Source organism: Acinetobacter sp. AB03 (assembly GCF_058107045.1).
In genome coordinates, this window is record NZ_JBUEBA010000002.1 from 1258927 (window position 1) to 1310279 (window position 51353).

Here is a 51353-nt window from a genome sequence, read left to right on the forward strand (position 1 = left end):
GTTTTTTTAATTTTTATACTTTTACAAAGGTGGATGACTAATCATCCACCTGTTTGCTAGTCAATTGACTGTGTGGCCTTTCGGAATTTTTGATCGACGACTGCCCATAAATAAAAGGCAAATGATACGACGATAGCGTAAGCAAAATATTCAGCTTTAAGGTTACCTTGAATTAAGCCATGCATGATCATAATGACCATTAGGGCAATGGTGGTACTTAAATACGTCACCATATTCTTGTTTGCCTTCAGAGCGTTAATGAAGACTTGCTTGTTGAAATGTAATGATAACATCTCCATCCCTCCTTGAGTTTTTGACTAAAAACCAATGTGTTTAGTCGGATTAGTTCTTAATGTTGTACTGCTAAAACTTGCGTTGATCAAGAGCAAAAACAACTATTTTTCAGAGAAATTATGTTATACCAATCAGAAAATATGTATGTAGCATTTTTTTAGTGAATAAATAGTATTTCGTTACGGTATAAGATGACAAATAAATGATGTATGTAAGCTTATACATAGATTGTATAAAGCAATATTGATGCCATGAATGGCTTGCTAGGGCAGGCTTTAAAGAATTCTTTATTTTCTAATATTAAATTTATAAGAGATATGAAGGTGTTGATATACGACTTTAGCGGTGTATATGAAATGTGTCAGTATGTACAAAAACTGATGTAGAAAGAAATGAAACAATATGTGTCCATTTGGATAAAATGTGACAAATATTGATCATGCTTAAAATCAGGTTTGGGTAAAACCAGATTTTAACAACATCAGTTTTTGCTTACTTTTTCACTTTGTCGATTACAACGGCAATTACAAAAACCACTAAAGATGGGATAAGCCATGCAAGGTTTTGTTCTGCAAGAGGTAAGTGAGTCAGCGCATACGGCAGTTCAAAGTTCGCAACTTTTAAACCGTCTAGAAGACCAAAGACCAAAGACACTGCGGTAACAGGTGCAATCACTCGGCGAGGATGATTAAAGAATTTCCAGCCAAAGCTCAGCATAATCACCACAATTGCAGGTGGATAAATTGCACTTAAAACAGGCACAGAAAAGGCGATGAGTTTGGTTAAACCTAAGTTTGAAATAATGAAAGAGAAACCAATCAGAATGAAGACCCAAACTTTATAGCCAATTTTAGTGATCGAACTGAAATATTCAGCACATGCACAGGTCAGGCCAATCGCAGTGACCATACACGCAATGAAAATCATACCTGACAGGAAAAATGAACCTAAGTCACCAAATGCATGTTGAACATATGCATGCAGGATCACTGCACCATTGCTCGCATATGCTGCGACTTCGTGACTTCCGAGACCAAGTTTAAATAAGCTGAGGTAAACTACAGTTAAACCAATACCAGAAATGATACTCGCAATAACCGCATAACGTGTAATCAGTTTAGGGTTGCTGACACCGCGTGAACGAATTGCTTGAATAATTACAATACCAAAAACCAAAGCACCTAAAGTGTCCATGGTCAAGTAACCATTTACAAAACCTTCAGAAACAGGGCTGTCGATATAATTATTGATGGCTGGCGGAACGAAACCCGTTGGAATCATCATCGCCGCAATGCCAAGGATGGTCAAAGATAAAATCTTTAGTGGCGAGAGTACATAGCCAACCGTGTCTAAAATCTTGTTTGGATACAGTGAAATGAGGGTGACTACACTAAAGTAGATTGCACTGTAGATCAGCAAGCTGCTGCTTGATGTTCCAAGATAAGATGAAAAACCAATTTCATAAGAAACGGTTGCAGTACGTGGTGTCGCAAAGAGTGGTCCGACAGTTAGGTAACACGTAATGGTTAAAATGAGACTGGCTATTTTACCCAAAGGTGAACTTAAAATTTGAATCGAACCTTCGACACGTGACAGCGCAATAATGGTGATTACAGGTAAGCCTACAGCAGTGATTAAGAAACCAAAAGCTGCTAGCCATACATGCTCACCCGCTTGTTGAGCCACAATCGGTGGAAAGATAATGTTGCCCGCACCAATGAAGAGTGCGAAAGTCATAAAACCCAAAGCAACAATATCCCGAGTACGCAGACTTGTCATAAAAGGGAGATCGAGTTGAACAAAGGGGGACGATTTTAGTGCATAAGTGTTTTTTTGGCTAATTTATTTCATGGGTAGTATTAAATTTTTTTATAAGATGAAAAGTGAATATATCAACTTGTAAAAAGTAGGTTGATATATGTGATTGATTATCCATTTTAAATAGAAAAATTATAAATATAAAAAGCTTGAGGCGCTATTTTCCTAAATTAAAAGTTGTAGTGCAAATGCTTTAAAATTACACAAATTATTTAGAGGTCAGTTGTTGAAGGCTAGCCTAAGATTTAAGTTTGAACAAAAATATTGAGAAAAGGTCTATACTTGCGACTTCATAATTGAGGATATTTCAATGCGTGGCTTAAATGTGAGCATAAAAACTGAACAAGATGTAGAAAAACTTCGTATATCTGGTCGTTTGGCTGCCGAAGTTTTAGCGATGATTGGTGAACATGTAAAGCCGGGTGTTACGACTGAATATCTGGATGATATTTGTCATGACTTCATTGTAAATACCTTAAAAGTGACGCCTGCCAATATTGGTTATCATGGCTATACCAAAACCACCTGTATTTCTCCAAATGAAGTGGTCTGTCACGGTATTCCATCGCCGAATGTTGTACTTAAAGATGGCGATATTATTAATATTGATGTGGCGATTATTAAAGATGGCTACTTTGGTGATACCAGTCGTATGTACTATGTGGGTACAGTGAAACCGGAAGCCAAAAAGCTAGTCGATACGACTTATGAGGCGATGGTTGCAGGTATTCATGCTGTGAAGCAAGGTGCGACGCTTGGTGATATTGGTTATGCCATTCAAACTGTTGCGCACCGTGAAGGTTATAGTGTGGTACGCGAGTATTGTGGTCATGGTATTGGCAAAGTTTATCACGAACAGCCAAGCGTATTGCACTATGGTCAACCAGGTAAGGGGATGCAGCTTAAAGCGGGCATGGTGTTTACGATTGAGCCGATGATTAATATGGGCAAAGCACATGTCAAAGAGCTCAAGGATGGTTGGACAGTCGTGACTGCCGATAAGTCTTTAACTGCGCAGTGGGAGCATATGGTACTCGTGACTGAAACTGGTTTTGAGTTACTATCACCTTGGCCTGAAGGTACGGGCAGTTATCCAGAAATTTAAGTTGATGTTTTGTCGTTGATTAAATTTTAGACTTTGGTCTAGCTTTGTGACTTAAAAGCTAAATTAAGTCTTAAAAGCAATCACTGATATTTCTGAACCCCTTTATTTATCGGGTTTTTGATTTTATATGATTAAAACTTATACATGCAAGCTATTGGTCTAGACTTCATTTTGTCACTAAAATTGTTTCCAAGATACTCGCTGTAGTTTCTTATTTTGAAAGTTTATGAGCTTATCCACCTCGGTTAAGCTCTTTTTTTTGCCTCATGGATTGGCTCAATGTCATTGAGCATGTGTAGAGTTTAAAGTGATTTATTTGAGCTAAGGTGTTCAATTAAATAGTCAATAAACACGCGGACAGCAGGCAATAAACCACGACGTGAAGGATACACCGCATGAAAAATACCGTGTGGTGCTTTCCAGTCGGGTAGGACACGAACCAGCTCACCACTTTTCACCATATCTTGTACGATGCTGTCTGGAAGTAAGGCAATGCCGCAGTTTTTACGGACCAGTTGAGCCAACATACTCAAATCAGAGCCCATCACGACAGGGTTTACGCGTATTTTCTTTTGTTGCTGCGCATCATTATGCACGATGATATGTTGATCTAAATGCTCATCAACCATACTCAGTATATGATGTTGGCTTAAATCTTCAGGTTGTTTCAGTTCGCCAAATTCATTTAAGTAGGCTTGGCTGGCAAATAAATGCTGCTCGATATTTTCAAATTTACGAATTACCAAACTTGGATCATCGTCTAAATTGGAGCGAACCCGCAGCGCGATATCAAAACCTTCGTTAATAATATCCACACGGCGATTGGTCACCATCATTTGCACTTTAATTTCGGGATAGGTTTTTAAGAAGCTTGGTAAAATGCGTGCAATTTCGTTTTGTGCAATCGATACTGGCAGGCTGAGTTTAATGACACCACGCGGTTGTAAGCTGAGATGATCGACCAAGTCGTGTGCGGCTTGTGCAGCATTCATCATCACTTGCGCATGACGGTAAATGTTCATACCAATATCGGTCACTGCGAAATGTCGAGAGCTGCGTTGAATTAGCCGTACACCCAAACGTTCTTCGAGGTTATACACACGTCGACTGAGCTTGGATTTAGGAATATCTGTTGCGCGTTCGGCTGCGCTAAAACCACCATGTTCAACCACTTGAGCAAAACAATAAAAATCATCTAAATCGCTTAACATTCACCATGTCCATTTGTGCAACGATAGGCTTAATTAAAAAGTGATCGTTGCAATTTGTCAATTTTGAAATTGTAGAGATTTAATTGAAAATACTCAGTTATTTTAAGGGTTTCACTGAGTTTTCGCTTGTTTGAGTATTTCAAGCACCTCTTTATATTCTTCAAGTCGTGCAAAGTCGCGTGCTGTTGGGTTGTTTATGCGCGAAAGGTTCATATTATCGAGTACATCAACATATTTTACTTGGGTTGCAAGAGGGTTTAATGTAGTGCGCTTAGCCGCTTGCAAACGTGATTCACCTGTTTGTTTGGTCAGTGCTTGTATGGATTGAATGATCTCGGCACTAAAGCCAAGCGCTTCTAAGTCTTCAGCAGTCGTTGCGGTGTCTTCCAAAATGTCATGCAACACTGCAATGATTTGTAGGGTAGGATTGGAAAATTGCAACATGAGGCGAAGTGGATGCAAGATGTAAGGTTGTCCGCCCTTATCGAGTTGCCCCGCATGTTGGGTTGCAGCCAGTGCAATGGCTTTTTCTAAAGTCGACATGATTATTCTAGGTACTTTATCCTATGCTAAACTTCGCAGCATCTTTGTTTAAAAACTAAATTATGACTTATCAATTGATCCCACTAGACTGTGAAGCGACAGATCCCGTAGCGTGTCCACACTGCCAACAACAGGTAATTGATTGGTCTCATGAACAATACGTTCAGCCTTGTGAACATACCTTATTTATTGCGATGGACATTGGTTTTGAATATATCACAGATGAATTTGAAGCGACCATGCAGCGCAGTGTTGATGATCTCCATGCACATGATGATCAAGTGATTATGTTTGAAGAGTTAACTCAAGCCAGTTACCCAAATTTTATCATGTTAAAAGCACCACTTGGTGTTGAAGGCTATTCACGCTATTTAGGCTTTACGGCTTAATAAATTAAAAGCGCCATTGCGGCGCTTTTATTTGAATCTGTCTTAGTTTTCTAAAGCTTCTTCTTCACTTTCATCGTCTGCGGTATCCATACCTAGCTCTTTAAGTTTACGCGTAAGGGTGTTACGCCCCCAACCGAGTAACTCAGCCGCATGCCGTTTACGGCCACGGGTTTGTTGCAGCGCAGCAATGATCAATGTGCGTTCGAACATTGGGGTTGCGATATCGAGGATTTTCATCTCGCCATTTTTCAGCTTTTGCACAGCCCATTGACCCAACAACTCATCCCAATGGTGGACTGCAATCCGATCTAAGTTTTGCGCGGCTTGCGCATCTTCACCTGAGCGGGTAATTGGAATTTGCTTCAGCTCTGATGGTAAGTCTTCAGGATAAACTTCACGTCCTGTAATCATGACCGTTAACCAGCGGCAAGTGTTCTCGAGCTGACGTACGTTTCCTTGCCAAGGTAACTGTTGCATATATTCTTGCGTTTCAGGGCGAAGGATTTTAGGGCTTACGCCTAATTCTTTGCCTGCGCGTGCCAAGAAGTGCTGCGCCAACATAGGGATGTCTTCGCTACGATGCGCCAGTTTTGGAATGTGAATGCGAATCACGTTTAGACGGTGATATAAGTCTTCACGGAAGCGACCATCATGTACCAATTTTTCTAAGTCTTGGTGCGTTGCCGCGACAATACGTACATCTACTTTTACCGGGATATGCCCGCCGACGCGATAGAACTCGCCATCAGCCAGCACACGCAGTAAACGTGTTTGCGTTTCAAACGGCATATCGCCAATTTCATCTAAAAACAGTGTTCCGCCATTGGCTTGTTCAAAGCGACCTTGGCGCTGTGTATTGGCGCCAGTAAATGCACCTTTCTCATGACCAAAAAGCTCTGTTTCAATTAGGTCTTTGGGAATCGCGGCCATGTTGAGTGCAATAAAAGGTTTGCTGCTCCGTGGTGAGTGGCGGTGTAGCGCATGCGCAACTAACTCTTTACCTGTACCAGATTCACCATTAATTAACACTGTAATGTGTGATTGAGACAAACGACCAATCGCGCGGAAGACTTCCTGCATAGCAGGAGACTCGCCAATGATTTCGGTCGATTGAATCGGTGGTACCGTTTTTGCCGATTCTTGCTGCTGCATTTTGGTGATGTGCAAAATCGCACGATTCACTAAAGCTAAGGCTTCATCAATATCAAAAGGCTTGGGTAAATACTCAAATGCGCCTGTTTGATAACTTGAAACAGCAGACTCTAGGTCAGAGTGAGCCGTCATAATAATGACAGGTAGATCAGGATAGTTGGCTTTAACTTTCGCTAAAAAAGTTAAGCCATCTATGCCGGGCATACGAATATCGGTCAAGATCACATCGGGTGCATCTAAACTGAGTTGGTCTAAAGCAGATTGAGCTTCTTCAAAACTTGTGACGTCAAAACCTTCTTCTTTGAACGTTTTTTCCAGCACCCAGCGCATGGCGCGATCGTCATCAATTACCCATATTTTATTTCGCGACATGGTTTAACTCCCAAGGTATATATAAGCTAAAAGTTGTTTTTCCGGGAACAGATTGGCATTCAATCATTCCGTTATGTTGATGCATAATATTTTGCGCAATACTTAAACCTAGTCCTGTGCCTTTAGCACGACCCGTGACCAGCGGGTAAAACACAGATTCTAAAATTTCTTCTGGAACGCCCGGACCATTGTCTTCGATATCAATCCGTACCACAGAGCGTTGCAGTACACCATTGATGGTCACTAAACGTTGAATACGGGTGCGTAACATTAGTTCAGGTTGGTGGTCGACAAAGAACTCTTTATTTTCAGTCATGGCTTGCACTGCATTGACGCTAATGTTCAACATGACTTGTATCAGTTGATCACGATCGGCCATCACTTCAGGTAATGACAAATCATAATCACGGGTGATCTTAATTTTCTTTTTGGTTTGGTTGGTAATGAGTGAGCGAACACGCTCTAAAGGCTCATGTACATTGACCAACTCATAACTGGGTAGCTGACGAGAACCAAGCATGGTGTCTGCTAAATTACGTAAGCGATCGACTTCACTGATAATAATGTCGGTGAACTCGCTATATTGAGGATCATTGAGGCTACGCGCTAACAGTTGTGTAGCGCCGCGAATTCCGCCCAACGGATTTTTAATTTCATGTGCAACACCACGAATCAGTTGGCGTGCGACCTGATGCTGTTGTAAGAAGTTTTCTTCCTTGGAAATTTTGAGCATCCGATCAATCGGATTGATCTCAATTAAAAGCAAAGGATGATAGGGTTTATTTGAATTTAGCTGTGACACGGTATAGTCAACATGAATATCTTTAAAGTTGACCTTTATAATGGCTTCACGACGGGTGTAGTGTTGTCCCGAGTTTAGAGTATTGAGGAGTGCTTCTTCTGTATTGAACTCATCATTGGGTGCATGGAGTAAATTAAGCGCAGGTTGGCCAGAGGCACGTAAAAGACTGATATCAAATAATGCTTCGCAAGAGGAATTTAAGTAAAAAATATTTAATTTACTGTCGACCAATAAAATCGCAGTGGTCAAATTGTCCACTAAAAGGCGATAGTCGATAGAAATAGGGTGATCCATTAGCGAATGTATCCTGTATTAAAATAGCGCAATGGCATCTTGATAAAGCATTAACCGTTCCAAATAGCGGACTGAATTGATGCAAATAAAGCAAAATGCACGCCAACTTTGATTTTGTATAGTGAAATGAGCACACTTTTTTTGCGGAATGCGCTGTAAATGAACGATTAGCTAAAGATATAGCGGATTCTAAAAATCAAGTAAACTGAAAGTGACTTAAAATGGTGCGTTATGTTAATTCTACTACAGTGTTGGTTTTATTTTGGTGCATTAAACAAAGAGTGTAGAATCGATCTGTTTTTATAAACAGAAAAGACATACAATACGCGCATTCTAGTGGAGCGCAGATTCATGAAATCCCCCAAAGTCGGTTTTGTTTCTTTAGGTTGTCCTAAGGCATTGGTTGATTCCGAACGAATTTTAACTCAGTTGAAGACTGAAGGTTATGATGTAGCATCAGATTATGATGGTGCGGATTTAGTTGTTGTAAATACCTGTGGTTTTATTGAATCTGCAGTGCAAGAGTCTTTAGATGCCATTGGCGAAGCCATGAGTGCGAACGGTCGTGTAATCGTTACGGGCTGCCTAGGTAAAGACGAAGACAAAATTCGCCAAATGCACCCAAATGTCTTAAAAGTGACAGGGGCGGCTGCATATCAAGAAGTGATGGAAGCCGTGCACCAATACGTGCCTGAGCCACCAAAACACAACCCATTTATTGACCTTGTTCCAGAACAAGGGATTCGTTTAACGCCGAAGCATTATGCGTACTTAAAAATCTCAGAAGGGTGCAACCATCGTTGTACCTTCTGCATTATTCCAAGTATGCGTGGTGACTTAGTGTCTCGCCCAGTCGGTTCTGTTTTAGAAGAAGCGGCTGCGCTTAAACGTGCCGGTGTAAAAGAAGTACTCGTTATCTCCCAAGATACTTCTGCTTACGGGCTCGATACCAAATACAAATTAGACTTTTGGAATGGTCAACCTGTTAAGACGAAGTTCTATGACATGTGTGAGGCCTTAGGTCAACTGGGTATTTGGGTGCGTTTGCACTATGTCTATCCATATCCACATGTGGATGCAGTGATTGACTTGATGGCACAAGGCAAAATTTTGCCTTATTTGGATATTCCATTCCAACATGCAAGTCCAAAAGTTTTAAAATTAATGAAACGACCTGCACATAGTGAAAATACACTTGAGCGTTTAAAGCTGTGGCGTGAAAAATGTCCTGAATTGGTGATTCGTTCAACCTTCGTTGTGGGTTTCCCGGGCGAAACTGAAGAAGATTTTGAGATCTTGCTTGAGTGGTTGAAAGAAGCACAACTTGATCGCGTAGGCTGCTTTACCTATTCACCTGTTGAAGGTGCGACAGCAAACGACTTGCCAGATCACGTGCCAGAAGAGATTAAGCAACAGCGTTATGAACGCTTTATGGAAGTGCAACAGGCGATTTCTGCTGCAAAACTTCAAAAGCGTGTTGGTCAGAAAATGACGGTGCTGGTCGATGAACTGGATGAAGAATTCCCAGTTGCGATTGCACGTTCATACGCAGATGCTCCTGAAATTGATGGCAATGTCTTTGTGGAAGATATTGATAAAAGCCAGATCAAATCAGGCGATTTGTTAGAAGTCGAAATTACCGATGCAGATGAATATGATCTGTATGCACAATTGATTTCGATTAAATCGAATTAAGACACAAATAAAATTTTAAAATTTAGATATTGGAGTTATTGCGATGTTGGATTCTAAAAAACCACGTTTTGAACGCATCTTACTGAAACTTTCTGGCGAAGCATTGGCTGGAAATAAAGATATGGGTATTGATGCTCAAGTACTTGATCAAATGTCTTTGGCTATTGCGCACTTGGTGGGTTTGGGTGTGCAAGTCGGGATTGTTGTGGGTGGTGGTAATTTATATCGCGGTAGTCAATTGCAAAAAGATGGTTTGGTTGGTCGTGTAACGGGTGATCAAATGGGTATGCTTGCAACCGTGATGAATGGTTTGGCATTACGTGATGCTTTGGTACGTCGTAATATCAAAACCCGTTTGATGTCAGCATTGCCAATTGGTGCTGTGGTTGAATCATACTCAAGTCGTGATGCGATTCGTCACCTAACACAAGGTGAAGTTTGTGTGTTTGTCGCAGGTACAGGTAACCCGTTCTTTACCACAGATACAGCAGCATGCTTACGTGGTATCGAGATTGAAGCCAACCTGATCCTAAAAGCAACGAAAGTTGATGGTGTCTACAACAAAGACCCAAGCAAATATGATGATGCCGTTAAATATGACACCTTAACTTTTGACCAAGTGTTAGATGAGAAATTGGGTGTGATGGATTTAACCGCGATTTGCTTGTGTCGTGACCACAATGTACCGCTTCAAGTCTTTGACATGAATAAAGCAGGTTCATTGCTTTCAGTGGTTATGGGCGAAAAAGAGGGTACTCACGTAACGAACTAATGTACGTGACCTCGAAAGCTCTTTATACTACACGCTATTTTAGAATTTATATCTTTTCGAATTAAGTAAGGAAGATCACATGATTAACGATCTTAAAAAAGACGCAGAAGACCGTATGAACAAGTCACTTGACTCGTTAGAGCACGGTTTTGCCAAGGTTCGTACAGGACGTGCGCATCCATCTATCTTAAACGGGGTAATGGTTCCTTACTATGGCTCAGATGTGCCATTAAACCAAGTGGCAAACGTGGGTGTTGAAGACTCGCGTACCTTGTTGGTTCAGCCATTTGAGCGCACCATGGTTGCGGCAATTGATAAAGCCATCCGTGAATCAGATTTGGGTTTAAATCCGATTACGGCTGATGCGATTCGTGTTCCAATGGCTGCACTGACGGAAGAAACACGTCGTGACATGCAAAAAGTTGCGCGTAACGAAGCTGAAAATGCAAAAGTTGCAGTACGTAATATTCGCCGTGATGTACTGGGCGACATCAAAGCATTGTTGAAAGAAAAAGAAATTTCTGAAGATGATGAATGTCGTGCATCTGATGATATTCAAAAAATCACAGATAAGTTTGTTGCTGAAATCGACAAACGTCTTGCGAATAAAGAAGCTGAGTTGTTGAAGGTCTAACTTGTATAATGACCGATTCAGAAGATAAGCTTACTCTTCCAAAACATGTTGCCATCATCATGGATGGCAACAATCGTTTTGCCAAAAAAAATGCAATGCAAAAGGGCGATGGTCACCGTGAAGGAAAAAATGTCCTTGACCCGATTGTTGAGCATTGTCGAAAAAGAAATATTCAAGCATTAACCGTTTTTGCTTTTTCGAGTGAAAATTGGAAGCGCCCTCAAGCTGAAGTTGATTTGCTCATGAAATTGTTGGAAGACACGATTCATGAACAGTTGCCTCGTATGCATCAATATCAAATGTCCTTACGTTTTATTGGTGATCGTTCTAAATTATCTCCGCAATTGCGTGACTTAATGTTGCATGCCGAACAAGACACTGCTAATTTCGACAAGATGACTTTGACCATCGCAATTAGTTACGGTGGGATGTGGGATATGGCGCATGCGGCTAAGCAGATTGCACTTGCTGTTCAATCTCAAGCGTTAGATCCTGAGCAAATTGATGAACATGTTTTTGGCCAATACGTTAGTTTGAGTGATTTACCCGCTGTGGATCTATTGATTCGTACAGGCGGGGATTTTCGTTTATCGAACTTTATGTTGTGGCAAGCAGCTTATGCAGAGCTTTACTTCACTCCGACTCTTTGGCCAGAGTTCAGTGTAGAAGAGTTTGATGACGCCTTGGCTGTATTTGGTGGGCGTGAACGTCGTTTCGGGAAAACGACGGAACAAATTCTACAAGATAAAATTGAGAACTAATAAATGTTAGAGCGGATTATAACCGCATTGGTTTTGGTGGCCGTTGTACTGAGTTGTATGTTTGCAACCCAGTCACACTATCCAATGTTTGTGCTGATGATTATTGCGGCAGGGGTTGCAGGCTATGAGTGGTTTAAACTCATGCCCCGTACAACAAAAAATGTTAATAAACCTCTAGCATGGGGTTTTGGTTTATTAAGTGCTGGCCTTGCTACACTTGCCTTATACTTTAACGATATTGCACTTCTACTTTGGGTTGCCTCTATCCTATGTTGGTTGCTAAGTCTGTATTGGGTTAAATCTTATCCAAATTATGATGCTTGGTATAATTCAACCCTTAAGGTGGTTGGGATTGTTCTGATATCTTCAGCTGTGACCGCTATTTTTGCACTCTGGAAGATGTCTCCATGGTGGCTGATGTACCTGTTTTTATTGGTTTGGGGTGCTGACAGCGGGGCATATTTTGTTGGGCGTAAACTGGGTAAGCGTAAACTTGCACCTGAAGTGAGTCCAAATAAATCGTTGGAAGGTCTCTATGGTGGTGTGATTACGGCCATGATCATCGTGGTCGCTGTTGAAATCCTCTATTTAGATTTAACGTACGCGCAGCATTTATTATTTCTTATCTTATCTGTAGTCACTGTATTTAGCTCGGTGCTCGGTGATTTATTTGAATCTATGATTAAACGTCGTGCTGGAATTAAAGACTCAGGTCGTATTTTGCCGGGGCATGGTGGGGTGCTGGATCGCATTGACTCGCTACTGGCTGCTGCACCTATCTTTGCTGCGGGTGTATATGTGTTAAAACTTATTGGCGTAGATTTGTAAATGTCTCAATCTGTTTGTATTTTGGGTGTGACGGGCTCGATTGGGCAGAGCACCTTAAAAATATTGCAACAACATGCTGAACGCTACTCTGTGTTTGCTGTTACGGCACATAGTCGGATGCAAGAGCTTGTTGATATTTGTCAGCAGTTTCAACCTGAAATTGCAGTTGTACCTCAAGCTAAAGTGGATGAACTGCGCCAGCTCCTAGTCGCAGCCAATTTACAAAACATTGAAATTTTGGCGGATGAGGCAGGCCTCATCGCGGTTGCTGAACATCCGGAAGTGGATGTGGTGATGGCGGCTATTGTTGGCGCGGCAGGTTTAATGCCGACGCTAGCAGCGGTAAAAGCAGGAAAGCGTGTCCTTTTGGCAAATAAAGAAGCGTTGGTGATGTCGGGTGACATCATGATGCAGGCTGCTCATGACCATCAGGCTCTTTTGCTTCCTGTAGATTCTGAGCATAATGCAATCTTCCAATGCTTGCCGCAGACCTATTTACAAGCTGAGCGTCACGGAAAGCCGAAACTTGGAGTCTCTGGTATTCTTCTGACTGCATCCGGCGGGCCATTTCTAAAACATAGTTTAGATGAATTACACAATGTAACGCCTGCACAGGCGTGCAAACACCCGAATTGGTCCATGGGGCAGAAAATTTCGGTTGATTCGGCGACCCTCATGAATAAAGGGCTGGAGCTAATTGAAGCTTGTCATCTTTTTTCAATTGAAGAACATTTTGTTACAGTAGTTGTGCATCCGCAGAGTATTATTCATTCCATGGTGCAATATGTGGATGGTTCAACATTGGCGCAAATGGGAAATCCTGATATGTGTACGCCAATTGCACATGCTTTGGCATGGCCTGAGCGTATTCAAACCCATGTTCCAGCTTTAGATTTATTTAAAAATCATCAGTTGAATTTCCAAGCGCCAGATACGCATCGATTCCCTGCATTAAGCTTGGCACGTCAAGCGATGAAAACTGGGGGTACAGCCCCTGCGATTTTAAATGCAGCCAATGAAATTGCGGTTGCTGCATTTTTAAATCAACAGGTGGGGTTCATGGATATTCCTGCTATTGTTGAACACACTTTGAATACCATCCCACATCAAGCAGCAACACAACTTGATGTTATTTTAGAAGCCGATCGAAACGCACGTCATGTTGCTCAGCAATATGTGGTGAATATAGGAATTTAAGCATGAGCGCCTTGTTTATGATTGTTGCGGCAATTTTGCTTTTAGGCCCACTTATTGCAATACATGAGTTTGGGCACTATTTTGTTGCGCGTAAATTGGGCGTAAAAGTTTTAGTTTATTCCATTGGTTTTGGACCAACGGTTTTAAAGTGGACCTCTAAAAAGTCAGGTATTCAATATCAGCTTTCGGCATTGCCCTTGGGTGGTTATGTCAAAATGCTGGATGAGCGTGAAGGCGATGTTGCTGAAGAGGATGCGCCTAAAGCATTTAATCGTCAGTCACCTTGGAAGCGTATCGCAATTGTTGCGGCTGGCCCATTGATTAATTTGGCATTTGCCATTTTTCTGTTTTGGATTTTGTTTTTACCTGCACAAGAGCAGTTGAATACACGTGTGGGTAAAGTGCTACCTAATACCCCTGCGGCACAAGTTCAAATGCAAGTGGGCGATAAAATTACCGCTGTTGATGGCTTAACGACACCCACTTGGGAAAAATTGAATTTTGCCTTGGTCGATCGTGTGGGTGAAACGGGATCAATCCAAATTCAGGCCGAACGTGCGGGACAAGTTAAAACGTTTAGTTTACCTATTCAAAACTTCTTGAAAGATCAAACACAGTCTCCGCTTGATGTTCTGGGTTTTACGCCTTATCGACCAAAAATTCCTGCGGTTGTGACTAAGTTGAGCGAAGATGGTGCAGCCATTCGTCAGGGTATGCAACAAGGTGACAAAATTGTCGCGATTGATGGCATCAAGATGAATGATTGGTTTGATGTGGTACAAGTGGTTCAAGCCTCACCTGAGAAATTGTTAAAAATTGATGTGCTTCGTCAAAACCAATTGGTACAACTTGAAGTGATGCCGCAAGGTAAACGTGACAATATGGGCAAGGTTTCTGGTGTCTTAGGTGTACAAAGTGACCCTGGGAAAATCAGTATTCCTACAGAATATAAACAAACGATACAATATAATCCTGCCGAAGCCTTCATGATGGCGGTGGATAAAACCGGTCAATTGTCGAGCATGATTTTGAACTCGATTGTAAAAATGGTGCGCGGTTTGATTGGTCTAGACAACCTATCAGGACCGATCACGATTGCCAAAGTCGCAGGACAAAGTGCAGAAATGGGTTGGCAAACTTTTATCTCATTTATGGCACTGATGAGTGTAAGTTTAGGGATATTAAATTTATTGCCTATTCCTATGCTTGATGGTGGACATTTGGTCTATTATTTTATAGAACTAATACGTGGTAAACCTGTTTCTGAACAAATACAATTGGTTGGTTTAAAAATTGGTATGGTATTGCTCGGAAGTATGATGCTTTTGGCACTATTCAATGATTTTATGCGTTTGTAAAAAAGCGTAGATACGGAATTAAATTTTACATCGGAAAAAACTGGCATGCAGCACACACATTTATTTATGCCTTTGGCGCTCATCAGTGCTATGGCAACAGTACAACAAGTATATGCAGCAGAAGATTATATAGTACGTGATATTAAGGTTGATGGACTTGTTCGTTTAACGCCAGCAAATGTCTATGGAATGATTCCGTTGAATAGTGGGGATCGTGTGAGCGATGCAGCACTTGCCAATGCCATTCGTAGTTTATATGCAACAGGTTTGTTTGATGACATTAAAACAGAAAAGCAGGGTGATACGCTGGTTTTCAAAGTTGTCGAACGCCCACTAATTTCTAAAGTTGAATTTAAAGGTAATAAACTCATTCCTAAAGAGGCCTTGGAAGAAGGCTTGAAGAAGATGGGGATTACCGAAGGTGAAGTGCTGAAAAAATCAGCACTACAAACGGTTGAATCTGAGCTTGAACAACAGTACATGCAGCAAGGTCGGTATGATGCTGATGTAAAAGTTGTGACAACGGCGAAGCTGAACAACCGTGTAGACCTTACTATTGAGTTTGTTGAAGGTAAGGCTGCAAAAGTCGTAGATATCAATATTATTGGTAATACCGTATTTAAAGAAAGCGAAATTGAACAAGCGTTTGCGGTAAAAGAGAGTGGTTGGACATCCATTATTTCACGTAATGACCGTTATGCACGTGAAAAGATGGCTGCAAGCTTAGAGTCTTTACGTGCACTTTATTTAAATAAAGGCTATATCAACTTTAATATTAATCACTCAAGCTTAAATTTAAGTGAAGATAAAAAGAATATTTTTGTTGAAGTTTCAGTGGATGAAGGCGAACAGTTTAAATTTGGCGAAACCAAATTTTTGGGCGATGCTTTATACACGCCAGCAGAGCTGAAAGCTTTACAAATTTATAAAGATGGCGATATCTATTCACAAGAAAAAGTGAATGCGGTTAAACAGTTGCTTCTACGTAAATACGGTAATGCAGGTTATTACTATGCAGAAGTGAACGTCGTGCCTCAGATCGATAAAGAAACTCATCTGGTGGATTTAAATTATTACGTGAATCCAGGTCAGCAAGTGACTGTGCGTCGTATTAACTTTACCGGCAACACGAAAACTGCGGATGAAGTATTACGTCGTGAAATGCGCCAAATGGAAGGTGCACTCGCAAGTAATGAGAAAATTGATTTATCTAAAGTTCGTTTAGAGCGCACAGGTTTCTTTAAGACTGTAGATATCAAACCTGCACGTGTTCCGAACACAGCCGACCAAGTTGATTTAAATATTAATGTAGAAGAGCAACACTCGGGTACCAGTACCTTGGCAGTTGGTTTCTCGCAAAGCGGCGGTATAACCTTCCAAGCGGGTTTAAGTCAAACTAATTTCATGGGCACAGGTAACTCTGTTGCCATTGATTTATCCCGCTCAGAAACACAAGATTATTACAACCTAAGTGTGACGGACCCGTACTTTACGATTGATGGTGTACGTCGTGGTTATAACATGTACTACCGTAAAACCAAGTTGGATGAAGACTATAACGTCAACAACTATGTGACGGATAGTTTTGGTGGTGGTATCAATTTTGGTTATCCAATTGATGAAAACCAAAGCATTAGTGCGGGTTTAAACATTGACCAAACTGAAGTCACCACAGGTCCGTATGTATCGACCTATGTGCGTGATTACTTGCTGGCACATGGTGGTAAGGCAACTGGCAAAGCTGAAGATGTTTGTATTGGTACTATAGAAAACTTGTATGAGGATCCTGCTGATCCAACAAAAATAACTGGTACGAAATGTAATGGTCAGACTGTTGATTATGATAATGAATTTAACGGTGATTTCCTAACGTATAACTTAAACTTGGGTTGGTCATATAACACTTTAAACCGTCCGGTGTTCCCTACATCTGGTATGTCGCATCGTGTAAATGGTGAAATTGCATTACCAGGTAGTGATGTTGAATATCAGAAACTGACTTATGATGCTCAAGCTTATTTCCCATTAGGTAAAGACTTCGTACTTCGTGGCTATGGTAAGTTGGGTTATGGTAATGACTTACCATTCTATAAAAACTTCTATGCAGGTGGTTTTGGTTCAGTTCGTGGTTATGACAACAGCACATTAGGTCCAAAATACCCTGGTGTTACCTATAGTGAATCCCATTCTAAGGATTATGATTTTGAAGAAGTCGGTGGTAATGCGCTGATTCAATTTGGTACAGAATTGGCTTTGCCTTTGCCATTTAAAGGGGATTGGACACGTCAAGTTCGTCCAGTGCTGTTTGCTGAAGGTGCGCAAGTGTTTGATACACAGTGTGATGTGCCATCTGGTAAGTTGTATATGTCTGGTGAGGCAAATGACCCAGGTGTAGATGCGAAACAATACTGTAAAGACAACTTTGGTTTTGATGTTTCTAACATGCGCTATAGCGTGGGTGTAGGCTTTACTTGGATTACGATGATTGGTCCATTGTCTCTTAGCTATGCATACCCATTGAATGATAAAGATGGCGATGAAACAAAGAACATTCAATTTGAAATCGGTCGTACCTTCTAAGGTCGACCTTTTCTCTACATGAAAGATATAAATATGAAAAAACTTCTTACAGCTTTAACACTTACAACATTAACTTCTACAGTGGTGAATGCTGCTGGTTATGGTGTGGTAGATCTTGAGCGTGTTGTTGAAAATAGCACCTATTTAAAACAGCAAAATTCGAGTTTTCAACAAAAAATTCAACCGCAAAGTACGAAGCTTGATCAACTTAGTAAAGAGCTTCAAGACTTACAACAGCGTTTACAAACAGGTGATAAGCTGAGCGCTACGGATAAGCAAAAAATGGTGACTCAGTATCAAAGCAAAATGAACGAGTTCAATACGTTGCAGCAAACCATGCAAAGCAGTGTGCAAAGCTCTATTCAGCAAGTACGTACTGTATTTGATGGTCGTGTAAAGCAGGTTGCTGAACAATTGCGTAAAGAAAATCAATTAGATGTTGTTTTGAATAAAAACTCAGCACTTGCCTATGACGCTAAGTATGATTTAACTGATAAAATGATTCAAAAGGTTAACGCAATTAAGTAATCAATGAATCCTCAACAGTATCGCTTAGAAGATCTTGCTCGTTTAGTCCAAGGTGAGTGTGTAGGTCAAGCTGATTTAATCCTTAAGGGATTAGCAAGTCTAGATTCGGCAGAGTCTAGACATCTTGCATTTGTAAATGGTGAAAAGTACTTAGAGCAAGCACAGCAGTCTAAAGCTGGAGCATTTATTGTTACAGCTGATCTGAAGGATCACTTGGTTGAACATCAAAATTTTATTGTTGTTGCCAATCCTTATTTAGCCTTTGCAATTTTAACCCATGCTTTTGAGGTTAAACACACTGAGCAGGGCATAGAAAGCACTGCGCAGATACATCCTTCGGCAATCATCTCAGATACTGCTTATATTGGACATTATGTGGTTATTGGTGCAAATTGCGTTGTTGGCGATGACACGATTATCCATTCACATGTCAGCATACATGATGGGGTTGAAATTGGCCGCGGTGGTTTAATTGAATCACATGTAAATTTGATGTCATGCAAAATTGGTGATCGTGTCCGTATTCATGCCAATACTGTGATTGGTAGTGAAGGTTTTGGTTTTGCCCCTTATCAAGGGAAATGGCATCGAATTGCTCAATTGGGTTCGGTCATCATTGGAAATGATGTACGGATTGGTTCAAATTGTAGTGTTGATCGCGGTGCATTGGATGACACAATTTTGGAAGATGGTGTCATTATTGATAACCTTGTGCAAATCGCCCATAACGCTAAAATTGGTGCCAACTCGGCTTTTGCTGCCAATACAGCAATAGCGGGTAGTACAACCATTGGCAAAAATTGCATCGTAGGTGGTGGGTCTGCAATTGCAGGGCACTTAAATATTGTTGATAATGTTACGTTAACTGGAATGTCAATGGTCACAAATAATATTTCTGTGGCTGGAACGTATTCTTCAGGAATTGGACTGTTTGAAAATCAAAAGTGGAAACGCACCGTTGTTCGTCTAAGACAATTAGCAGATGTGCCATTGACCCAATTGGTAAAAAAACTTGATCATATGCAGGCTCAAATCGAGTCCCTTGAATCAACAATTAAATTGCGTAAATAGAAATATGATGACTGAGTCGAATTCTACTAGTTTCACGAAACCTGAATTGCCAATGACGATTCAAACTATTCGTGAGTACTTACCACACCGCTATCCTTTTTTATTGGTCGATCGTGTTGTTGATGTGACTGAAAATGGAATTGTGGCGTATAAAAATGTGTCTATTAATGAAGAGTTTCTTCAAGGCCATTTCCCTAATTATCCAATTATGCCTGGTGTTTTGATTGTCGAAGCATTAGCGCAAGTTTCAGGTATTCTTGGTTTCATCATGAACAATGAGAAACCAAGTGAAGGTTCTTTGTTCTTGTTTGCAGGTGCAGAGAAAGTTCGCTTTAAAAAGCAAGTCGTTGCAGGCGACCAATTGGTGTTAAAATCAGAATTGGTCATGCAGAAACGTGGTATTTACAAATATAATTGTATTGCCACTGTTGACGGTGTAGTAGCAGCATCTGCGGAAATTATGGTTTCGCATCAGAAAATAGAGCAATCATGAGCAATAACGAATTTATTCACCCAACAGCAATCATCGATGCATCTGCCGTGATTGCAGCAGATGCTAAGATTGGACCGTATTGTATTATTGGTCCAAATGTCACTATTGGTGCAGGTACACAGTTACATTCGCATGTGGTGGTCGGTGGTTATACGCGTATTGGAGAGCAAAATGAAATTTTCCAATTCGCAAGCGTGGGTGAGGTCTGCCAAGATCTAAAATATGCAGGTGAAGAAACCTGGTTAGAAATTGGTGACCATAATAAAATTCGTGAGCATTGTAGTTTACACCGTGGTACGGTTCAGGATCACGGTATAACCAAGATTGGTAGCCATAATCTTTTAATGGTGAATACGCATATTGCACACGACTGTGTGGTCGGTGATCATAATATTTTTGCAAACAATGTCGGCGTGGCTGGCCATGTTCATGTAGGTGACTATGTGATTGTCGGCGGTAACTCGGGTATACACCAATTCTGTAAGATTGACTCTTATAGCATGATTGGTGGTGCATCATTGATTGTGAAAGATGTCCCTGCTTATGTGATGGTTTCTGGTAATCCTGCACATGCTTTTGCGATGAATGTTGAAGGCATGCGTCGTAAGGGTTGGTCTAAAAATGTGATTCAAGGTTTACGTACTGCATTTAAACTGATCTATAAAGAAGGTTTAACGACAGAGCAGGCTTTAGAACGTATCCGTGCAGAAATTTTGCCTGAAGTTGCTGAGGTACAGCTGCTTATTGACTCGTTAGAACAGTCAGAGCGTGGCATTGTGCGTTAAGCTTATTCCAAAGATAAAAAAAGACACTTCGCGTGTCTTTTTTTATATCTATAGAAAAATTATTTTTTAAAGAAAGAGGCCTCTTCAGACTTAGGATATTGCTTGAGGAGTTTGGCTTTGTATTGGTTAGCCTGAACCGTATTTTTATCCACTTCTTTGGCAATATTATAGAGCTGATAGACGGCTCGAGGCGCGCGCGAAGAGTTTGGATATTGGTTTGCCACAATCCCGTAGTTCTTTTTTGCTTCTGCATAGTTGGTGGGTTCAATCGCTAAATTAAATTCAGCTAACCAGAAATATGCATTGCTGATGTAAACACTGTTGGGGTTGTTTTTAATAAAATTTTGCATGGGTGCAATCGCTTTCTTCGCACCACCTTGCTTATAGGCATCCAATGCGACAGTATACGCGGCTTTTTCTAGCTCAGATGGCTCTGATGTGTTTTGCGTACTGACCACTACAGGTGCTTTGTTTACTGCGGCCGCGGTTGTGCTACTGCTGGCGTTGGTGATTGTGGTGTTACTGGGAGGAGTATCCTGTTGGTTATCCTCCGTTGTATTGCTCGCTTCAGGGTCTATTTTTTGCTGAAGTAACTCTAAGCGTTGATCTAGGTCAGCGTAACGGTTTTCCAACTCATGTTTGAGTTGAGCGATCTCGTTGTCTTGCTCTTCAAGTTTACCGCGTAAGCTACGCAAATCATTTTCTAATTGTTGGTTCTTTTGCATGATTTGCCAATTAATATTGGTTGCTGTTGCACTCGCACCTGTGTCTACTGCGACGCTGGTTGGATTGACACTATTGTTCGTTGCTTGACTTAAGCCGCGAGATTCAATTGGAATATTGGCGAAAACAGGCGTTGTGCAAAGTAGGGTGAGGGCACATAGGCTATGCTTCTTTAGCATCATAAAATATCCGTGTTATAAGGCTTTGATGGGGAAAACATCAAACGAAATTCATTTACCCCATTAAAAACGGCAACGTTATGAATTGCAATAAGCTTTTACATTGTTGTCGTATATTTAGGTAAATGAATGTAGCCTAGTCGTTACCAATAATTGAGCGATTTTTCTTAAGTTTGTTTTATAAATAGTCAATTGAATGAAATGCTTATTGAAAAGTCGTTTATAGGCTTGCAACTTAGGGAAAAATCTCTATACTCTGTTCTTGCAATGGTAGCCCTGCCGGTTACTTCGCAATTGTACTCTACGAACCCCGCCAGGACCGGAAGGTAGCAACGGTAGTAGAAATATGATGTGCCGAAGGTTGGCTGGTAGGGTTGCCACCATATTCATTTATTAAAAATATAATAATCAATATACAAATACATTGTATGTAGACCAAATTTAAAAAATATCTTTTTATTCACTGTTATTGCGTTTGTAATATTTCCTATTCTCTTTACCCTCAGCTTTTGTTTTAAAGATTCATTTAGTCTATTCCTCACCTCTTTTTGCTCTGCCATGTGTATTTTTCTTAGGTGTGATGTATTTTAATATCACGTTAAATCCTGATTATTTAATTTATCGAAAATTATTTCAAGTATTAGAAATCATTGCATTATTTTTCATCTTATACTTTATATATTTAAGCTTTTCTGAATGTTATCTGATTCGTAGTTGCTTAGACTTACTTTCTAACTCATTAACGATTACATGTAGTTAATGTTGGGTGTGAATATAAGATCAATATTTATAAAGGTGATTTGGGTATAGCTTGGTCAAGAGCGAATGGTGATTAGTCATCAACCCTGCGATTAATCGCTTTCATAATCGCGTCCATTTCAAAGCCACGATACATTAAAAAACGGATTTGTTTGGCTTTTAGTTTTGGATCTGTTGCGACCTCAGTTCCATACTTTCTAACTTTGAGTTGATAGGCTTGTTCGACCCAATCTGTTTCTTTCAGTTCTTCTAAAATTAAACCAGTGTCAATCTTTTTAGTTTTAAGCGCCATTTTAATGCGATTAGGGCCTTTGCCTTTGCGCTTTTGGCTCGATAAAGTGATCTCAGCCACGCGTTGATCACTCTGATAGTTTTGTGCTGAAAGCTCTTCAACCAGTGTAATCACTTCTTCACGGTGCATTGCCCATGTGACCAATTTTTCAATCAATTCTGCTTTTGAATATTCTTTACGTGTTAATACTGCAAAGGCATAAGAACGTAGACGAGAACCTGTTAAACCTGTGGGTTTGGGCTGATTTTCTTCATTAAAATCTAAAGCATCATCAGTTTCTTGTGTTACCTGCGTGTGGCCGTATTGAGTAGCAGGGGATTCTTCCTCACCAAATTGTTGTTTGAGAGCATCATAGTCAAGGAGTTTGGGGAATTTTGAATTAGGCATAATCGGCTATGAAATAGATCTGAATAAACAAAACGCCCCGTAGGGCGTTTCTGAGTGTAAGCCTAAATGTTGTGTAAGAACATTTAATCTTTTTCGATACTTTTAATTAAGCATCTAAAAAGTCTGGCTCTTCTTCATTCTCTTCTACAGGCGCAGCGTTTGCAGTCGTCAGTAGTTTTTCTCGAATGATTTTCTCAATGGTTTCAGCCAACTGAGGGTTTTCTTCAAGGTGACGGATCACATTGTTTTTACCTTGACCGATTTTGTCGCCTTGGTATGAATACCAAGCACCTGCTTTTTGTACGATTTCTTGTTGAACAGCTAAGTCTACAAGTTCGCCCAAGTGGTTGACGCCTTTACCATATAGGATTTGGAAGAGCGCTTCTCGGAATGGAGGTGCCATTTTGTTTTTGACAACTTTCACTTTGGTTTCAGAACCAACGATTTCATCGCCTTCTTTGACCTGACCTACGCGACGAATGTCTAAACGCACAGACGCATAGAATTTCAACGCATTACCACCAGTCGTGGTTTCAGGGCTACCAAACATTACACCAATTTTCATACGAATTTGGTTAATGAAAATTACCATACAGTTTGAACGTTTTGCATTACCTGTAATTTTACGTAATGCTTGGCTCATTAAACGTGCTTGGAGGCCCATGTGTGAGTCGCCCATTTCACCTTCAATTTCCGCACGTGGTGTCAATGCTGCAACAGAGTCGACAACGATAAGGTCAATGGCACCAGAGCGAACCAGCATGTCTGCAATTTCAAGTGCTTGCTCACCATGGTCAGGCTGAGAAACCAGTAGATTGTCAATATCTACGCCAAGTTTACGCGCATACTGTGGGTCTAAAGCGTGTTCTGCATCGATAAATGCACATGTACCACCTGCTTTTTGACATTCGGCAATCGCTTGTAAAGTCATGGTTGTTTTACCTGAAGATTCAGGACCATAAATCTCAACGATACGACCTTTCGGTAAGCCGCCAATGCCGAGTGCAATATCAAGTGTCAATGAACCTGTAGATACCGCTTCAACGGCTTGTACGGTGTTGTCACCAAGACGCATTACTGTGTTTTTACCAAACTGTTTTTCAATTTGGCTTAGCGCAGCATTGAGTGCCTTGCTTTTATTATCATCCATCTTACAACCTCAAAACGATGTCACGGATATTTACTGAATATGCTCAGTATAGTGACAGATTTAGTCTGTATCTTCTATAAAAGTCAGATCGTGTGCGACACAATATGACGCATGTTATTCATCATCATTATAAGACCAATATTGGTCAAATTGTTGATCATTTTCTTGTCTAAATTTACTGATATCGCGTCGGTCTTTTTTACTTGGACGATGATCAGGTCGAGCTAGATTATGCAACTTTCTTTGGCTTGCAATCAATTCCCGTCGTGTAATACTGACTTCAGTTTCTTCATATAATTTTTGTGCAACAGGAGCGGGGCCACGCACGTCAGAGAGTTCTTTGATCACCACGGTTTTCTTGTCAATACCTTGCTGTATGGTGAGTTCCATTCCAACCCGAACTTCTCTCGATACCTTGACACGTTCGCCATTGTGGTGAACTTTGCCCCCCTCAATTGCATTTTTGGCAATGGAGCGCGTTTTAAAAAAACGTGCTGCCCATAACCATTTGTCAATGCGCATGCCGACAGCATCTTCCGCTAAAGTGGATTTACGCATATTTGGCCGTGACCTCAGCTTGCTCTAAATAAGGAATTAAATCGGTGAGCTGATTTAAGATTGGATAAGGGCTGGATGTCTTGCTTTGACCTAGTGATGAGGGTTGAGCAATGGTAAATAGGTTTTGAATACCATAACTTTCAGCACCTTTTAATACTTTTTCAGTGTCATCGATAAAGTAACACTGTGTGGCTGCAAAAGGATGGCGTTCATGGAGATGTTGCCAAAACTCAGTAAACTCTTTGGCATGACCGAGAGTTTCACTGCTAATAATGACATCGAAATATGAAGCCAGTTTCGTGTGTTCAAGTTTGAACTTGAGTCCCTCGCAGTCAGCATTGGTGGCAAGCCAGCAAGGGTAGCCGTTACTTTTTAAATAGTCGAGAAGTTCAAGGCAGCCTTCACGCAGGCTAACTTTATGCTTAAATTCCTGCTGTAAGGCGAGTGTATCTACGCCGACTTTGGCTGTCCAAAAGCGCGTAGAATACCAATTGAGTGTGTGATTATGGGTTTGATAAAACTGAAACAGGGCCTGAGTACTTTGTTCTAAAGAGCACTGGTGTTGTTCAGCATAACGGATAGGAAGCTGATGATTCCAAATAAAATCATCATAGGCAAGATCCAGTAATGTACCGTCCATATCAAAAATGATAATTGGCTTTTCCACTCAAAAAATCTCCAATGTTTCAAAGTTCAGCAATGGCTATAGAAAACAGTTAGCAGCCGATCTAGCAGTTTTACTTTATGCAAATATGGCGTAATTATAGCGTATAGCTGCATAAGATTACGGACTTGCATAGCCCATTGTCAAAAATTGAAGAATATGGGATCTCAATTTTTTAAGTAAGAGCATATAAGATGTGTTAATCGCACATTGATTCACAACAATATTGAACTTCAGCATAAGAAATGATTCACCTTATGGAGAAGGAAGACTTTTCGTAAATATTCGATGAGAGCGCTTAGAGCTGTCATTATTATCGAAAACCTCCACTGTTGTTGCTGATCTAAATCAGCCATGGATTACAACGGACAGCATCATTGGTTTTGTCAGCTTTTCAGTACTGCTTAACTATTCGGCTCACATGTCTATCTAATCTATTTCATCAAATGTTCATTTTATATCGATACCATTAAAACCACCTAAGGGTAGTTTTTATGTTTGAAGCTAAATTTAAACCACTTCAGCTGACGGAGAAAGACTCGTTGTATCCAGCCCAGCGCAATAAAAGTAAGTTTTCTGACAAAAATAAAAAATAAAGTGGTTTTGCTGGTTATTTAAACAAGAATCGGTTAAAAAAGATGTGGCGAATGAGAATAAAATAGAGAGGAATGGATGAGTGAGTTAAATTTAGATTTTTTAGATGAAACCTTAGATAAATATGAAGCAAAAGGTAAGAAAAAGGCCATTAAAAAAATCCGTATTGGTTATATGCTCTATGCAAAATTTATGTCGGATAAAAAATTTGCAGAAAATGTAATGAGTTCATCTTTAGATCCAAATAAGCGGACTTATCGTAATACCAAGATTAAAATTACGCACGATGAATATGAGTTAACCTTTTTACGTAATGATGATTAAGTATTTTTTTGTGTTAAAAACCCTAAGGTTTCATTTATTTGAAATATTTGGGCTGTAAAGTGTGCGACATAAAGCAATGAAAATATAATGATTAGATGATGTTTGTGCAGTTAAACCTGTTTATTTGGAGAGAGGTAAACAGGTTTTTTATTATAATAACTTTCTGGTCTGAGTGATTACAGACAAAAAGCCCGATTTGTTTTTATACTGATCGGGCTTTTATTTTGCTATTGAAATGAAAATATTGAGAAAGATGATTTCTGACATCTTTTGATCATATTGTTCATTGATAATCTTTTTTATTTTGAGTTGCTTCGATATGTCAATTGTTACTGCAAATGAACTAGACGATATTCTAAAAGAATTAATTTCCAAAAATAAAAAGCCTGAAAAGATTTTGATTGGTTATAAAGCATATAGCGAGCTTATGAATGATCGAAAGTTTTTGCATGAAGTCGCTAGCTCGGCTATGGATCCGAATAAAAGAAAGTATCAAAAGATTAAAATCAAAGTGACGCAGGATGAGTATCAATTAGAAGTGAAGTGTTCAGATAAAAATGAGTAGGTGTACCGTAATTTAAAAAAACTGGAGAAAGAGTACATTTTTAATTGATGTATTTGAAATACAGGTTTATACTACACTCGAAATTAAAGCGCTGTAGCTTTTCTTGTTTTATATCCCACGCTCCCATGCGTGGGATTTTTTTGCGCGATGATTTTTCCTAAAGAAATCACTTGGATGTATAAAGATGAAAAGAAGTTGAGAGTAAGCACAAATTAGAAACGGTCAGCTTGTGACTTTTTCTAGTTTCAATATTTAAGGTGTGGGTAAAGGTAAAGTCAGGTTGATTGGACTACTCAACCCAAAGTCAAAAGAAGAATTGGAATTGAGTGATATTTCCTGAGCGTCTTAGGCGTATAATATTTTTAAGGCAGTGTTAAAAAAGTGTTCGCGTGTTCTCACTCTGAGGTGGCAGCATACCGTTGAATACAAGGCGATCAGCATGCTGCTATTTCACAGATGAATTTCTCTATCTATAACTTGATGAATAAAAAGGCGATCTCATGTTTAAGCCCACAACTGCACCTCAAGATGCACTGATATTGCAACTTGTACCGATTGTGACTCAAGCGTGCGAGATTTTACGAGCAGAGTATCAAGCTTATGTTGCAGGTGGTGATTTTACAGTTGAACGAAAATCCGATCATTCACCCGTCACGCAAGCGGACTATCGTGTCAATCAATTTATTACTGATGCTTTAAACAATACCTTTCCTCATTTTCCTGTTCTTTCTGAAGAAGGGCAGCATGCGCATAGACAGCAGTGGCAGTCTTTTTGGATGCTTGATCCTTTAGATGGCACCAAAGAATTTTTGCATCAACGTCCTGAATTCACCATCAATCTCAGTCTTATTGAGGGTGCGCATACAACTTTTGCTGTGTTGGCTATTCCTTGTGAACAGCAAATTTACTTCTGTCCACTACAAGGTCAGCCTTTAAAATACAATATTGAAAAAGACGTATGGTATGTATATGTTCCAGTTGAAAACCACAGTGCTGTTCAAGTCGGCTTAAGTCAAAGTAGTCAGAGCAAACCGCAGTATCAAGTGTATTTAGAGCAGTTGGAAAAACTTACGCCTATTCAAGAGTATCGTGCAGGGAGTGCATATAAGTTCTGCATGGTGTTGGAAGACCGGGTCGATATTTACCCGCGCTTTCACCCAACGAGTGAGTGGGATACCAGTGCTGGACAGTGTTTATTGGAGCGGATCGGTGGAGGTTTGGTTGATTTTCAGGGACGACCATTCGTATATAACCAAAGATTGAGTTTACTGAATGGCGGTTTTATTGCATATCGAAATAACGATATGAAAAAACTGGCATTACAAGCACTTGAACTAATGCCTTCGTCGGCTTGAGCTAAAAACTGAGCGTGCTATAGTGTTTTTTGAATTATTGAGTTGCTAGTGATTATGGCCTTAGAGTTACTCCCGCCTAGTATGTTGAAGGCAATCGATTTATTGCCAGATGCAAAAACGCCAGTGACGTTGTTTACACGTCATTCCATTCGTGAAGTTGTTACGGGTCAGGGGCTTGCAGGCTATGATTTACAGTTGACGCATCAAGGGCGAGATTTGGCGGAGGCGTGGGGTTCCTATCTGATCGATAATACAGATCGAGTGATACAACACTGTATTTCTAGCCCAATTCAACGTTGTATTGATACCGCTGCACTAATGATTCAAGGGGCAGATGGGCAAACCCTTGAGCCGAATACCCACCGTATTGAAATTATCGAACAAGGTTTATTGGTTGAGCCAGGCAGTTTTGTTTTGGATATTAAGCAAGCCGGCCCTTATTTTCAGCGTCAAGGTGCTCTAGGATTTATTAATAGCTTTGTGAATAATGCCTTACCCGGTATGAAGCATCCGATTCATGGCGTAGTAGATGTATTGGAGCTTATATATAACACGCATCCGAACAACCCTTATGGTTTGAGCCTTGCGGTCAGTCATGACACGATTTTAGCTGCGATTTTGGCGGTTATTTCAGGGCGCACGATTGTGACCAAAGAAGACTGGCCGAAAATGATGGAAGGTCTTTTTGTGTGGTTTGAGGGAGATGTGTTTTTGGAATCAAAATTGAAATGGATTTGGCGCGGAGAAATGAATGAACTGAATATTCATGAATTTCAAAATCTGTAAGTGATTTGTTTATTAATAAAAATCAGCTATAAATCTCGTTGCTTCATTTAGACAGTTGTTTTGAACGAAAAAAGAATATACGAGATTTATAGATCGATCATTTGTCACCGTTATTAAATGCTATATCGCATCAGTTTAAATTTTTGCTTTGAGTCGATTGGGAAAATCGAGCAAGTCGATACTTAGGCCTTCATCATTTAAAGGCCATAATGAGGTATTCACTGCTACGCTGTGCTGATGAATACGATTGTATTTATCTGCAGCAATGAGCGTGGCAATCTCATGATTCGAAAGGGTATAAGCATTGACAACATCAGCTGGATATTGAGTGCGGTCATAAAACTCAGCTTCTGTTTCTCCTTGGTGCAGTGCAAAAATACGTTCAATTGCAGGTAAATAGACGCCATAGCCTAACCATGCGTCAACGCCCTGAGAGGCCTGAATTTCTGCGGTTCCACGCATATTTGAGATGACTTTGGCGAGTATGTCTTTTTCACCTTTGGCATGAAAATATTCAATATATTGTTGTTCTGTCAGTTGGAATTTTTCAAGTGTTGGAAGAAATTTATTAATCATGCTATTCCCCAGTAGAACATTCTATGTGGTTTCATTATAAGAAAACAGAATACCATAATTTATTTATGGGATTTTAGTCATTTTGGATCTAAAAATTAAAATAAGCTACGTGCTTACAAAGAAAATTAATTGAAATCTCTTTTTTTTAAAAAATTGACTGACAAATATTGGCACTATATTGGTGCAAATTCAAATGTATAACTCATCATTATTTTTCATAAATTCAAGCCCTGTCACAGAACTTTTACTTTTCGGACTTTAGTTTTAATGTTTATAAAAAATATGTTCTGAAGTGACAAATTATGTAAATTGAATATCAATAGAAAATAGTGTTAAATAATTAAGTTTTTGATTTATATAAATTATTAATGATTTTTAATTTTATTTGTGACTGTTTTGGGGGGAGATGTGAAAAGTGTGAATGAGTTCTTGTATTGCAAGCTAAGTCTTTGTGTTGTAACGCTGATGCTTGCTGCATGTGGTGGTGGGGATGGCGATTCGGCAGAAGCTGCACCTGAAGTTATTGAAAGCACATTGGGGTATTTTGACTACGATGCAAACTCAAAAACACGTGTGATACGAAATGATTTAACTGGTAGCTTTGAGGCGATGTTGCAATTTGGTCAGAGTCATGTGGTTGATCCAAATGGTAATGAAAGTAAAAAAATGCCACATTTAACGATGGAAAAAGAGGCATTGTTATTGGTTACACCCAGTCAAGCAATGGGAACAATCGAGATGCTGAGTGCAGACATCTATATGAATAACCAATGGTTAAGAACTATTGAATTGGCTGATCCAACACACATTCCTCAGTCTGATCAAACTAATACTGATGACCGTCCGCGTGTGCAATATAGTAAGCGCGCGTGGAGTGCTCGACTCAATTGGGATGAAATACGTCCAGGTTTGCGTATTCAGATCAAAGATTCTCTTGGACGTCAGGGGCAAATTGCGGAAGACAAAATTGATTTTGCCTCTCCGGGAGAGTTGGTCTTAAACAATATTCGTATCGGTATGTTAACGGCTCCTCCTGTTTCCAATGGTCACTATATGCTGAATGATCCTGTTCGGGCAGGTTCAGATTACTTTCAAACGATTCCAGCTGCTGAAATGACCGTTGCAAAATATGATGATATTCAGTTGGATCGCGTCATGATTGCAGACGGGACGATTTACGATACGGCAAGCACCAGCCAAGGCGGAGTTTATGAGGGTGACATGCGTGAAAACGTGGGTAAGTCGACATTTAGCGTAGGTATTAATCTAGCAAACTGGGGAATTACCAGTGCTTCGATGGCAAGTCAAAATCAACCACAATTAACCCAAACCGTAGTTGCACACCATAGCCGTGGAAAATATGCCAATGGCGAAAGTAATCATGGTTTAAGTGGTGGTAATGGCATGCTGACGTTGTATGATTCGGTTGGAAATGAGTTTAGTCATGAAATTGGACATCACTATGGACTGGGGCATTATCCTGGGCAGGAGGGTGATAACCAGTTTTGGACTTCACATCATGCAGACAGTGGTTGGGGTTATATTCCCTATCGCAATATGATGCGGGGTAATTTGATCTAGAATAATAAGGATTTATGGGCTGCTTCTACAGGAATTGCAAATTTCTTAGCTTTATATCCACATAGCCGAGATGCAATGTCTGGTGGTTATGCATCAAGCTCAGTTTCACGTTATACCCACTATACGGGCTATAGCACTTATTTAAAAATTCAACCGCATTTTAACCGTTATGTGTGGGACAAGACTTCACCGACGGGTTATAAAAAATGGAATGAAGTCACACGGCAGATGGAAGTGGCTCAACCTACTATGCCAGATTCTGCTGCACCTGTTTGGTATCAACCAAAGCAAAACTATTTACGCCCACGTGTCTTTGGTGAGCCTGTAGTGACCATTTTGGGTGGCTATGACCCTGTTGCAAAGGTTGGGTTACTCTATCCTGCGGCACGTTCAAACTGGGGCAATGTCTATGATTTACCCGCTGCAAATACGACGTTAAATCAGGATGCATGTTGGTTAAATGTACAGTATCCAAATACAGTGACCAATATTGCACTGGCTCCGACACGATTAGGTAGTAATGCCAATAAATTACATGTCAATTTAGCGCTTGCAGATCATCCTCAGAAAGTTGATTTATATTGTAAGCAGGTCAATGCTGCTGCCAAATTATTATCGACGACAGTGATTCCCCAATATGCTACGGCTTACGCCTGCAGTTAAGATTGGTAAAGCGCAGGGTTATAAAGCCTTACGCGATGTAGAGTTATCTCTACTTGAGCAAGAGCTACTGAATCAGGCGGCGAACAATCTTATTGTTTTGTCACCAAACGGTTTAATGCTTTATCAGGCTTATAAATCGTATAAAAATGAGATGAGTTTAGCTGCACAGCAGGTACTTGAGCGTTATGAAGAGCAAGAAACTAGGTGGATGCGTTTAAATCGTTGGGTAAATGTTTATTATGATGATTTGGCCAAAGATGTACCTGCTGCGATTGATGCACTCAAGGCTTTTATCAAACAGCTGGGTTTACAACAAGATGACCCAGTTGCACATAGTGGATTGTTGAAAAATAACAAGAATTGCTTGAAAACAGAGCTGGCATCTAACCAACAAATGGATGTTTACATTAGTGGCCCGTCGGCTTGTACTGCTGATGAGACCGAGCAGTGGGTTTATGACAGTTTAGGGCGTATCCATAGCAAGGCGGCTATGGGGCAGTGTCTAACGGGTAATGGGGGAAGTGCTAAAGTCACCTTGACTGACTGTATGGTGAATAATGCAGCACAAGTGTGGTCAATGGATGCCACGACGTCTGCTATTAAACAATCAGGACAGTGCTTAGATTTAAACTCGGGTAATTTGGTAAATAACCGTCAGATTGCAATTCGATATGGCTGCTCTGGAAATAATAATCAAAGATGGACAATGCTGAACCAAAATACAAGCTTGATTTTAGCTGGGGCAACATCAAGAAATATTGGTATTTTAGTGAAAAAACTGAAAACTCAATCTTTGAATTAAACCACTGCTCATCTGGCAAATGATTTAACATGAAATGAAAATGAGCTCCCTAAAGGGGGCTTTTTTTGTAAGTAGATGTTCTCGTGGGTGTTAGAGAGCGCTTGCTAGATTTTATTTGGGTTTTAAACCGTATTGTTAAGTATAGATGTACTGAAAAGGGTGTGCGCCTTGTGAAAGTTCTAAAAATAGATACAAAAAAAGCCCTTTAAAAAGGGCTTTTTTTTAATGCATAAATTAGTTAGCTAAAGCTTTAACTTGTGCATTTAAACGGCTCTTATGACGAGCAGCTTTGTTTTTATGGATGATGCCTTTATCAGCCATACGGTCGATTACTGGTACAGCAGTTTTGTATGCTTCAGAAGCAACTGCGTAATCACCAGCAGCGATAGCAGCTACTGTACGTTTGATGTAAGTACGAACCATAGAACGTAAGCTTGCGTTGTGTTTGCGTGCTTTAACGTTTTGACGAGCACGTTTTTTAGCTTGAGCAGAGTTTGCCACTCGTGCACTCCTTGAAATAGATTGGTCTGGGCGGGCTGAAATTCAAACTGAAAACCACATCAGAAGAACAATCACCAGCCCGTAAACAAGTGGCATATTTTGATTAATATACGCAGTGAAGTCAAGTCTTGACATGCTTTGACTATATTTAAGATACATAAAAATTCTAAAGAAAAGGTAAGATTAGCCATCTGCATGGGAGTTTGTATAAAAATGACACAAAATATAGAACAAGCCATTGTGATTGGCGCAACGGGTTTGGTGGGCTTAAATCTGGTTCAACAATTACAACAACTGCCAAGTTGTAGCAAAATTTTGGCTGTGGTCAGAAAGCATAATGTGCAGCTCGATCACTATGACAAAGTTCAGCAACTGGAGTTGGATGATTTTTTATTACTCAACCATGAAGATGTTCAGGGCTACAGTCATGCTTTTAGTTGTTTGGGGACGACTTTAAAGAAAGCTGGCTCAAAAGAGCAGTTTTATGCCATCGACTATGTGGTGAATGCACATTTTGCTGAATTGTTTGTTTTGACCAAAACCCATTATGTGTTGATCAGTGCCTTGGGGGCGCAAGCCAATTCAAAAATTTTCTATAATCGCGTCAAAGGTGAGCTTGAAGAGACTATTCGAGGACTCGATTTATATAAGGTTAGTATTCTGCAGCCATCCTTACTGATCGGACAGCGTAATGAAGGTCGCATGTTGGAAGATATTTTCCAAAAGGCTTATACCAAACTATCGCATTTTATACCAAAGCATTTTAAATATAAGCCAGTGACAGCAGAACAAGTGGCTCATACTATGGTCGAGGCTGCCCAAACGCAGACCGAGAAATTTGAAATATATGATAATTTACGCATACAAAAGACAAAATGAGGGGAAGTGTGGTGACGACAGCATTTGTGACATGCGATTTATTGGATGATCATCCTGAACTTGATTTACAAGTGGTCAGCCCATCAATGGATGGTAAGTTCTTTAAGAGCTATGGTGCGCGTAAAACCTTTGGTGGTCAGGTGGTTACGGTTAAATGCTTTGAAGATAACTCTCGGGTGAAAGAGCTGTTAGCAACAGATGGTACGGGTAAAGTATTGGTTGTGGATGGTGGCGCTTCGATGCGCTGTGCCTTGATGGGAGACTTAATTGCAGAGTCAGCAGTCAAAAATCACTGGAATGGTGTGGTGATTTATGGCTGTGTCCGCGATGTAGATGCGATTGCTGAACTAGATTTAGGTGTGCATGCTTTAGCCGCCATTCCACAAAAAAGTAATCGTAAGGGTGTAGGAGAAGTTGATATCAGCCTGCATTTTGGTGGTGTCACCATTCAAGCAGGTCATTATCTCTATGCGGATAATAACGGCATTGTCATTGCAAAAGAAAAACTGGTCGATGAATAAGCACCAACCAGACTCATAACAACATAAACAAAAGATATGGACGTGTAATATGGTGAAGCATCAAATTAAAGTGATTCAGGCTCTTTTTTCGGGGCTTGCGCAAGGTGGGCGTGGTGTAACAGGAACGCCGCATCCTAAACAACCTGAGCAACCTTTAAAGCTCTATGAGTTTGAAGGCTCGCCATATTGTCGTCGTGTGCGTGAAGTACTGACTTTGTTGAACTTAGATTATGAAGTGTATCCATGTCCTAAGGGTGGAACTAAATATCGCCCTTTGGTGAAACAGTTGGGTGGGAAAACCCAATTTCCTTTTTTACTCGATGAGAACACAGACACCAAGCTATACGAGTCTGAAGATATTATTCACTACTTGTTTGAACAGTATGGTCGCAGTGGTAAAACACCGAAAAAGTATGCACATTATCCCAAAACGCCTTATGTTGCTTATGTCGGGACATTGGTAAATGGAGCGAGTGGAGTGTGGATCAATAAGAGTATTAAAGATCGCGTAGCGCCAGAACAGCTGTTACAACTTTGGGGATTTGAAGCCAGTCCTTATACTCGGATTGTCCGTGGTTTGCTGACCGAGTTGGAGCTCCCTTTTAAGTTTCATAATGTGCCTAAAGAACGTTGGCAAGATCAAGGCCCAGCAGTACTGCGTTTAAAGCCGGGCAAATATGTACCTTTGGCAGGTGGAAAGCGTGAGCAAGTCATGCAGGTGATGGGGCGTGATATTCAAGTGCCATATTTGGTTGATCCGAACACTGAAACAGCTTTGTTTGAGTCGGCAGATATTGTTGCTTATCTCAAGCAGACCTATGCAGCATAAGAAAAAGGCGTCTCTTAGAGATGCCTTTTTTAATTCCTAAGCATTGGTGTTTTATCGGACTGATTTAATTTTTTTGTCATTACAATGCAATGATTAAGTGTATTTATCTTCAGCTGAGCTGTTATAAAAATATTCATTATTTGGTTGATAATACGACACACATTCAAACATCCGTAGCATTGAGGAAACGTGTAATTTCTTGAGAGAATTTGAGTGGTTCACTCAATAAAGGCGTATGCCCGGATTTTTTAAAGACCACTGTTTTTGCATGAGGCACACTTGAGGCAATCAGCTTTTGTCCTTGAGCAGGATAAAGTTTAGAGTTTTCACCAATAAAAAATGTAGCCGGTCGGTCAATCTGGCGGAGCGCACTGCGATAGTCTTCTTGATGATCAAGATAATTTTGAATATACCAAGCCATATAGTCTAAACGCTGGATCGGGAGCATGAATTTTTGTAAGTGTATCTGTTGAAATGCTTTTTGAAATAAGGCCGCAGTTCGAGATGGTGTGGCTTGCAGTTGAATAAAAGCCAACCATTGCTTGATCAGTTCAGTACGTATGGGTGCTGTTAAGTCTGAGAGCAAACGGTACTGTGCATTTTGAGCCAATAGGTCTGCAATGTTTTGTAGGATGGCTTTGAAATCGGCATGCTTTTCAGCAAATAACCCATGTGGCCAGTCTGCGTCGACGCTAATCTTGGGGGTTTGGTCAATGTGTAAATAGCTGCGGATATGGTTTTGAAAGCGGCCATATTGCATACCATGCATGGCTGTCGTAGCGCCCATAGAATAGGCAATCACATGGAATGCTGTATCAGCATATTGTTTTAGAAAGCAGTTTAAATCTTTCCAGTGGCTGGAAATCGCATCCAGTGTGGGAATTTTGCACTGCGCTGAACCACCAAAACCCCGCCAGTCAGGAATGTAAAAACGGTACTTTTTACGGTGTTGATATAAAAAAGGTAGCCATTGCCAACTTTGCATCCCTAAGCCAGATAAGACCAGTACAGGTGTGCCTTGTCCAAATTCTCGAACATAGAGTTTTTCGCCATCTGGCATGAGGTAATGTGGCATGGTCAATCCTTTGCGTGGTTTATTATTTTTCGAAGTTTTTCAGTGCTGGAATCATGGTCTCTAGCCACTCAATCCAACCACATTCTAAATTAATTCCAAGTTGTAAAATCATTTTATGGATGTATAAGGTACGATCATTTTCTTCAGCATGACCAAAGTCTTTGGCAAAAATGCTTTGGTAAATTTGTAGTTTTTCTTTGTGTAAGATGAGATGTCGTTCAAGTTCAGGCAAAACCGTGTTGCCGCCAAGCTGAGCTTCAACACGCAGTCTCACCATCAGTTCTTCACGGAGCTGGGCAGGTGGGCTTTGTTTTACCAGCCAGTCGGCAAGTTCTGTACGTCCGAGCTGTTCTGCCTGATAGGTTTTTTTACGCGAGGTTGCACCATCATCTTCTATCGTTGAAATCCAGCCTTTGTTCTGCATAGCGCTGAGTTCTCTATATATCTGTTGATGTGTTGCATTCCAAAAGAAGCCCATTGAACGGTCAAAACGACGCGCTAACTCAATACCTGTGCTTGGTTTTTCAATCAAACTGGTCAATAAAACATGAGCTAATGACATTTCGGTAATATTTCGCAATTAAAATGGACGTAGAGTCATTATGCAACATGTTGCATAAAAAACAAATCTCGATTATAAAGATAAACATTATGCAACTTGTTGCATTAAATAATTTGATCTAACCTTGTATTTAAAATACCAGCCAGCGAAAGCACGCCAAGGAGTACACATGTCTAATTACCCGCATTTACTTGCGCCTTTAGATTTAGGCTTTACCACATTAAAAAACCGCGTATTAATGGGATCTATGCACGTTGGACTTGAAGAAGTTGAAGGTGGTTATGATCGCATGGCGGCATTTTATGCAGAGCGTGCCGCTGGCGGTGTAGGGCTAATCGTAACAGGGGGTATTTCACCGAATGATCATGGTGTGACTTTTCACGATGGTTCTAAGTTAGATACTTTAGAAGAAGCGGAAAAGCATAAAGTCATCACACAAGCCGTACATGATGCGGGTGGTAAAATTGCATTACAGATTTTACATACTGGTCGTTATTCTTATCAGGCTGAAAACGTTGCACCTTCTGCAATTCAAGCGCCGATTAACCCTGTAAAACCGCATGCTCTTACTTCTGCTGAAGTAAATCAGACTATTGCTGATTTTGCCAATTGTGCAAAATTGTCGCAAATCGCTGGCTATGATGGCGTTGAAATCATGGGTTCAGAAGGCTACTTAATTAATGAGTTCATCGCGGCACGTACCAATCATCGTGATGATGAATGGGGCGGAAGCTATGAAAACCGTATTCGTTTTCCGATTGAAATCGTAAAACGAACTCGTGCAGAAGTTGGTGAAAACTTTATTATTATTTACCGTCTTTCAATGTTGGATTTGGTTGAAGGTGGTTCGACTTTAGAAGAAGTGATTCAGCTTGCCAAAGAAATTGAAAAGGCGGGTGCAACCATTATCAATACAGGTATTGGTTGGCATGAAGCGCGTATTCCAACGATTGCAACCAAAGTACCACGTGCGGCATTTACATGGGTGACCAAGAAGCTAAAAGGTTCGGTTCAAATTCCTTTGGTGACGTCTAACCGTATTAATACCCCTGAAATGGCTGAACATGTTTTGGCTCAGGGTGATGCGGATATGGTGTCGATGGCACGCCCAATGCTTGCAGATGCTGAGTTTGTACTCAAAGCAGAACAAGGCCGTAGTGATGAAATCAATACCTGTATTGGTTGTAATCAAGCCTGTTTAGATCAAATTTTCTCCATGCAAATTGCGACGTGTTTAGTTAATCCACGTGCATGTTATGAAACTGAACTGATTTTTAAAGAAAGTGCGGCTAAGAAAAATATTGCGGTGATTGGTGCTGGGCCTGCAGGTTTGAGTTTTGCGACTTATGCTGCTGACCGTGGACATCAAGTGACTGTTTTTGATGCAGCAAGTCAGATTGGTGGTCAGTTTAATATTGCGAAGACTATTCCTGGTAAAGAAGAGTTTTACGAAACACTGCGTTATTTCAAACGTAAAATTGAATTACAACCCAATATCAAATTGGTGCTGAATCATACCGCAACTTATGAGGAACTGAGCGCTGAGAACTATGATGACATCGTGGTTGCAACAGGTGTTACTCCACGTGAGCTGACTATAGAAGGGATTGATCACCCGAAAGTGTTGAGCTATATCGAAGTTCTACGTGAGCGTAAGCCTGTCGGTAAAAAAGTCGCGATTATTGGTGCGGGCGGTATTGGTTTCGATACAGCAGAATACTTAAGCCATGAAGGTGAAAGCGGTAGTTTAAACCCACAAAAATTCTATGATGAGTGGGGAATCGACACCAGCTATGCGCATGTCGGTGGCTTAAAACAGCCAGTCTTGGAGCAATCGGATCGTGAAATTTACCTTCTACAGCGTAAAGCGAAGGCAGTCGGTGCAAGCTTAGGTAAAACCACAGGTTGGATACACCGTACAGGGTTAAAACATCGCGATGTAAAAATGATTGCAGGTGCAAGCTACGACAAAATTGATGATCAAGGTCTCCACATTACAGTGAATGATCAGCCAACGGTTTTAGAGGTTGATCACGTGATTATCTGTGCAGGACAAGAGTCTTATACTGCAATGTACGATCAGTTAAAAGCCGATGGTAAAAATGTGCATTTGATTGGTGGCGCGAAAGAAGCAGGTGAGTTGGATGCGAAGCGTGCGATTCGTCAAGGCGCTGAACTGGCTGCGACCATTTAATCGATAACAATAATTTATCCGCTTAAATTTTGTAATAAAACTCCCTCTCCTGTGAGGAGAGGGTTTGGGAGAGATATTTGCTAAAATATTATCTTTTCCCTCGTGTAGCCTTTTCCATGAAACGTATGTGGTGTAAGAGAAGGTGCCTTTATTGCAGATTTGAGTGGATTCACTTTCATAAGGATATAAGAATGAGTTTAGCAACAACAAAACAAGCCTTGGTACGCTGGCATGATATGGTCACGACTCGTGATATGAGCATCTTAAATGAGCTTTTAGCAGAAGATGTCGTATTCCGTTCACCTGTGGCATTTAATCCTTATCCGGGTAAGCAAGTGGTTTTTTTTATTTTAAGTAATGTGATTCAGGTTTTTGAAAACTTTACTTACCACCGTGAATTTTTTACAGAAGATGGTTTAAGTGTCGTCCTTGAGTTTTCTGCCAATGTCGGCGAAAAGAAACTCAAAGGGATTGACATGATTCGTTTTAATGAGCAAGGTCAAATTGTAGATTTTGAAGTGATGATCCGCCCTAAATCTGGGCTAGAGGCCTTAGCTGTACAAATGGGACAGCGAATGGCAGCTTTTGCACCTCAAGCTGGATGATAAACATGTGACTTGTTATTTATAGTTAGGCACGAAAATTGATGCATCACCAAGAAAGATAGGAAAAAAGAAGGTACTGATATGAATGCTGTGTTCAGTTTGCTAAACCAATTAAGCCAAACGGCGTGGGATCGAGTGACTGGTGCGGAACAACCGAAGCTCTATATTAACCCGCAAGGGCAAATTCAAGAGACTGTTGGGGCGCTTACACAGCTTCAGGAAAAGTACAGACCAACACCGTGGTTATCCAACACGCATGCCCATCTTTTGTATTTTGATGTGATTCGCAAGCGTCAGATTCAATTGGAATACGATCATTTTGATCAGTTAGAGATGCAAGACGGTGGGGTCACTGGCATCATGTGGTTTGGTTATGATTTGCCTGAAGCGATGCCAACGGTTGTGGTTATGCATACGATTACAGGCTCTCCTGAAAGTATGCGTGAAGTGGTGCGTGACTTAAATCGCTATACGGGTTGGCGTGTTGCACTGTGCTTACGCCGTCGACATGCAGACCTTCCAATGCCTGTACCTAAAATGAATCTTTTTGGTTCAACCGATGATTTACGTGAACAAATTGCCTTTATTCAAAGTACATTTCCAAGTTCAATGTTGTATGCGGTAGGCTCTTCTGCGGGAACGGGGCTTTTGGTGCGTTACTTAGGTGAAGAAGGGAGTCAAACACCTTTTAAGGCGGCCTTTGCCCTGTGTCCTGGCTATAACACTGAGTTGGGTTTTGTAAATGTGCATCCCTTTTACAGTAAGGTCATGACCAAGAAGCTGTTTAAGAAATTTATTTTTCCCTACCAGCAAACGTGGCAACAAACAGCGTCTGTGTCGCAAGTTTTAATGACCAAAACCTTGGCTGAGTTTGAGTCGAGTTATTATGAAATGGCGGGTTATGTGGACTATGATAGTTATAACCAAGCCACAAACCCAATCTATGTATTTGAAAATGTCACCATTCCATTGCTGATTTTAAATGCAGAGGATGATCCCGTTTGTCACATTAAAAATTTTGAACCGTATAAAGACATGATCCGTCAAATGCCGAATATTGCCGTTGTGACCACCAAAAAAGGCAGCCATTGTGGCTTCTATGAAGGGGCACTTAATACAGAGTCTTGGGCAACCAAGCTGATTGCGGACTTTTTGAAATTGGAACAACAAAAACACTAAGTATAAAAAAGACCTACAGCAGTGTAGGTCTTTTTTTGATTGGTTCAGCAGTGTAAAGGCTTAAACGGCTCCACAGGCTTTCTTGCTAAGACCGAACTTCATCTGCAGTAAAACCAAGATCAAGGCCATAAAGCTGAGTGCGGCACCTGCATATGAAACTGCTGCATAGCTGAGTTGCATACTCAGTACCGTTGCACCTGCAAAGGCACCTAAGGCATTGCCTAAGTTAAACGCACCAATGTTAACTGAAGAGGCAAGCCCAGGCGCATCTGCTGCAACTGACATGACGCGCATTTGCAGTGGCGGTACTACCGCAAATGCTGCTGCACCCCAAATCACTAAGCCAATTGCCGCACCAACGGTTGTTTGCGCTAATACTGGGAAAACAAGCATCATCACCATTAAAAGTACAAGGAAGCCTATCAGGGTTTTCTCAAGGGATAGATCGGCAAACTTTCCACCCAAATGATTACCAATGGAGAAACCAATCCCGATTAAAACCAACATTAAGGTGATGGTTTGCGGTGATGCCTGCATAAATACGTCTAGGCTCGGAGCAATGTAGGTATATAACGCAAACATGGCGCCCGCGCTCATGATTGTGGTTAATAAATCAAGGACGACAGGCGTACGTGTTAAAACGCGCAATTCTTTTGCTACATTCGGTTTAACCACATCATGATCCTGCGGGAGTGCTTTCCATAGTGCCAATATGGTTATAATGCCTAAGGTTGAAATAGCAGCAAAAGCCATGCGCCAACTGGTATTTTGACTGAGCCACGTTGCAAGTGGCACACCGCCAATATTGGCAATGGTTAGGCCCATAAACATCATGGCGACTGCACTGGCTTGTTTGTCTTTAGGCACAACACTAGCTGCCACCACCGAACCTAAGCCAAAGAATGCACCATGGTTTAAACTGGTAATTAAACGTGCACCCATGAGACTCATATAATCAGGTGCAACGGTTGCCAACACATTCCCGATCGTAAAAATAGCCATCAATAGGATTAAAGCTGTTTTCTTAGGAAAGCGTGCCAGCCATAAGGTCATGAGCGGGGCTCCAATCATGACGCCTACTGCATAGGCACTAATCAGCAGTCCGGCTTGTGGAATTGAAACGGACAAATCGTTGGCAATTTCAGGCAAAAAGCCCATGGGTGAAAACTCGGTGGTTCCAATGGCAAAAGCACCCACCGCAAGCGCCAAAAGTGGAAAATTAATTTTCATAGCGATGCTCAATCCCACATCGGTGCTAATCCCTCAGGATTAACATCGCGTTGATTTCTGTCTAATTGCGTAATTGCCATCATTTCTTCAGTCGACAGTTGAATCTCTTGCGCCTTTAAGTTGGACATCAAGTGTTCACGTTTGGTTGATGACGGTATGACTGCAAAACCACGTTGTAATGCCCAAGCCAAACTAATTTGTGCCGTCGATACCTGATGCTGCTGCGCGATGTGCATTAAAACAGGATCATTCAAAACCTTACCGTAAGCCAGTGTCATATATGAAGTGACATCAATGTTTTGCGCTTGGAGGAAATCAACCAGTTGATGGTTTTGTAGGTAAGGACTGAGTTCAATTTGGTTGGTTGCGATGTTTTCCAGCCCAATACTCTCAATTGCCTGTTGAGTCAGCTCAATATTGAAGTTAGAAATACCAATGTTCTCAGTCAAACCTTGTTGTTTTGCCTCCAATAAGTTCTGCATGAGTTCTGTAATGTTCACACCTGTACTTGGGGCAGGCCAGTGGATCAAGGTTAGATTCACGGTATCGGTTTTTAGTTTATGCAAACTTTCTTTTAAGCTTGGAATCAATTTTTCTGCTGAATAATTTTCCGTCCAGATTTTTGTGGTGAGAAACAGATCTTGACGATTGATACCACTGAGTTCAATGGCTTGACCAACTTCGGCTTCATTACCATAGATTTGAGCAGTATCGACCGCACGATAACCGACTTCTAGTGCAGTTTTCACAGACTCAATGACAGTGTCACCTGTTAAACGGAAAGTGCCTAGGCCGAATTGAGGAACGATATTCATTTTTTACTCGATAACTTGTTTCATGGAATGAGGCTATTTTGTAGAAAAAAGACTTGCTTAAAAACTGGGTAATTTGCAAAATATTATTGACTATTAATCAATAATTACGCATGAAATCAACCATAGAAGAATTAACGGCTTTTGTGAGCATTGTTGATAGTGGTTCTATCGTCAAAGCTGCGCAGCAATTGGATCAAACCACATCGGGTGTCAGCCGTGCCTTACAACGTTTAGAGTCGAAGTTGAATGTGACGTTGCTGGAACGAACGACACGGAAGCTCAAGCTGACCTATGAAGGACAGCAGTTTTTGGCAAAGGCGCGTAAAATTTTACTGGATCTGACCGAAGCTGAAGAAAGTCTGCAAAATACTGATGCAGAGTCATCTGGTTTAATTCGGATTGATTCGGCAACGCCTTTTGTGCTGCATGTAATAGTGCCGTTGATTGAAGAGTTTATGCAGCACTATCCAAAAATTGATATAGAAATTACCAATCACGATCAGGTTATAGACTTACTTGAACATAAAACCGATGTCGCGATTCGGTTTGGTGAGTTAGCGGATTCCAGTTTACATGCCAAGCTGCTTTGTAAAAGCCGGTTATATATTGTGGCTAGTCCTGTTTATGCGCAAAAACATGGTCTACCTAAAAATGCAGCAGAATTAAGCTCACATACTTTGCTTGGTTTTAGTCAGCCTGCACATTTAAATACGTGGCCTATTCAGTTGGAGGATGAACCTTTAACCATTCAGGCCAAAATTAAATGTTCAAATGGTGAAACTGTTCGTCAGTTGGCATTGCAGGGGGCAGGGATTGCCTGTTTGTCACGCTTTATGGTCGAGCAAGATATTCAAGATGGGCGGTTTATTGCTTTGTTGGAAGACCAAATTCAGATTAAAGAGCAGAAAATACATGCGGTCTACTATCAACAAAACTATGTGCCAAAGCGTATTCGCTTATTTATTGACTTTCTTGCCGAAAAATTAAAAGCTTATTTATAAGCCAGCAATAAAAAACCCGATATCAATCGGGTTTTTTTAATCATCTAAATAGTGATGATTAGTTTTCTAAAGCTGGTGTCGCTGCTGCAATGGCTGCTGCAACCGCATCATCTTCAGTTTGCGTATTTGGGTTTGTATTACTTGGACGTGCTTGCGTTGGTTTTTCTTCAGCTTTAGGTGCTTCTGCTTTAGGCGCAGGCTCTGCTGCTGGAGCAGGTGCTGGTGTTTCACGACGGATCTCAGTAGTTGTATTAGGTGTTTCTTCGCGAATCACTTCAACTTGCGCTGGAATCTCAGGCTCAGACGCTGCTAAAGGTTGAAGTTCAACAGTTTGTTGTTGCTCTGTAGTGACGACTTCAACTTGTTCTTGTTCATCTTCTTTAGGCGCTTCTTTCTTTACACATGCTGTTAATAGTAAGCCTGCTGTAATGGCACCACAAATTAAAAGTTTTTTATTCATAATTACATAAAATCGAGTGTTTGAAGGATCGCGCCATTATAACAGCAAAATGCAAGATGAAAATCCTATGAACTTAGCTTAATTTTATCTGCCAAATGCTGATAGAATATCCAATTGTTTATTGTTCTATGAATTGATGCGGATTGACTTTGCTTTATTGGTACAAGGTAAAGTAAAATTGCGCAACATTGCAGGCCGAATTAGGCTCGATTGTACGAGAAACCCAATGACCCATTTTATTTTCGTGACTGGTGGTGTAGTTTCATCACTAGGTAAAGGTATTTCAGCTGCTTCAGTTGCTGCGCTTTTAGAAGCCCGTGGATTAAAAGTAACCATGGTAAAAATGGATCCATACATTAATGTCGATCCAGGGACTATGAGCCCGTTCCAACATGGTGAAGTTTTTGTCACAGAGGATGGTGCAGAAACCGATTTAGACTTGGGTTATTACGAACGTTTCTTGCGTCGTGCGAAAATGACCAAGTTAAATAACTTTACATCTGGTCGCGTATACCAAGACGTTTTAAATAAAGAACGCCGTGGTGACTACCTTGGTGGAACTGTTCAAGTTATTCCACACATTACAGACAACATCAAAGAACGTGTACTTCGTGCAGGCGAAGGTTATGACGTTGCGATTGTTGAAATTGGCGGCACAGTAGGTGACATCGAATCTCTCCCATTCATGGAATCGGTACGTCAACTTATGGTTGAACTAGGTCATAAGCGCACTATGCTTATGCACTTAACTTTGCTTCCATATATCAAATCTGCGGCAGAGTTGAAAACTAAACCAACTCAGCACTCGGTAAAAGAATTGTTATCGATTGGTATTCAGCCTGACATTTTAATTTGTCGTACTGAATATGATGTTGATGCAGACACGACCCGTAAAATTGCCTTGTTCACAAACGTTGAAGCACGTGCAGTTGTGGTGTGTAAAGATGCGCGCAGCATTTACCAAATTCCGCGTACATTCTATGAACAAAATGTTGACGACTTAATCTGTGAACGTTTTGGTTTCAATGACTTGCCTGAAGCTGATTTAACAGACTGGGACAATGTTGTAGAAGCACTACTAAACCCTGAATACACTGTACGTGTTGCAATGGTTGGTAAGTATGTTGAACTTCCAGATGCGTATAAGTCTGTAAATGAAGCGCTTTTACATGCGGGCATTCAAAATCGCGTTAAAGTTCAAATTGACTATGTCAATGCTGAAGAACTTGAAAGCCAAGATGTCAATGAAGTATTGAAAGATATGGATGCAATCTTGGTACCGGGTGGTTTTGGTGAACGTGGTACTGAAGGGAAAATGCAAGCGATTAAATTCGCACGTGAAAATGGTGTTCCATTCTTGGGTATTTGTTTAGGTATGCAGTTGGCTGTGATCGAATATGCACGTAATGTCGTGGGTATTAGTGACGCGAGTTCGACTGAATTCAATCGTTCGACTAAGTCTCCATTGATTGGTCTAATCACTGAATGGTTAGATGAGCGCGGTGAAGTTCAACAGCGTAATGTTGACTCTGATCTTGGTGGTACGATGCGTCTTGGTGCTCAAAAATCAGAATTGGTTGAAGGGACTAAAACACGTGAAGTGTATGGTTCAGCAGATATTATTGAACGTCACCGTCACCGCTATGAGATGAATAACCGTTTTATTCCAGCGCTTGAAGAAGCTGGCATGAAAATTTCGGGCTATTCACCTGTACAGCACTTAGTAGAAACAGTTGAAATTCCTCAACATCCTTGGTTTATTGCTGTACAATTCCACCCGGAATTTACAAGTTCACCACGTGATGGACACCCATTATTTGCTAGTTTTATTGATGCTGCGAAAGCACAGTACAAAAAAGCGAAGTAATTGGGGTTAAGCAATAAACTAGGAAGTTTAAATGTCACAATTAAAACCACAAGAAATTGTACGTTTAGGCGATATACAAATGGCAAACCACTTGCCATTTGTACTATTCGGCGGAATGAACGTACTTGAGTCTAAAGATTTGGCTTTTGAAATTGCAGAGACCTATGTCGATATCTGCAAGCGTTTGGAGATTCCTTACGTATTTAAAGCCAGTTTTGATAAAGCCAACCGTTCAAGCTTGAACTCGTTTCGAGGGCCAGGCCTAGAAAAAGGGATTGAGTGGTTAGCTGACATTAAAAAACATTTTAATGTACCCATTATTACTGATGTACATGAACCTTACCAAGCTGCACCTGTAGCGGAAGTTGCGGATATTATTCAACTTCCTGCTTTTCTAAGTCGTCAGACGGATTTGGTTGAAGCGATGGCCAAAACGGATGCCATCATTAACATCAAAAAAGCACAATTCCTTGCACCTCATGAAATGCGCCATATTTTGCATAAGTGTTTAGAGGCAGGGAATGACAAGCTCATTATTTGTGAACGTGGTTCGGCATTTGGTTACAACAATTTGGTTGTAGATATGTTGGGCTTTGACATCATGAAAGAAATGAATGTCCCTGTGTTCTTTGATGTAACCCATGCGCTTCAAACTCCGGGTGGTCGTGCAGATTCTGCGGGCGGTCGCCGTGCGCAAATCACGACACTTGCTCGCGCGGGAATGGCAACAGGTCTAGCAGGTTTATTCTTAGAAGCGCATCCAGACCCAGAAAAAGCCAAGTGTGATGGACCATGCGCGTTGCGTATGTCTCAACTTGAGCCTTTCTTGGCGCAGCTAAAAGAATTGGACACCTTGGTTAAAGGTTTCAAAAAGCTAGATACACACTAAATTATAAACTCATTGATGCCATCTAAAGCATCTCGTTATTAATCAACTGAGGAATTGTTCATGAGCCAAATCGTTGACATTCGTGCACGTGAAATTTTGGACTCTCGTGGTAACCCAACCATCGAAGCAGACGTAATCTTAGCATCTGGCGTAGTTGGCCGTGCATGTGCACCATCTGGTGCTTCAACTGGTTCTCGTGAAGCTTTAGAACTTCGTGATGGTGACAAAGCACGCTATTTGGGTAAAGGTGTTAAAACTGCGGTTAACAACGTAAACACGATTATCCGTGATGCTTTAGTGGGCAAATCAGTATTTGAACAAAAAGACATCGATAACACGATGATCGAACTTGATGGTACTGAAAACAAAGAAAAATTGGGTGCGAATGCAACTTTAGCTGTATCACTAGCTGCTGCACGTGCTGCTGCTGATGAAAAGAAAATTCCTCTTTTCCAATACATCGCAGACTTACGTGGTCAAACCATTTTGACTATGCCTGTACCAATGATGAACATCATCAATGGTGGTTCGCATGCAGACAATAATGTGGATATTCAAGAGTTCATGATTGAGCCTGTGGGCTTCACTTCATTCTCTGAAGCATTACGTGCGGGTGCTGAAATCTTCCATTCTCTAAAATCAGTTTTAAACAAAAAAGGTTTAAACACTGCTGTAGGAGATGAAGGTGGTTTTGCGCCGAACTTACGTTCAAACGAAGAAGCAATCACAGTTATTCTTGAAGCGATTGGTCAAACGGGTTACAAAGCAGGTTCTGACATTATGCTTGCGCTTGACTGTGCGTCTTCAGAATTTTACAAAAATGGCCAGTACATCCTTGCTGGTGAAGGCAATAAAGCATTCACAAGCAACCAGTTCTCTGACTATTTGGCTGGACTTGTAAACCAATATCCAATTATCTCTATTGAAGATGGTCTAGATGAGTCAGATTGGGAAGGTTGGTCTTACTTGACATCAATCCTTGGTGACAAAATCCAGTTGGTGGGTGATGACTTGTTCGTTACAAACCCGAAAATCCTTCAACGTGGTATTAATGAGAAAGTGGGTAACTCTATCTTAATTAAATACAACCAAATTGGTACGTTGACTGAAACTCTAGATGCAATCTATCTTGCGAAAGAAAATGGTTACTCTACAGTGATTTCACACCGTTCCGGCGAAACTGAAGATTCTACGATTGCAGATCTTGCGGTGGGTACTGCTGCTGGTCAAATCAAGACAGGTTCACTTTGTCGTTCTGACCGCGTAGCGAAATACAACCAATTGCTTCGTATTGAAGAATTGACAAATGCTGCTTACCGCGGTAAAGCTGAGTTTAAAGGTTTAAACTAAGCGACTGATGTCAATGTTCAATGTATTCGACTCGTTGATGAGTAAAGTACTACTAGGCCTTGCGATCATTTTGATCGCAGGGTTTCAGTATTTATACTGGTTTGGTGAGGGTGGTTATCAAGTCCATTTGCAACTCACACAAAAAATCCAACAACAAACTGAAATTAATAACGACTTAAAAGAACGTAATCGTGTCTTGGCGGCAGAAGTGTATGATTTGAAAAATGGTATTGAAGCCATTGAAGAGCATGCGCGCTTGGACTTGGGTTTAATCAAACCTCGAGAAACGTTTATTCAAATGAGTACCATCAGTACTCAATATAAGCCTGTTTATATTAACCCTAACGCCCAAATTGATTTGCGAACCAATGAAGACGATGAGCCTGAAACCCCTCCAGCTACCCCATAAATTGTGGGCTATTATTCCTGCTGCTGGCTCGGGTAGTCGCTTTTCTCAAACTGAACTAAAACAATATCAAATGATTGGACAAAAGACCGTACTTGAACATACGGTTTTACGTCTTAACCAATTGCCTTTACAGGGCTATGTTTTGGCGATTGGTTCAGATGATGATGTCGCTCAAAGTTTGCCTTTTACCAACATGGAAAAAGCACATTTCTGTGAAGGTGGTGCTGAGCGTGTAGACTCAGTGCTCAATGCACTCCATTATCTTTCCACAATCGCTGATGCTGACGACTGGGTCTTTGTGCATGATGCTGCACGTCCATGTGTCACGCAGGATTGTTTATTCAAACTGTTTGATACTGCTATTCAGTCCAATACAGGGGCGATTTTAGCTATTCCTGTAAGAGATACTTTAAAGCGTGTGATCTTGGCGCAAGATATTCAAGAAACCGTTGATCGTTCACAGCTTTGGCAGGCACAAACCCCGCAGATTGCTAAACTGGGGGTGCTGAAAAAAGCAATTGAACATGCACTAGAGGCACAAGCCTTAATTACTGATGAAGCCAGTGCTTTAGAGTTTGTTGGTGAAAAGGTTCAAGTTGTACAAGGGCGCTCCGATAATATTAAAATTACCTATCCAGATGACCTTGAGCTTGCGCGCCTGATTTTGGCGGCACAATAAAAATTATTTGGATTTATTGAGCTAAAACTACAGAAATATGGGTTTGAATGATGTTATCTAAAACACTTTGAACTTATAATTTGCCCTGTCTTTAGCTCATTCAATTTACGCAAATGATACCATCACAGCAGTATCGTTTTTTACGTCAGTCTTTACGTGACGGTAGAAGCATTAAACATGACTCATCTCGTTGGGCTAAATTACATTTAGATCCATGGCTTTTATGTTTTCTTATTTTAAATGCCGTGTTGGGGTTGTTGGTCATTTATAGTGCTTCAGCGCAAGATATGGGCATGGTGTTTCGCCAAGGCACGAGCTTTGCTGTGGGCTTCATTGTGATGATTATCTGTGCACAAATCCCACCCAAGGTCTATCAGGCCATTAGTCCTTATTTTTTCATCTTTGCTGTGATTTTAATGGTATTGGTCTTGGTGGTGGGGGAAACCCGCATGGGAGCCAGACGTTGGATTAGTCTACCTGGTATTGGTAGCATGCAGCCTTCTGAGTTTATGAAGTTTGCCATGCCTTTGATGATGGCGTGGTACTTTGCAGGCCGCGCATTCCCGCCGAAGTTTATGCATATTGTGATTTCGTTGGGTATCATGATGTTGCCGTTTTTATTGGCAGCTTTACAGCCCGACTTAAACCTAGGTCTCTTGATTCCTGGTGTGTGCGTCATTTTCCTCAGCGGTATCTCTTGGCGGCTCATTGCTTTGGCCTGTGGTGCGTTGGCTGTTGTGGCTCCCTTACTTTGGATGTTCTTTTTGCAAGAGTACCAAAAAAAGCGAGTGCTCACTTTATTTGATCCAGAGTCGGATGCATTGGGTGCTGGTTGGAATATTATCCAATCCAAAATTGCCATTGGTTCAGGTGGTTTAATGGGGAAGGGATTCACAGAAGGCACGCAGTCACATTTAGGGTATTTGCCTGAGCACCATACCGACTTCATTATGTCGACGTATGCGGAAGAGTTTGGCTTTATTGGGGTGTTCTTGCTGTTTAGTTTGTTTGCGGCCATTATCATTCGTTGTTTGATTATTGGTATGAACAGCTTCCATAATTTTGGGCGTTTATATGCGGGTGCTGTGGGCTTAACGTTCTTCTTCTTTGTATTGTTAAACTCGGGGATGGTAAGTGGGATTTTACCTGTAACAGGTGATCCATTGCCACTGATGAGTTATGGCGGAACCGCGGTGATTACCATGCTAGCGAGCATGGGCATCGTGATGTCGATTCATACCCATCGCTAAAGTCTAAAAGAATCAAGCCAGCGATATTGCTGGCTTTTTTGTGCTTAAAATAAGAGGAAAACTCTAATGTTTTTTTGAGCTTTATAAAGCACCATATTGTTGCCATGTTTCGCCTGTATGTAGGCTGTCATAATAGTTTTGCAGAGTGTTCAAGTCATAGTATTGCGTATAGGCCAGTACTAAAAGCCCAAAAATTAAAGCCGCCTTCAATAGATTTAAACGCGAATGTTGCTGTGAAAAATAGCCTAAGCTAAGTAAGATGAGTATGACTGAGGGGAGAATCGCAATACTTTCATGCTGAGAAATAAACCTCCAACCATTGAGATAAATCAGAATTAGAATGATTCCAATCAATCCCATATAGTTATGGATCTTTTTATTTACAGATGCTTTAAAAACAGTAATTGTTTGAAATATT

Annotated in this window: 50 protein-coding genes, 1 other RNA gene and 1 pseudogene; 33 read left to right on the forward strand and 19 right to left on the reverse strand. The window is 40.8% G+C overall.

From position 1 onward, the window contains the following. Positions 1 to 56 precede the first annotated feature (56 nt). Positions 57 to 293 carry a hypothetical protein gene (locus ACY3FQ_RS06460; protein ID WP_004696541.1) on the reverse strand — a complete coding sequence of 79 codons (237 nt, stop codon included), beginning with the start codon at positions 291 to 293 and terminating at the stop codon, positions 57 to 59. A gap of 493 nt (positions 294 to 786) precedes the next feature. Beyond that, complete coding sequence (gene brnQ / locus ACY3FQ_RS06465) at positions 787 to 2073, reverse strand: branched-chain amino acid transport system II carrier protein (RefSeq protein WP_279044890.1); 1287 nt, start codon at positions 2071 to 2073, stop codon at positions 787 to 789. A 349-nt stretch (positions 2074 to 2422) separates the two neighbouring features. On the opposite strand from brnQ, the gene map reads away from it, so the two are divergent. Further along, positions 2423 to 3217 carry a type I methionyl aminopeptidase gene (gene map, locus ACY3FQ_RS06470; RefSeq protein ID WP_005400725.1) on the forward strand — a complete coding sequence of 265 codons (795 nt, stop codon included), beginning with the start codon at positions 2423 to 2425 and terminating at the stop codon, positions 3215 to 3217. A 302-nt stretch (positions 3218 to 3519) separates the two neighbouring features. Here map and ACY3FQ_RS06475 read toward each other — a convergent pair whose 3' ends face one another. Together ACY3FQ_RS06475 and ACY3FQ_RS06480 are read right to left on the reverse strand one after the other, a co-directional pair. Next, positions 3520 to 4428, reverse strand: a complete 909-nt coding sequence (locus ACY3FQ_RS06475) for a LysR family transcriptional regulator (protein ID WP_004981950.1) — start codon at positions 4426 to 4428, stop codon at positions 3520 to 3522. A gap of 111 nt (positions 4429 to 4539) precedes the next feature. Next, positions 4540 to 4971 (reverse strand): phosphohydrolase, encoded by a 432-nt coding sequence (locus tag ACY3FQ_RS06480; protein ID WP_279044891.1) that lies wholly within the window; start codon positions 4969 to 4971, stop codon positions 4540 to 4542. A gap of 62 nt (positions 4972 to 5033) precedes the next feature. Between ACY3FQ_RS06480 and ACY3FQ_RS06485 the strand changes: the two genes are divergently transcribed. Beyond that, positions 5034 to 5360 carry a hypothetical protein gene (locus tag ACY3FQ_RS06485; protein ID WP_168158834.1) on the forward strand — a complete coding sequence of 109 codons (327 nt, stop codon included), beginning with the start codon at positions 5034 to 5036 and terminating at the stop codon, positions 5358 to 5360. A gap of 42 nt (positions 5361 to 5402) precedes the next feature. Here the strand turns inward: ACY3FQ_RS06485 and glnG are convergent, their stop codons facing one another. Together glnG and glnL are read right to left on the reverse strand one after the other, a co-directional pair. Continuing rightward, a complete protein-coding gene (gene glnG, locus ACY3FQ_RS06490; RefSeq protein WP_004696552.1) occupies positions 5403 to 6884 on the reverse strand; it encodes a nitrogen regulation protein NR(I) in 1482 nt (493 codons plus the stop codon). Continuing rightward, positions 6871 to 7980, reverse strand: a complete 1110-nt coding sequence (glnL, locus tag ACY3FQ_RS06495; RefSeq protein ID WP_004696555.1) for a nitrogen regulation protein NR(II) — start codon at positions 7978 to 7980, stop codon at positions 6871 to 6873. The genes glnG and glnL overlap by 14 nt, the downstream gene beginning before the upstream one ends. 351 nt (positions 7981 to 8331) lie before the next feature. On the opposite strand from glnL, the gene rimO reads away from it, so the two are divergent. The 12 genes from rimO (at position 8332) to lpxA (ending at position 20682) form a co-directional block, all read left to right on the forward strand. Beyond that, positions 8332 to 9675 carry a 30S ribosomal protein S12 methylthiotransferase RimO gene (rimO, locus tag ACY3FQ_RS06500; protein WP_004981943.1) on the forward strand — a complete coding sequence of 448 codons (1344 nt, stop codon included), beginning with the start codon at positions 8332 to 8334 and terminating at the stop codon, positions 9673 to 9675. 43 nt (positions 9676 to 9718) lie between these two features. After that, positions 9719 to 10447, forward strand: a complete 729-nt coding sequence (pyrH, locus tag ACY3FQ_RS06505; protein WP_004696558.1) for a UMP kinase — start codon at positions 9719 to 9721, stop codon at positions 10445 to 10447. 79 nt (positions 10448 to 10526) lie between these two features. Continuing rightward, entirely contained in the window at positions 10527 to 11081 is a 555-nt protein-coding gene (gene frr / locus ACY3FQ_RS06510) for a ribosome recycling factor (protein WP_489773726.1), read from the forward strand. A gap of 8 nt (positions 11082 to 11089) precedes the next feature. Next, entirely contained in the window at positions 11090 to 11842 is a 753-nt protein-coding gene (gene uppS, locus ACY3FQ_RS06515; protein WP_058951731.1) for a polyprenyl diphosphate synthase, read from the forward strand. A 3-nt stretch (positions 11843 to 11845) separates the two neighbouring features. After that, the gene (locus ACY3FQ_RS06520) at positions 11846 to 12670 is read left to right on the forward strand and encodes a phosphatidate cytidylyltransferase (protein WP_205667927.1); all 825 of its coding nucleotides are present in this window, start codon (positions 11846 to 11848) and stop codon (positions 12668 to 12670) included. Continuing rightward, entirely contained in the window at positions 12671 to 13867 is a 1197-nt protein-coding gene (gene ispC, locus ACY3FQ_RS06525; RefSeq protein WP_263507220.1) for a 1-deoxy-D-xylulose-5-phosphate reductoisomerase, read from the forward strand. 2 nt (positions 13868 to 13869) lie between these two features. Continuing rightward, positions 13870 to 15225: an RIP metalloprotease RseP gene (gene rseP, locus ACY3FQ_RS06530; RefSeq protein WP_004696568.1), complete on the forward strand. Its 1356-nt coding sequence runs from the start codon at positions 13870 to 13872 to the stop codon at positions 15223 to 15225. Positions 15226 to 15315: 90 nt separating this feature from the next. Beyond that, positions 15316 to 17805 (forward strand): outer membrane protein assembly factor BamA, encoded by a 2490-nt coding sequence (gene bamA / locus ACY3FQ_RS06535; RefSeq protein ID WP_489774395.1) that lies wholly within the window; start codon positions 15316 to 15318, stop codon positions 17803 to 17805. Between the two features lie 33 nt (positions 17806 to 17838). Continuing rightward, complete coding sequence (locus ACY3FQ_RS06540) at positions 17839 to 18333, forward strand: OmpH/Skp family outer membrane protein (protein WP_263507217.1); 495 nt, start codon at positions 17839 to 17841, stop codon at positions 18331 to 18333. Positions 18334 to 18336: 3 nt separating this feature from the next. Next, on the forward strand, positions 18337 to 19404 hold the full coding sequence (gene lpxD / locus ACY3FQ_RS06545) for a UDP-3-O-(3-hydroxymyristoyl)glucosamine N-acyltransferase (protein WP_263507216.1): 1068 nt from the start codon (positions 18337 to 18339) through the stop codon (positions 19402 to 19404). 7 nt (positions 19405 to 19411) lie between these two features. Further along, complete coding sequence (fabZ, locus tag ACY3FQ_RS06550; protein WP_010326983.1) at positions 19412 to 19897, forward strand: 3-hydroxyacyl-ACP dehydratase FabZ; 486 nt, start codon at positions 19412 to 19414, stop codon at positions 19895 to 19897. Next, positions 19894 to 20682, forward strand: a complete 789-nt coding sequence (gene lpxA, locus ACY3FQ_RS06555; protein WP_004981924.1) for an acyl-ACP--UDP-N-acetylglucosamine O-acyltransferase — start codon at positions 19894 to 19896, stop codon at positions 20680 to 20682. The genes fabZ and lpxA overlap by 4 nt, the downstream gene beginning before the upstream one ends. A gap of 59 nt (positions 20683 to 20741) precedes the next feature. Here lpxA and ACY3FQ_RS06560 read toward each other — a convergent pair whose 3' ends face one another. Continuing rightward, positions 20742 to 21587, reverse strand: a complete 846-nt coding sequence (locus ACY3FQ_RS06560; protein ID WP_263507215.1) for a YbgF trimerization domain-containing protein — start codon at positions 21585 to 21587, stop codon at positions 20742 to 20744. A gap of 274 nt (positions 21588 to 21861) precedes the next feature. Here ACY3FQ_RS06560 and ffs point away from each other — a divergent pair. Next, positions 21862 to 21958: signal recognition particle sRNA small type (gene ffs / locus ACY3FQ_RS06565), an RNA gene on the forward strand. A 458-nt stretch (positions 21959 to 22416) separates the two neighbouring features. Here the strand turns inward: ffs and ACY3FQ_RS06570 are convergent. From ACY3FQ_RS06570 to ACY3FQ_RS06585, 4 genes are all read right to left on the reverse strand, one after another. Beyond that, positions 22417 to 23022, reverse strand: coding sequence for a regulatory protein RecX (locus tag ACY3FQ_RS06570; protein WP_263507336.1), 606 nt, complete (start codon positions 23020 to 23022; stop codon positions 22417 to 22419). 106 nt (positions 23023 to 23128) lie between these two features. Next, complete coding sequence (gene recA, locus ACY3FQ_RS06575; protein WP_005401034.1) at positions 23129 to 24172, reverse strand: recombinase RecA; 1044 nt, start codon at positions 24170 to 24172, stop codon at positions 23129 to 23131. 114 nt (positions 24173 to 24286) lie between these two features. Then, a complete protein-coding gene (locus ACY3FQ_RS06580; RefSeq protein ID WP_004696588.1) occupies positions 24287 to 24730 on the reverse strand; it encodes an RNA-binding S4 domain-containing protein in 444 nt (147 codons plus the stop codon). Next, entirely contained in the window at positions 24723 to 25397 is a 675-nt protein-coding gene (locus tag ACY3FQ_RS06585; protein WP_004981908.1) for an HAD-IA family hydrolase, read from the reverse strand. Before ACY3FQ_RS06585 ends, ACY3FQ_RS06580 begins: the two co-directional genes overlap by 8 nt. A gap of 669 nt (positions 25398 to 26066) precedes the next feature. On the opposite strand from ACY3FQ_RS06585, the gene ACY3FQ_RS06590 reads away from it, so the two are divergent. The 4 genes from ACY3FQ_RS06590 to ACY3FQ_RS06605 all read left to right on the forward strand — a co-directional run bounded on the left by ACY3FQ_RS06590 (position 26067) and on the right by ACY3FQ_RS06605 (position 29018). After that, complete coding sequence (locus ACY3FQ_RS06590; protein ID WP_263507334.1) at positions 26067 to 26312, forward strand: hypothetical protein; 246 nt, start codon at positions 26067 to 26069, stop codon at positions 26310 to 26312. Between the two features lie 319 nt (positions 26313 to 26631). Continuing rightward, a complete protein-coding gene (locus tag ACY3FQ_RS06595) occupies positions 26632 to 26877 on the forward strand; it encodes a hypothetical protein (RefSeq protein ID WP_004696594.1) in 246 nt (81 codons plus the stop codon). 500 nt (positions 26878 to 27377) lie between these two features. Next, positions 27378 to 28232 carry a 3'(2'),5'-bisphosphate nucleotidase CysQ family protein gene (locus ACY3FQ_RS06600; protein ID WP_263507333.1) on the forward strand — a complete coding sequence of 285 codons (855 nt, stop codon included), beginning with the start codon at positions 27378 to 27380 and terminating at the stop codon, positions 28230 to 28232. A 54-nt stretch (positions 28233 to 28286) separates the two neighbouring features. Further along, positions 28287 to 29018 (forward strand): histidine phosphatase family protein, encoded by a 732-nt coding sequence (locus tag ACY3FQ_RS06605; protein WP_004696597.1) that lies wholly within the window; start codon positions 28287 to 28289, stop codon positions 29016 to 29018. Positions 29019 to 29153: 135 nt separating this feature from the next. Here ACY3FQ_RS06605 and ACY3FQ_RS06610 read toward each other — a convergent pair whose 3' ends face one another. Then, a complete protein-coding gene (locus ACY3FQ_RS06610) occupies positions 29154 to 29594 on the reverse strand; it encodes a hypothetical protein (RefSeq protein WP_004981895.1) in 441 nt (146 codons plus the stop codon). Positions 29595 to 30059: 465 nt separating this feature from the next. Here ACY3FQ_RS06610 and ACY3FQ_RS06615 point away from each other — a divergent pair. Then, positions 30060 to 32640: pseudogene (locus ACY3FQ_RS06615) on the forward strand (M66 family metalloprotease). A gap of 234 nt (positions 32641 to 32874) precedes the next feature. Here the strand turns inward: ACY3FQ_RS06615 and rpsT are convergent. Beyond that, positions 32875 to 33141 carry a 30S ribosomal protein S20 gene (gene rpsT, locus ACY3FQ_RS06620; protein WP_004696602.1) on the reverse strand — a complete coding sequence of 89 codons (267 nt, stop codon included), beginning with the start codon at positions 33139 to 33141 and terminating at the stop codon, positions 32875 to 32877. A gap of 213 nt (positions 33142 to 33354) precedes the next feature. On the opposite strand from rpsT, the gene ACY3FQ_RS06625 reads away from it, so the two are divergent. The 3 genes from ACY3FQ_RS06625 to ACY3FQ_RS06635 are packed head-to-tail and all read left to right on the forward strand — an operon-like array spanning position 33355 to position 35370. Then, positions 33355 to 34020: a Rossmann-fold NAD(P)-binding domain-containing protein gene (locus ACY3FQ_RS06625; protein WP_263507356.1), complete on the forward strand. Its 666-nt coding sequence runs from the start codon at positions 33355 to 33357 to the stop codon at positions 34018 to 34020. A gap of 8 nt (positions 34021 to 34028) precedes the next feature. Next, positions 34029 to 34541, forward strand: coding sequence for a ribonuclease E activity regulator RraA (gene rraA / locus ACY3FQ_RS06630; protein ID WP_263507357.1), 513 nt, complete (start codon positions 34029 to 34031; stop codon positions 34539 to 34541). Positions 34542 to 34590: 49 nt separating this feature from the next. Continuing rightward, positions 34591 to 35370, forward strand: a complete 780-nt coding sequence (locus ACY3FQ_RS06635; protein WP_004696607.1) for a glutathione S-transferase N-terminal domain-containing protein — start codon at positions 34591 to 34593, stop codon at positions 35368 to 35370. Positions 35371 to 35533: 163 nt separating this feature from the next. Here ACY3FQ_RS06635 and ACY3FQ_RS06640 read toward each other — a convergent pair whose 3' ends face one another. Together ACY3FQ_RS06640 and ACY3FQ_RS06645 are read right to left on the reverse strand one after the other, a co-directional pair. After that, positions 35534 to 36445 (reverse strand): alpha/beta fold hydrolase, encoded by a 912-nt coding sequence (locus ACY3FQ_RS06640; protein WP_263507358.1) that lies wholly within the window; start codon positions 36443 to 36445, stop codon positions 35534 to 35536. A gap of 22 nt (positions 36446 to 36467) precedes the next feature. Next, complete coding sequence (locus ACY3FQ_RS06645) at positions 36468 to 37007, reverse strand: PadR family transcriptional regulator (RefSeq protein ID WP_263507359.1); 540 nt, start codon at positions 37005 to 37007, stop codon at positions 36468 to 36470. A 169-nt stretch (positions 37008 to 37176) separates the two neighbouring features. Between ACY3FQ_RS06645 and ACY3FQ_RS06650 the strand changes: the two genes are divergently transcribed. The 3 genes from ACY3FQ_RS06650 to ACY3FQ_RS06660 all read left to right on the forward strand — a co-directional run bounded on the left by ACY3FQ_RS06650 (position 37177) and on the right by ACY3FQ_RS06660 (position 40985). Beyond that, complete coding sequence (locus ACY3FQ_RS06650) at positions 37177 to 39201, forward strand: NADPH-dependent 2,4-dienoyl-CoA reductase (RefSeq protein WP_263507360.1); 2025 nt, start codon at positions 37177 to 37179, stop codon at positions 39199 to 39201. Between the two features lie 191 nt (positions 39202 to 39392). After that, a complete protein-coding gene (locus tag ACY3FQ_RS06655) occupies positions 39393 to 39806 on the forward strand; it encodes a nuclear transport factor 2 family protein (protein WP_004981883.1) in 414 nt (137 codons plus the stop codon). 81 nt (positions 39807 to 39887) lie between these two features. Beyond that, the gene (locus tag ACY3FQ_RS06660) at positions 39888 to 40985 is read left to right on the forward strand and encodes a YheT family hydrolase (RefSeq protein WP_489773727.1); all 1098 of its coding nucleotides are present in this window, start codon (positions 39888 to 39890) and stop codon (positions 40983 to 40985) included. A 60-nt stretch (positions 40986 to 41045) separates the two neighbouring features. On the opposite strand, the gene ACY3FQ_RS06665 is transcribed toward ACY3FQ_RS06660, so the two are convergent. After that, positions 41046 to 42215: an MFS transporter gene (locus ACY3FQ_RS06665; protein ID WP_489773728.1), complete on the reverse strand. Its 1170-nt coding sequence runs from the start codon at positions 42213 to 42215 to the stop codon at positions 41046 to 41048. Positions 42216 to 42223: 8 nt separating this feature from the next. Beyond that, the gene (dkgB, locus tag ACY3FQ_RS06670; protein ID WP_263507046.1) at positions 42224 to 43030 is read right to left on the reverse strand and encodes a 2,5-didehydrogluconate reductase DkgB; all 807 of its coding nucleotides are present in this window, start codon (positions 43028 to 43030) and stop codon (positions 42224 to 42226) included. 110 nt (positions 43031 to 43140) lie between these two features. On the opposite strand from dkgB, the gene ACY3FQ_RS06675 reads away from it, so the two are divergent. Continuing rightward, a complete protein-coding gene (locus ACY3FQ_RS06675) occupies positions 43141 to 44031 on the forward strand; it encodes a LysR family transcriptional regulator (RefSeq protein ID WP_263507047.1) in 891 nt (296 codons plus the stop codon). A gap of 58 nt (positions 44032 to 44089) precedes the next feature. Here the strand turns inward: ACY3FQ_RS06675 and ACY3FQ_RS06680 are convergent, their stop codons facing one another. Next, the gene (locus ACY3FQ_RS06680) at positions 44090 to 44491 is read right to left on the reverse strand and encodes an internalin (protein ID WP_263507048.1); all 402 of its coding nucleotides are present in this window, start codon (positions 44489 to 44491) and stop codon (positions 44090 to 44092) included. 226 nt (positions 44492 to 44717) lie between these two features. Here ACY3FQ_RS06680 and pyrG point away from each other — a divergent pair, with 226 nt between their 5' ends. The 6 genes from pyrG (at position 44718) to rodA (ending at position 50935) form a co-directional block, all read left to right on the forward strand. Next, entirely contained in the window at positions 44718 to 46358 is a 1641-nt protein-coding gene (gene pyrG, locus ACY3FQ_RS06685) for a CTP synthase (protein WP_004696627.1), read from the forward strand. Between the two features lie 31 nt (positions 46359 to 46389). Further along, the gene (gene kdsA / locus ACY3FQ_RS06690) at positions 46390 to 47247 is read left to right on the forward strand and encodes a 3-deoxy-8-phosphooctulonate synthase (protein WP_005401052.1); all 858 of its coding nucleotides are present in this window, start codon (positions 46390 to 46392) and stop codon (positions 47245 to 47247) included. Positions 47248 to 47307: 60 nt separating this feature from the next. Beyond that, a complete protein-coding gene (gene eno, locus ACY3FQ_RS06695) occupies positions 47308 to 48597 on the forward strand; it encodes a phosphopyruvate hydratase (protein WP_004696631.1) in 1290 nt (429 codons plus the stop codon). A gap of 7 nt (positions 48598 to 48604) precedes the next feature. Then, positions 48605 to 49006: a septum formation initiator family protein gene (locus ACY3FQ_RS06700; RefSeq protein WP_396127221.1), complete on the forward strand. Its 402-nt coding sequence runs from the start codon at positions 48605 to 48607 to the stop codon at positions 49004 to 49006. Further along, positions 48975 to 49685 (forward strand): 2-C-methyl-D-erythritol 4-phosphate cytidylyltransferase, encoded by a 711-nt coding sequence (gene ispD / locus ACY3FQ_RS06705; protein ID WP_058869804.1) that lies wholly within the window; start codon positions 48975 to 48977, stop codon positions 49683 to 49685. The genes ACY3FQ_RS06700 and ispD overlap by 32 nt, the downstream gene beginning before the upstream one ends. Positions 49686 to 49798: 113 nt before the next feature. After that, positions 49799 to 50935 (forward strand): rod shape-determining protein RodA, encoded by a 1137-nt coding sequence (rodA, locus tag ACY3FQ_RS06710; protein WP_058869803.1) that lies wholly within the window; start codon positions 49799 to 49801, stop codon positions 50933 to 50935. A gap of 81 nt (positions 50936 to 51016) precedes the next feature. On the opposite strand, the gene ACY3FQ_RS06715 is transcribed toward rodA, so the two are convergent. Continuing rightward, positions 51017 to 51353 (reverse strand): hypothetical protein (locus ACY3FQ_RS06715; RefSeq protein WP_489773729.1); only part of this gene is annotated, 337 nt, incomplete at its 5' end.

What these genes read in the sequence shown, in the direction of transcription:
- ACY3FQ_RS06625 (WP_263507356.1), top strand. Translation starts at nt 33,355, where the DNA reads ATGACACAAAATATAGAACAAGCCATTGTGATTGGCGCAACGGGTTTG.
- dkgB (WP_263507046.1), bottom strand. Translation starts at nt 43,030, where the DNA reads ATGAATATCGTTCCTCAATTCGGCCTAGGCACTTTCCGTTTAACAGGT.
- ACY3FQ_RS06595 (WP_004696594.1), top strand. Translation starts at nt 26,632, where the DNA reads ATGTCAATTGTTACTGCAAATGAACTAGACGATATTCTAAAAGAATTA.
- frr (WP_489773726.1), top strand. Translation starts at nt 10,527, where the DNA reads ATGATTAACGATCTTAAAAAAGACGCAGAAGACCGTATGAACAAGTCA.
- bamA (WP_489774395.1), top strand. Translation starts at nt 15,316, where the DNA reads ATGGCAACAGTACAACAAGTATATGCAGCAGAAGATTATATAGTACGT.
- ACY3FQ_RS06570 (WP_263507336.1), bottom strand. Translation starts at nt 23,022, where the DNA reads ATGCCTAATTCAAAATTCCCCAAACTCCTTGACTATGATGCTCTCAAA.
- ACY3FQ_RS06665 (WP_489773728.1), bottom strand. Translation starts at nt 42,215, where the DNA reads ATGAAAATTAATTTTCCACTTTTGGCGCTTGCGGTGGGTGCTTTTGCC.
- ACY3FQ_RS06675 (WP_263507047.1), top strand. Translation starts at nt 43,141, where the DNA reads ATGAAATCAACCATAGAAGAATTAACGGCTTTTGTGAGCATTGTTGAT.
- map (WP_005400725.1), top strand. Translation starts at nt 2,423, where the DNA reads ATGCGTGGCTTAAATGTGAGCATAAAAACTGAACAAGATGTAGAAAAA.
- ACY3FQ_RS06635 (WP_004696607.1), top strand. Translation starts at nt 34,591, where the DNA reads ATGGTGAAGCATCAAATTAAAGTGATTCAGGCTCTTTTTTCGGGGCTT.
- rseP (WP_004696568.1), top strand. Translation starts at nt 13,870, where the DNA reads ATGAGCGCCTTGTTTATGATTGTTGCGGCAATTTTGCTTTTAGGCCCA.
- ACY3FQ_RS06610 (WP_004981895.1), bottom strand. Translation starts at nt 29,594, where the DNA reads ATGATTAATAAATTTCTTCCAACACTTGAAAAATTCCAACTGACAGAA.
- ACY3FQ_RS06640 (WP_263507358.1), bottom strand. Translation starts at nt 36,445, where the DNA reads ATGCCACATTACCTCATGCCAGATGGCGAAAAACTCTATGTTCGAGAA.
- ispC (WP_263507220.1), top strand. Translation starts at nt 12,671, where the DNA reads ATGTCTCAATCTGTTTGTATTTTGGGTGTGACGGGCTCGATTGGGCAG.
- ACY3FQ_RS06660 (WP_489773727.1), top strand. Translation starts at nt 39,888, where the DNA reads ATGAATGCTGTGTTCAGTTTGCTAAACCAATTAAGCCAAACGGCGTGG.
- ACY3FQ_RS06700 (WP_396127221.1), top strand. Translation starts at nt 48,605, where the DNA reads ATGTCAATGTTCAATGTATTCGACTCGTTGATGAGTAAAGTACTACTA.
- glnG (WP_004696552.1), bottom strand. Translation starts at nt 6,884, where the DNA reads ATGTCGCGAAATAAAATATGGGTAATTGATGACGATCGCGCCATGCGC.
- rodA (WP_058869803.1), top strand. Translation starts at nt 49,799, where the DNA reads ATGATACCATCACAGCAGTATCGTTTTTTACGTCAGTCTTTACGTGAC.
- ACY3FQ_RS06655 (WP_004981883.1), top strand. Translation starts at nt 39,393, where the DNA reads ATGAGTTTAGCAACAACAAAACAAGCCTTGGTACGCTGGCATGATATG.
- ACY3FQ_RS06485 (WP_168158834.1), top strand. Translation starts at nt 5,034, where the DNA reads ATGACTTATCAATTGATCCCACTAGACTGTGAAGCGACAGATCCCGTA.
- rimO (WP_004981943.1), top strand. Translation starts at nt 8,332, where the DNA reads ATGAAATCCCCCAAAGTCGGTTTTGTTTCTTTAGGTTGTCCTAAGGCA.
- ACY3FQ_RS06560 (WP_263507215.1), bottom strand. Translation starts at nt 21,587, where the DNA reads ATGATGCTAAAGAAGCATAGCCTATGTGCCCTCACCCTACTTTGCACA.
- ACY3FQ_RS06460 (WP_004696541.1), bottom strand. Translation starts at nt 293, where the DNA reads ATGTTATCATTACATTTCAACAAGCAAGTCTTCATTAACGCTCTGAAG.
- ispD (WP_058869804.1), top strand. Translation starts at nt 48,975, where the DNA reads ATGAGCCTGAAACCCCTCCAGCTACCCCATAAATTGTGGGCTATTATT.
- fabZ (WP_010326983.1), top strand. Translation starts at nt 19,412, where the DNA reads ATGACTGAGTCGAATTCTACTAGTTTCACGAAACCTGAATTGCCAATG.
- pyrG (WP_004696627.1), top strand. Translation starts at nt 44,718, where the DNA reads ATGACCCATTTTATTTTCGTGACTGGTGGTGTAGTTTCATCACTAGGT.
- ACY3FQ_RS06480 (WP_279044891.1), bottom strand. Translation starts at nt 4,971, where the DNA reads ATGTCGACTTTAGAAAAAGCCATTGCACTGGCTGCAACCCAACATGCG.
- ACY3FQ_RS06520 (WP_205667927.1), top strand. Translation starts at nt 11,846, where the DNA reads ATGTTAGAGCGGATTATAACCGCATTGGTTTTGGTGGCCGTTGTACTG.
- glnL (WP_004696555.1), bottom strand. Translation starts at nt 7,980, where the DNA reads ATGGATCACCCTATTTCTATCGACTATCGCCTTTTAGTGGACAATTTG.
- ACY3FQ_RS06605 (WP_004696597.1), top strand. Translation starts at nt 28,287, where the DNA reads ATGGCCTTAGAGTTACTCCCGCCTAGTATGTTGAAGGCAATCGATTTA.
- brnQ (WP_279044890.1), bottom strand. Translation starts at nt 2,073, where the DNA reads ATGACAAGTCTGCGTACTCGGGATATTGTTGCTTTGGGTTTTATGACT.
- lpxD (WP_263507216.1), top strand. Translation starts at nt 18,337, where the DNA reads ATGAATCCTCAACAGTATCGCTTAGAAGATCTTGCTCGTTTAGTCCAA.
- lpxA (WP_004981924.1), top strand. Translation starts at nt 19,894, where the DNA reads ATGAGCAATAACGAATTTATTCACCCAACAGCAATCATCGATGCATCT.
- pyrH (WP_004696558.1), top strand. Translation starts at nt 9,719, where the DNA reads ATGTTGGATTCTAAAAAACCACGTTTTGAACGCATCTTACTGAAACTT.
- ACY3FQ_RS06540 (WP_263507217.1), top strand. Translation starts at nt 17,839, where the DNA reads ATGAAAAAACTTCTTACAGCTTTAACACTTACAACATTAACTTCTACA.
- ACY3FQ_RS06600 (WP_263507333.1), top strand. Translation starts at nt 27,378, where the DNA reads ATGTTTAAGCCCACAACTGCACCTCAAGATGCACTGATATTGCAACTT.
- ACY3FQ_RS06475 (WP_004981950.1), bottom strand. Translation starts at nt 4,428, where the DNA reads ATGTTAAGCGATTTAGATGATTTTTATTGTTTTGCTCAAGTGGTTGAA.
- ACY3FQ_RS06590 (WP_263507334.1), top strand. Translation starts at nt 26,067, where the DNA reads ATGAGTGAGTTAAATTTAGATTTTTTAGATGAAACCTTAGATAAATAT.
- eno (WP_004696631.1), top strand. Translation starts at nt 47,308, where the DNA reads ATGAGCCAAATCGTTGACATTCGTGCACGTGAAATTTTGGACTCTCGT.
- uppS (WP_058951731.1), top strand. Translation starts at nt 11,090, where the DNA reads ATGACCGATTCAGAAGATAAGCTTACTCTTCCAAAACATGTTGCCATC.
- ACY3FQ_RS06650 (WP_263507360.1), top strand. Translation starts at nt 37,177, where the DNA reads ATGTCTAATTACCCGCATTTACTTGCGCCTTTAGATTTAGGCTTTACC.
- ACY3FQ_RS06645 (WP_263507359.1), bottom strand. Translation starts at nt 37,007, where the DNA reads ATGTCATTAGCTCATGTTTTATTGACCAGTTTGATTGAAAAACCAAGC.
- recA (WP_005401034.1), bottom strand. Translation starts at nt 24,172, where the DNA reads ATGGATGATAATAAAAGCAAGGCACTCAATGCTGCGCTAAGCCAAATT.
- ACY3FQ_RS06680 (WP_263507048.1), bottom strand. Translation starts at nt 44,491, where the DNA reads ATGAATAAAAAACTTTTAATTTGTGGTGCCATTACAGCAGGCTTACTA.
- kdsA (WP_005401052.1), top strand. Translation starts at nt 46,390, where the DNA reads ATGTCACAATTAAAACCACAAGAAATTGTACGTTTAGGCGATATACAA.
- ACY3FQ_RS06580 (WP_004696588.1), bottom strand. Translation starts at nt 24,730, where the DNA reads ATGCGTAAATCCACTTTAGCGGAAGATGCTGTCGGCATGCGCATTGAC.